We start from the raw sequence: 54,327 nt of genomic DNA on the forward strand, positions 1-54,327 counted from the left end.
GCAGCTCAATTGAGCTGCTTTTATTTTTTAGCCAAGTAACGGAAACCTACAAACGTAGACCTTTACTGTCGTTATCACAAAAACGAAGGTCTTCTTATCGAGACCGGTTCGCATGAGTCTAATAAAGTCTTAGTTCACATAGCCTTCATTAGCTTTCACTGTAAGTGGGTGATAGCCCGGTTTCGCTTCTTCAAATGCGCGTTTAGCAAACGCCTTGCCTTCAGGTGTTTTTGATAGCTCGCGATAAAGGGGCTTAACAAGCTTATTGCGCCCTATCGACACCAAGTAGCTATACAAACGATCATAGGCAGGCTGATAGTTATTCTCTACTGCGATCATCAACCAGCTATGAGCAATTTCGTTGTTTTTAGTCGAGGTGAGTGAAAACGCTGAATCTAGCTCAGCCAGCTGTGCGCTGCTTAGCGATTCGGGCATGTTGTTTAGAAAATATAGCCACTCGTGTACAGTCCACTGCGCGGTTTCAATATCCGCCGCTTTCACGTCGCCAGAAAGCCAAGCGCTTCGTGTGTCATCGATTTTAGTGAACGCATCAGATTCTGGCTGTGGCGCTCCCTCGGGAATGCCTGGTTCAAAAATCCACGTTTGGATGCGCTCCGCGTCTAGCTTATCTGGATACTGCTTTAACAAGGTATCATCTAAATAAGCAATAAACGTGTCGGTAGTAATGCTCTTAAAAGCAAAGTCTTTAAAGTACTGCATTAAGAAAGCATCAAAGTTTTCTCGACCAATCTTTTGTTCAATTTCACGTAAAAACAGTGCACCTTTTTCGTACGGAATATTTGAGAAAACATCATCTGGATTACGACCACGAAGGTCGATCGCCAGGATTTCATCATCCTCTTCTAGGGCTGCAACATCGTTCTCCAGGTCTTGATAACCTAGTACTGCTTCTTTTTTGAAACGATCATGACCGTAGATCATTTCCATAATTCGGTAGGTTAAATAGGTCGTAAAACCTTCGTTTAACCACAGATCGCGCCATGTAGCGTTTGTTACTGTGTTACCAGACCAGCTGTGTGCAAGTTCATGAGCAATCAGAGACACCAAGCTTTTATCACCGGCGATAACTGTAGGTGTAATAAACGACAAGCGAGGGTTTTCCATGCCGCCAAAAGGGAATGAGGGCGGTAGAATTAGCAGGTCGTAACGATCCCATTGGTAAGGTCCATAGGTTTCTTCCGTTACCTCTAACATTGCCTCGGTATCTTCGAATTCCTTCGCCGCACTTTCAAGTAGCGCAGGCTCAGCATACACACCAGTACGCTCACCCATAGCTTTAAACTCCAAATCACCTATGGCTAACGCAATAAGGTAAGAAGGAATAGGCTGCGGCATATTGAACTCATATTCGCCATCGCGCTCGGTGGTTGGGTCGTTAGACGCACTCATTACCGCTAATAACGATTCAGGTGTTTTTATGGTTGCGTCATAGGTTACGCGCACTTGTGGCGAGTCTTGAAGCGGAATAAAGCTTCGTGCGTGAACTGCTTGCGCCTGTGTAAACAGGAATGGGTGCTTCTTACCTGCCGTTTGCGCTGGCGTTAACCATTGTACGCCAGAGGCTTCGGGTGAAGTTGAATACGCTACCGTTACTGAGTTTGCCGCACTTGGTAGAGTAATCGTAAGAGGCGTGCCTAAATCAGGGTCAGTCTCTCCCATTTCAAAGGGAACACTTTCTCCCTCTACGCTAACACGCTCAATCTCTAACGCTCGCGTGTCCAATACTAGCGTATTGTTTTCAGGCTTCGTACGCTCAACATCGAGGGTCACTTCACCAACGAGCTGCTTCGACTCAAAGTTTGCGGTTAAATCTAAGCTTAGGTGCGTAACCCGAATTTCATTAGGGTTAGCAAATGAGTGGTAATCTACACCAGAAGCAATACCTGCATCGGTGTGCTTAGCCGCATCTGCACTAGACTCCGAAGTAGACGCAACGGCTTGCTCGTTTTCTGTATTTGGTGAACTTGAACTGGTGTTATCACTGCACGCGAGCAACACGGGCGCGCATACGAATGTAGCCAGTAATCCGTATTTTTTCATATAACTTCCTAAAGGATGATTGATACGATCTCAGTGTATCAATCTGTTATATGACTGGCGACTCTAATTCGAAGAGCTGCGTTGTAACTGCGCTATATTTCGAAAAGCAGTAAGGGTTGACGTGAATAAGTGCAGGATAGCTACGCCATCTGACGAAGGCGCAGCTATCCGACAAGGGCATTAACTATTTGCGTTAACCGCTGACTCGTTTGCCGTTTAATTAAGCAAGGCTAATATCTACTTCAATGTTACCGCGGGTCGCATTTGAGTATGGGCATACTTGATGCGCAGTTTCCACCAAGCCTTGCGCTTGTGCTTTGTCCATATCGCCCAAATCTACCGTCAGTTTTACTGCAATAGCAAAGCCTTGTTCAATAGGTCCAATTGCAACGTTGCCAGTTACACTAATGTCATCGGCCAGCTTAATTTTTTGCGATGCAGCCACATGCTTAAGTGCACCGATAAAGCACGCCGAATAGCCCGCTGCGAACATTTGTTCAGGGTTCGTGCCTTCTCCACCTGCACCGCCCAATTCTTTAGGTGTAGAGAGTTTAAGGTCTAGCTTACCATCACTTGATTTCGCTGTTCCTTCACGACCACCCGTTGCTGTTGCACTTCCGGTATAAACGACTTGTTGAAGTTTATGCATGTTACTCTCCTCATAGGTTTATTTAAACAACTACTTTGCATGCAAAATAAATTATCACCAAACCAACTTGCAGATCAAGTGTTTTGTATGCAAAATATTATTGTTAAGAAAAAGCCTTACCGATAAGGGTTAAGCATCATGTCAGAATTATTGAAGTTGGAAAATCAGCTTTGCCACCGTTTTTATACGCTGTCGAATGCATTCACTCGTGCTTACCGCCCCCTTCTTAAAGCGCTGGATATCACCTATCCTCAATATGTGACTTTAATGGCGCTATGGGAAAACGATGGCATTACTATTGCCGAGCTTCTGGAGAGAACGGCCATAGACGGTGGTGCTATGTCGCTGATTCTCAAAAAGCTACAAGACAAAGGCTTTTTAGTTGTCACTAAAGATAAAGCCGACAAACGCGTTAAGCGCGTTCAACTCACTGAAACGGGCAAGAAGAAGAAAGCCATAGCAGAAGACGTGCCTGTGCAAATGCTCTGCAAGCTTAATGGCATGACTGCAGATGAAAGCCGTACGTTAAAAGTCCTACTGGACAAATTAGGCGGCTGTTTTGAGAATGCAGATTTAAACTAGTCCGGATAGATAATCACCACTCAGCCCTACATTCCCAAGCATTGCTAGGAAACTTGCCAGCGCCTTGTGAGTAGGCAATTATCTATGCGTATTGGTATTTTAACCTCTTTTTGTAATCTGATTGTCATCAGATTTTTGACGTTTTCTGTTATTATTTTCGCATTGAGCGAACAAGTGTGCGCTATAATTGTCCTAATGGACGTAGTAGGGAAAATGCTGAGCTGCACGTTTCAATTGAAAGCGTTAGTCGCTGAAATGATCGCATGTCTTATCGAGAAAGTGCGACAAGAGGCTTTAAGGGCATTTACTACCCATTATTCTTAGAAAGAAAAAAAAACAGGAGCTGTGATGATCCAAGAACAGATTCAGACACAGGCTGTGCCGCAATCAAAAAGCATTCCTGCAAAAGCCTACTCTGTACTGGAAGAGTGGCTGAACAGTATTAGTCATGGGGTTGGCTTTATTGCTGCTATCGTGGGTTTAGTATTTATGTTGTATCGAGCGGAGGATACGCTCGCGTTAACCACTGCGGCTATTTACGGCTCTACCCTCATTTTAGTGTTCTTAAGTTCAACCCTTTATCACGCCATTTCTCATCAAAAGGCAAAGGGGTGGCTTAAGCTATTTGACCATAGCGCGATATATTTGTTGATAGCGGGTACTTACACACCTTTATTGCTGGTTTCAATTGGTGGCGTATTGGGTATCACAATGACGGCTATTGTTTGGAGCTTGGCAATAGGTGGCGTGGCGTTTAAGCTCGTCGCGCAGCATCGCTTTCCCAAGGTATCCGTGATGACTTACTTGCTTATGGGCTGGATTGCACTAGGTCTTATCTACCCTCTTTATGTTGCGCTTCCCGGTGCTGGCCTTTGGTTATTGGTAGCAGGCGGGCTGTGTTTCAGCGTAGGTGTGTGCTTTTACGTGGCAAAAAAGGTAAAGTACACCCATGCAATTTGGCACATGTTCGTGATTGGCGGATGTAGCTGCCACTACTTTTCAATTTATTATTTTGTCGTTTAACAAAAGGCCCAAATTAAGCTGCTATGCCAAAACCATGTAAAAACTTATGCTAACAAACAAGCAAGACGCCGAGAAAAAGGAAAACAGCACTACGTTGACACCAGGTATTGCGTGGTTTTCACTACACGCAGGACAAATATGCTTGGGTAAAAAGCCCGTTGAAAGTGACTTTGAACGCCTTAAGTCACTGGGTGTTACCCATATTGCAACGGTTCAGACCAGTGAAGAACATGCGCCAGTTATACGCGACAATTCTGTTGCAGCTGGGCTAGAGTGGCTATGGGTTCCCTTTGTACATCCATCGTCAGAATCGCCTACTGAGGATACGCATCTTCATCAATACCTTCATGAACTATCTCAAATGTTGACCGAAGGAGCGAAGATATATTTACACTGCGACGGTTCACAGCACCGCTGTAGTTTATTGTTTTACGCCCTTTGCCACTATTGCCGCGTTCCATCCAATAGTGCATATAACGCTCTGCATAGCTTTGGCGCTAGTGCGGCAAATAACCTTAAGAGATCTGAACTCACATGGGCAGCAGAATTAGGGCATATTGCACCTAAAATGTAGGCCAATAAAAAGCGCGCCTTCGTTATCAACGTTCATTAACGAAGGCGCGCGTGCTGTTTTAACAAAGCAAAGCGTTTATAAGTGCGCCGAGCTTATTTATTTAAAACTGATAAATATTAGCGTTGGTGAGAAGTTTATTCGCGTCTATTTTTTCTTGAACACAGCGCACTATATCAGCACGAGTAAATACATAAATTCGGTCTTTGCGCTCGCGGCTCTCGTCCATCTCAAAATCTTTCAGCACCATGCTGATATGTTCATTTTCCGGCAGACCGCGTAAGCCTGACCCAAATCTGCATAAGGTCTCGCTCATGCCCGACTCAAAACCGGCCAGAAACGTTTTGTAAGCTTGCTGCTGCTGCGCTTTACGCGCCTCCATTTGTTTAGTCTGCTCTTTTTCAATTGCTTTAAGCTCATCCTTCATGCTTTTTTCTTTCGCTTCTAATTGCTTAAGCTGCTCTCCAGACTGCTCTTTTTGCACGAGTAATTCTTTTTTTCGCGCCTCGTCAGCGTGACGCAATTCGAAGGTAATATCTCGCAGTTCACGCTCTACTTCTCTTGCTTCCCAGGCAAGTTCACGCTGCATGTTGCGCAAGTCGCGTAAGCGACTATTGTTGTCAGCAAACGCCTGAGAAAAACGATGGCTGGTTTCTTCTGCGTAAGCTTCCCACTCTCTGGCTGCTTCAAACACAATGTCATCAACATCACTAAACGAATTTGCAGACGGAACTGGTGGTGCAGGCGGTGCAGGTGGTACGGTGGCAACTAATCCTTCTACCAGCGTTTCTATCTCTCGTACCCAGTTACCGCTTTGGCCTCTTACTGAAAAAGTAAATACCGCCCCCTGCCCAGCAAGATAGCTGGTTTCAATTTGACTCACTCTCCAAGAATCAGTTGCGGCATTTTGTCGTAAGGACGTTTTGAGTACCCCAGACATTATTTCTAATTCATTCGATAGCGTGTCATATTTTTGCGCACTTTGTGCGTTCGCAAGACCACCAGCAGCAGAGCAAAGTAGTAAAGCAGTTAATAAACGTTTCATAATTTCACCTAATTACATTAATCATCTAGCGACGACTGTGGATTGTTTGTTTCATATGGCATGGTTAATGGCACTTCAGAACGGCTGTTAGATAAACTTACCGCGCTGTACCCTATTTCAATGTCATCAATTTCATCCTGGAGACGCGTAAATTGGCGTGCATAGAATCTTTGATCGTCAATACGCTGCTCGTTGATAAATTTAATAAGCTCGGCAAAGTCGTGTTTGCGTTCTTCTCTACTCGACGCTAACAAATACTTAGTAAGCTCTGCACTGCTTTGTTGCTGCTGTGTAGATAGCGCCTGAGCGTATTCTTTGAATAGTGTTTGGTTTGCTTGTTGATAGAAATCACGTTGCTCACCTAAAGCTTTAGCGACTTCTTGTGTCACGCGCTGCTCAACCATTTCATCCACTGTGTTGGCGCTTTTGTTTGAAAACGTAAGCGCTATACCGTTATCGCTATACGACAGCTTTGCGCCGGTGAGTACGGCTAACAGCGCACACGCCGACATGGCCATGGCACACGCTGGCAAGCTAAACCAAGACGACAGCGAACGTGGTTCATCTTTCTTAAAAAAGGTCTGTTCTTTGTCCCACTGGGGAAGTGCCGGAGCAACGAAGCTTGAGCTTGCGCTGTTCAAACGGGCGCTATTTTCTACCGCCTGCGCGAACTCAGCATCTGAATCACACAACGCGTTAAACTGCTTTTCTTGCTCGCTATCAAGCGAGTTGTCCAGATAAGCTGAGAATAAGGCTTCTTTGTCATATAAGGTCATTATTCCAACTCCAACTTCAACTTTGCTAAGGCTGCGTAAAGTCGCGACTTAGCGGTATTTACTGAGATATCCATTTGCTGTGCAATTTCTTCGAACGTGAAGTGGCCGAAGAACTTCAATTCCACCACCGCCTTTTGGCACAAAGGTAGGGTCTGCATAGCCTGCGTTAATGCTCTACTCTCTCTGTCGCTATAAAGCTGCATTTCAGGGCATGGCGCACCGCAAAGTGGCGCCTGTATATCGTCAATGTCAGAATGCGGCTTTCGCTTGCGATACAGTTCAACGCAGCGACAGTGGGCAATGCGATAGAGCCAACTTTTAAAACTGCCCTCACCTTTAAAACAAGCAAGACTGCGAAACACAGAGATAAAAATCTCCTGCATTAAATCTGCTGCATCATGGCTATTCCCTGTCATTCGAATACCGTATTGATACATAGCGGTTTCGTAGCGAGATATAAGCGTAAACCACGCTTTTTTATTACCCCTTAATGCCTGTTCCACGAGTTTTTCATCTCGTTTATTAAACACGCCGTTCCCCGTTTTTACGCTCTGTTTTTTTACTTAACCATTAAGTCGATAAGCTTTGCAAAAAAGTTTGTTTAATTGATAAATAAATTGTCATTTAGGGAATAACGCCAATGAAACTGTGCTTTAAGCGAAGGCTGAAGAACTTCTTTGGGGTTGGTGCACAAGACAATACTTGATGTCAGCAATAAAAAAGCGGCTGAACCTATAGGCTCAACCGCTTTAGCTAACTATGAAGGGAAGCGCGCTCAGCGCCAAGCTTATTTTAACGTGGGAATAGGCAGCAGTGGCGAGATAATTTCACCAATACGACGAAACAGCTGCATACGTGTAGTGCCTGAACGCCATACTAAGCCAATCTCACGAAACCCCTGCTCTTCAGCGGGGAAGCTCTTAAGACCCGTGTGCTCAAGAATAGACTGGTTTATCGCAAGTTCAGGTAAGAAGGTGTAGCCCATTTTGCTATTCGCTAATTGCACCAAGGTATATAAGCTGCTTGCCGCTACGCTGCTAATTTGGTCGCTGTGCTGAAGATTGCACGCACTTACCGCATGCCCGGTCATACAGTGCTCTTGCTGAAGTAAGAAAATACTCTTTTTCGGCAAGGTTGAAATGTCGACAGGATTAGGTAGTTGCTCAGCCATATCTTTGTGCGCTATAAGATGGAACGGGTCATGCCCTAAGACCATCTGTTTACACCCTGGTGTTTCCATTGGCAACGCTAGAATAAGTAAGTCTAATCTGCCGTCGGTCAATTGCTGTAGCAACTTCTCCGTCGTGTCTTCCTGCATTTCCAAGTTGATCTCGGGTAAAAATGCAGAAAACGCCCCCATCATGCCTTCAAAAAGAAACGGCGCAATGGTTGGAATAACACCTAATTTTAAGGTGCCTCGCTGCCAATTGCCTGCGTTTTGCGCATACTCAACCAGCTCTCCCGCTTCCTGAAGTAGCACTTTACTGCGTTCAACGATATCTAGTCCCAACGATGTAAACACAAAGGTTTTATGTTCACGCTCAAGAAGTTGGCTTCCGAAGTGCTCTTCAAGGTTCTGAATGGCCGTACTCAATGTTGACTGACTTACGTTACAGCGCTGTGCAGCACGGTGAAAATGTTGCTCTTGATGTAGCGTCACCAAATAGTGCAGGTGCTTAAGATTAGGCCATTTCATGGGCATCTCACAATTATTTAAAAAGGGATTAAAAAATATTGGATTAATCTAACATAAAGATTAAATAGCGCCTAGGGTTGATGCCCATGGTTAACGAGAGCGATCTTCTATTATTTGCAGCTGTACGTATACAACACCCTAAAAAAGAGGTAGATAATTCTGTTTATTGTGCAATCTATAAGAAGCTTTTGAGAATTTGACATTTCCCGCTGGAAAGCCCCCATAAGTAACGTTAGGATTAAATTAAAGCGTTATACGCAACATATTTTTACAGCGAAGTAAGACCCGCTCTTGTATCATTCAGTCAATAGAGCGATTAACTATTGAGGGCAGTATGAAAGGACATTATAAGAACATTTTATGTGTATTGAGCGACTCTCATCGTCAAGATGATACGGTAGCCCAAGCACTGCATATCGCCAAAGCGCATCAAGCCTCGCTTACCATTATGCTTTCGTTAGAATCTTTGCCGCCCAACGCCAGTATGGTCATGGAGTCTTTCTCTTATGTTGATTCTCAGCAAACCATGGAAACCCAAGCCCAGCATTGGTTAAAAGAACAAGCGGAAAGCTGGGGAAAACACTATCCTGTGTCTACTGCGGTAACGGTAGGTCAGCCGCTTATTGACGTTGTGCGTTATGTAAAAAAGAACAATATCGATCTAGTAATTAAACGGGCAGAAGAGAGCTTTCTAGATAAGCTATTCGGAAGCTTAGATATGCGTTTATTCCGCAAATGCCCTTGCCCGGTTTTGATCATTAACCACAAGCCTCGCAGTCAGTACAAAAACGTAGTTGCAGCACTGGATTTGAACTATCACTATCCACAGCATGAAGTGTCTATTAGGCGCGATCTTAATCGCGACATTTTGCGTCACGCAAGCCAAATAGCCTTGCTAGAATTTGCACAGCTGCACATTGTCCACGTTTTCGATGCGGTTCCTGAGAACATCGCAAGAGACGGGTTTATATCGGTTGATAACGACAGAATGGAAACCGATCTTGCAAAAATCCATGCCGAGCGTGAATCGGAACTAGACAAATTGCTTGAAGAACTAGGCAATGAATTGGATGACAATGTATTAGAGTATTTGAAACCTCAGAAGCACATTGTTCACGGTTACCCTCGAAGAGAAATTGCAGCCACTACCACATCCCTTGATACCGACATTATTGTTATGGGCACAGTGGCACGTTTAGGTGTGCCTGGCTACATCATGGGCGACACCGCAGAAGAAACTATCCATCAGCTTAAGTGTGCCGTTGTGGGTGTTAAACCCCGTGGCTTTGAAACGCCTATCTCTATTGATTAAAGAAAACATTCCACAAACAAAAAGGCCGTGCTTCACTTCAAGCACGGCCTTTTTTAATTCTTTTCGCTTAATACGAACGTTTGTAAGCGCTGTGTTTTACGCTACGCCAAACGACGCTTTAAGAATGTAGAAGAAAATAATCGAGAGGATTGCGCCTGCAGGCAACGTAACAATCCACGATACGACGATATTTCTCACAATGCCTAGGTTAAGCGCTGATACACCACGCGCCAGACCTACACCTAGTACCGCTCCTACAAGCGTTTGGGTAGTCGAAATAGGTAAACCCGTACCTGATGCGATAACTACCGTACACGCTGCAGCGAGTTCTGCTGCAAAACCGCGGCTTGGTGTTAAGTGTGTAATACCTTGACCAATGGTCTTGATAACGCGATGTCCAAATAGCGCAAGACCCGCAACAATACCTAAACCACCAAGAGGCAGGATCCAAGGTGCAAGTGTAGTGCTAGAGTTAATTTCGCCGCCACTACTTACTACGCTAACTACCGCAGCCAATGGTCCAATAGCGTTAGCTACATCATTTGAACCGTGGGCAAACGCCATACAACAGGCTGTTACTACCATTAGAAGTGCGAATACTTTCTCAACGTTAGCCGCCTGTAGGTCTGCATCTTCAGAACCGCTGAACTTCATACGGCCGATAAACCATTTACCCAAGAAGCCCAACGCTACGGCAATAGCAATCGCCAGCACATATCCGTTAACAGCGCTTAGCTCTAAACCAACGTGCTTAAGGCCTTTCTTGATAGTAACAAGCGACATCACAAAGCCCGCTAATGCCATATAGAACGGCACATAACGCTTAGCATTTGCAAACGGAGAGGCAGTTTGGAAGATGAGCTTGTGCGCGCTCATGAAAATAAGATAAGCAATGATGCCTGAAATAGCTGGGGTTACTACCCAACTACCAACAATACCACCCACTTTGTCCCATGCTACTGCGTCCATGCTGACGCCAGTGGCAGTAAAACCGATGATTGCACCGATAATTGAGTGAGTGGTAGATACAGGCCACCCCAACCATGACGCTACCGCAAGCCAGATTCCAGCTGCAAGTAGTGATGAGATCATGCCTAATACAAGGTATTCAGGTATGTCTATAAAATAGGTTGAGTCGATAATCCCTTTTCGAATGGTAGACGTTACTTCGCCACCTGCTAGGTAGGCGCCAGCAAACTCAAATATCATTGCAATGATAATGGCTTGTTTTATGGTTAAAGCTTTAGAACCTACTGACGTACCCATTGCGTTGGCAACGTCATTCGCTCCAATACCCCATGCCATGACGAAACCAACGCCGGCGGCAAGGATTATAAGAATTAGGCCATAACTTTCAAAAAATTCCACGGATAATCGCTCCCGATCTAAACGCGATTTAGGCTGGACGCTACTTGAGTAAGTAGCATGATCTCTTCACCACAAAGGCTAGAGAATGAAGTTAAAGACAAATTGTGTTTTATCATAAGGTTCGATTAAATTTTGCACGATCTGTTCTTGGCTGCGGCGCATGATAACGTAATCATGTTAGAAGCCATAGCGAAAATCACTGAAAAACGATAAAAGTATGCGGAATTATTTGAATGCGATGATAAATCCACCAAATATTTCAGTTTTATGACAAATAAATTTCGCATGTATCCATATTTGAATATCAATACGCAAAATCGTACTGACCATTTGGACAGGATTACGTCAAATCTTCCAATTTTTGTTGCATATTTTCCAACGGTGTATGCCTAACATCGGTACCCCGAGTAAGATAAACCACATACTCACACACATTCTTACATCTATCGCCAATACGCTCTAACGAGCGCATTGCCCACAAAACATCCAACCAATCCTGCATGTCATCGGTACTTTTCTGCATTTCGGAGGTGGTATACGACAGCAGACGCTTGTATTCACTATCAATGCGGTTGTCTTGGTCGTACACTTCTAATGCCGCAGCCTCATCCTGACGAGCAAAAGCGTCGAATGTGCCGCGCATCATGGCGGCCACGCGCTCGCCAATGAGTAACATGCTGCTCTTAATGGTATCTGAGCTCGGCAACTTATTGCGCGTTACTAGTTTGGCTATACGCTCGATTTCATCGCCCATTCGCTCTATATCGGTAATGGCTTTGGAAATGGTCATAATTAAACGTAGATCGCTGGCGGTAGGATGACGTTTTGCAATAATGCGCAAGCACTCTTCGTCAATTTGAATTTCCATGGAGTTAATTTTTAAGTCGTTCAACACCACTTTTTCAGCCAGAGCGGCATGATTGTGCTTTACCGCTTTTAACGTATCCACCAGCTGCTGTTCAACTTCGCCCCCCATGGTTAATACCGAGTTGCGCAAGTTTTCCAACTCGATATTAAATGTACCCGAAATATGCGTGTTTAAGGCTACCTGTCGCATGGTGTTTTCTCCTCGCGGCGTAAGCATAACGAATAACGACAATCAATCGTGCCGCTACCTGTGGCAGAACTATCGTGACAAACCGCTACATCTTGCCAAATTGAAGCCTTACGGCGCAAACCCATGTGAGAACACACACCTACTGCTACCTTATCCATATCGCCCCGTTATGTAGTCTTCGGTTTGCTTCTTCTCTGGCATAGTAAACAGCGTATCGCTGTCCGCATATTCTATCAGCCTGCCCTGATGGAAAAAGGCGGTGTAGTCGCTTACCCTAGCCGCTTGCTGCATGTTGTGCGTCACGATAATAATGGTGCATTGTTTCTTTAATGCATCCATCAGTTCTTCGATAAAAAGCGTGGTCAGAGGGTCAAGAGCTGAGGTTGGTTCATCAAGAAGTAGAATGTCGGGCTTCAACGCCAGTGCTCTAGCAATCACCAAACGCTGCTGCTGACCGCCAGATAAGACATGCGCGGATTCAAATAAACGATCTTTAACCTCGTCCCACAGCGCCGCCTGTTTCAGTGCGCTTTCCACCGCGTCGTCTAAGTGTCGACGAATTTTAACGCCTTGAAGCTTAAGCCCGTAGCACACGTTCTCATAAATGCTCATAGGAAAGGGGTTGGGTCGCTGAAAAACCATGCCCACGTTCGTTCTTAGGCGTGACACATTTACTTTGCGGCTATTGATGTTTTGCCCATCAATAATAATTTCACCATCGTATTTGCAACCGTCATACAAATCGTTAAGGCGATTGAAACAGCTAATGAGTGTAGATTTACCGCAACCACTTTGACCAATTAACGCTGTGATTTTGTTTTTTGGGATCCGCATGCTGATGTCATTTAACACATGCTTATTGCCAAACCACAGGTTGAGGTTTTTAACCTCTACCGCGGTTTGTTCTTCACCAATGTCGTTAACGTTCAGCGTATTGTGTTCAAACAACTTCAACATGTTACAAAACCTGTATTATCCTTTGAGATAGCGTTTGCGCAGGCGCGCTCTAAGTACAACTGCCAGAATATTTAATACAAACACCACCACGAGTAAAAGCAAGCAAGCGGCAAACATCATGCTTGCGCTCTTTCCATCAGTTTGGCTGTGAAACGCTCCGTCATAAATAAGCACGCCCAAATGCATAAACTGCCTATCAAGGTGGAGATAAGGAAACTCTCCATCTATGGGCAAGGTTGGCGCAAACTTGACCGCACCCACTAACATAAGTGGCGCTACTTCACCTGCCGCCCTCGCAATCGCCAGAATTACGCCAGTCATAATACCCGGAGACGCAATAGGCAATACGGTACGCACTATAGTCTCAATTTTGGTAGCCCCTAATGCGTAACTGCCCGCTTTCAATCCTTCCGGCACCCTGCGCAAACCTTCTTCAGTCGCCACAATCACTACAGGTAAGGTCAAAATTGCCATGGTTAAGGCAGCCCAGAAAACGCCAGGGCTTCCCATTGTGGGTGCTGGCAGTGTGTCACTAAACAATAGCTCATCAATACTGCCGCCCAAGGTATAAACAAAGAAACCAAGGCCGAATACGCCGTAAACAATAGAAGGTACACCTGCCATGTTGCTTACACTGACACGAATAATGGTGGTAAGCGCCGTGTTAGGTGCATATTCGCTCAAGTAAATAGCGGCTAATACACCAAAGGGCGTTACGATGATGGTCATTAAGAATACCATGAGTACAGTGCCAAACAACGCAGGGAAGACGCCACCTGAGGTATTCGCTTGTTTAGGGGAATCGGTGAGAAAAACACCGATTTCCGAAAACGCCACCTGCCACTTTTCCCATGTACTTAGACGACTGACAAAATCTACATCTTGAATACTAGATATGGGAATAACAAACGGCGTTTCGTCAGCAAAACTTACCAATAAGGTATATTCGGCTCGTGTTGCTTCTAACGCTTCCACACGCTTTTGGTATTCGTCAAACGATGCCACTAAACGCTCTCTTGCTGGCGCGTCGGCAACAACATTACGTTTATCAAATTGAGATAGCGCTTCGTGAATAGGTGCAAGGTGTTGCGTATTTAAATCTTCAATTTGAGCGCTTATTTGAGCCACTTCCTCTAGCACAATATCAATGTTACCAAGAGGTTGAGGCGGTTTAGATGGCACGACGATGTATTCAGGAATTGCCAACACACGCCTGCCGTCTAACAGTTTTATTTCTGCGCTTTGGTTTGCAAGTAGAGAAGTCTCTATTTCCTCTCGAGATAACTGGATTTGAAAGCCATAAGGATGCTGAGCATCTGAGAATTTAAGTGTCACATCCTCATTTGTTGATTCATCAAATAGGTTCGCAAGCACCGAAAACCTTGTGCCGTCTTGATGCGTACCGGTAACCGTATAGATGGGTTCTGGCCAAAAATATGCCGTACCTCGAAAACTAATAAGTATAAGAACGCTAACTAGCGCAATAAGCAGCAGGCTGGTGAAAAAAGCCGTTAAGCTAATGACTAACGATTGACGCTGTACCGCACTTAACCCAAACGTTGTTTGATTAACCATAGTACGCCCTACTTCTTATACGCTGTCGCAATAGCTCTGCCATGGTGTTTACCAAGAAGGTAAACAGAAACAAAATACACGCGGTGAAAAATAGAATTTGATAGTGCGCCGATGATACATCTGCTTCTGGAAGTTCGATTGCCAAGTTAGCAGTAAGTGCTCGCAAACCTTCTATCAAGCCCCAGCTGGAGATTGGCGTATTCCCCGTCACCATGAGGACTATCATGGTTTCACCAAACGCGCGGCCGAAACCTAGCATAATCGCGGCAACAATACCCGGTAGTGCAACGTGAAGAACAACATGAAGTAAGGTCTGTAGTCGTGTGGCGCCTAAAGCAAAAGAGGCGTGTTTTAAATCATTTGGAACGCCGTTTATGGCATCTTCAGCAAGGGAATAGATACTAGGTGATATGGCCACACCTAACGCTAACGCTACCACTATAGTCGTTTTCCCGATGGGACTATCGGACTCAGCCGCAAGCATTGTAAACCCGTCTACCCCCATTATCGAGAAAATAAGCGAAGGCGCATACTCCACGCTAATAAAACCTAAAAGGAACACTCCGCTTATAGCAAATAGTAGCTCTGCTCCGTGTCTTAGCTTCTTTGGTAAGTATTCTGCAACAGGGCGCTGTACCAGGGCAACGACAATAAGCACAAAAGGGATAACGATTAGGAAAAAGGCAAAGGAAAATAAAAACTGCTCAGCTTTTGGCGATAACCAAATGGCCGCGATGAAGCCGATGAGCACACTGGGAATCGCTTCTAGCAATTCGATAGCCGGCTTAATAACGTTGCGAAGGCGGCTTTTAGCAAAAAACGCGGTGTAAATTGCGGCACCGATAGCAACCGGAATAGCAATAAGCAGCGCTAAAAGAGAGGCTTTAATACTGCCTATTAATAGCGGTGTTAAGCTAAACTTTGCCTCTTGAAAATCAGAGGCACTGGTGGTTTGCCATACGGTTTCTTCCGTTTCATACCCTTCGTAGTGCTGCGGTTCAAACAGAGAGGCCCATGTAGTAACGCCGCTTAAGTGCCTGCCTTCCCATACTGATAAAGTGCTATCTGAATAGCCATAAAGTTTATTGCCGTACCAAATGATATTCTCAGCAGAACGCTCTATCTGTTGTGATGCCACTACATCGCCCGATACACGGTTTACCAACAACACTCTTGCTTTGTCGGTCAGCACTGCCACTAAGTTCATACTGGCATGTTCTGCCACATCCTTAACGTTCTCTCCTGGTAGCGCTACTTGGTAGGTTTGTTCAAAGGTAAGGCCTTTATCGCTTTTGCTCAGCACCCAGCGAGTAAGTGCCTGTGTATTGCTGTTCATTAGGAAAAAGGTGCGGTCTTTAGCAAGTGGGAATACAATCTTCTCATCTATTGACGCTGTGATGTTTCCTGCTATTGGCAGTAGTGACGCCCCTTCATCCGTGAGCCTATTTAGGAAAAGCGCATCATCCACTTGGAGTAACACGCTCTGACTGCCGGGTAACAGTACGAGTCTGTCTATATTATGAAACCGTTTATCCACCACCTGTGTAGGACGAAGCCGATTTACCCAACGGATAAACACTTTATTGTCTTGAACGATAGAAACCACTGCCCATTTTGAAGACAGTGCAATGCTCCAGTCACTGCGTCTCTCCCACTCATCTTTGGGAAGCGCGAACGTAATGCTGTTCGACAACGCCGCTTGCGGCGTACTTGTGGCAATATCCTCTGCGCTACCGTCGGTCATATTGAACGATCTAACCGGTAAAACTCTCACTTGGGCGTTGGGAGAAACGTCTACGATATAGTTCTCTCCCATCACACTGTGGGAAGACAGTCTATGCTCACAAGGACGGATATAATCGTGATTACTTACCAGAGCATCGCCTTTAAGCAACTTTAATCCCAATCGACAGTCAGACTTCCTAACCAGCATTGGCTGACTGTTAATGATGTCGCCTGCGCTGATAATTTTTTCATTATCTGACGTTTTCAAGCTCAACAGATGATTTAAGCTAGGGGTATATGCCAACGGCAGAGCTTGGCTGATTAGATGGGTAATAAGAATAACTAACGTCAACAAAACAAGGCCGCCGAAGCCGGTCACTACATAGCGTGACCACCTGTCGCTTCGCTGGCGTTTTTTGTTTGTGCTGTTGCTGTCGAAAGTCATGCGGCTGTTTAGTAATTCTTATTTTCGAAATTCTTCATTTTTAAGAAGAATAACCCTAAATTGCACTGGTGAGCAGTGTAAGTTTTGTTATGCTAATAGCAAGTGAAAGTTTAAAGCATTACCTTCGCGCAACCTACTCTGCGCCTATGGTATTACCCAACAGGAAGACGATCAAAGTTTTTCTCTACACGCCCAATAAGGAGCATCGTATGCAATCATTGGTTATAAGCATTATGGGTAAAGACAAGCCGGGTTTAGTAGACGCACTGGCTAAGTGTGTATACAAACATGAGGGCAACTGGCAAGGGTCGAGCTTTGCGCATATGGCGGGAATGTTCACCGGTTTTGTAGAAGTACATGTTGCCGATGAGAACAAACAGGGCTTAATCGATGCGCTAGACGCCATTAAAGATTTGTCGGTGCAATCTGTAGCGGTAGCGAGCAGTGAAAATAACAACACCACCAAATTGACGGTTGATGTAATGGGCAATGACAAAACCGGTATTGTCCAAGAGCTCACCTCTGTTTTAAACCAGTTCAATTTGAATATTCTCACCTTTGCTTCACACTGTGAAAGCGCGCCTAACTGGGGCAGCCTGATTTTCAAAGCAAAAGCAGAAATTGCGGTGCCAGAAGATTTTGACGACGGCGCACTGCAAGATTCACTGGAGTCGTTGGCTAACGATTTGGTGGTGGATATTACCGCGAAGCGATAAAAACAAGGGCGTATTTGTGGTGCCATACACTATCCGCGCATCACAATTACGAACTCATCATATTGAAAGTTAATGGAATAACCACAACGTAATGCGTGCGCACTTGCACCAGAATACGTGTTGTCACAGTAGTGTCACTGACTGATGGCAGTCTTTGACCATTTTTATGAACGTGAATTGAGACATTATGGATAACGACGTTTTATATTATCCCAAAGAATTAAGCTGGCTTGCGTTTAACGAACGCGTATTGCAAGAAGCCGCAGATAAAAACAATCCCGCCGTGGAGCGAATTCGTTTTCTTGGTATTTACTCAAATAACCTAGATGAGTTTTATCGCGTGCGCGCCGCTGACGTGAAACGACAAATTACCATTGCGCAAAATGACGGCAATGAAGAGGAAGCTGAACGCCAAACCGCTCTTATGGCGCTTATTCAGAAAAAGGTAGTCCAGCTTTCTGAAAAGTTCGACCAAATTCATAAGGATGTGGTTAAGTCCCTAGCTCGCTACAACATACATATTCTTCGAAAAGACGATTTAGACGATTATCAAAAGCAGTGGGTACGCAACTTCTTCGTTAACAAAGCACTGCGTCACATTGCACCTATTTTAATAGATAAGAAGACCGACCTACTTAGCCGTTTGAACGGTACGTCGGTGTATTTATATGTGGCGCTTAGAAGAAAGGACCGCAATCCTAAATTTGCGGTTATTCAGGTTCCTACCTCTGAAATGTCGCGCTTTATGCTGATCCCACCGCAAAAAAGCCGCAAGAAGAAGAGCATTATTATGCTCGATGACATGATTCAGCTGTGTATCGAAGACATTTTCCGCGGTTTCGTGAAGTTCGACGAAATTGAAGCATTCTCGTTTAAAATGACGCGTGATGCGGAATATTCTATCAACGAAGAAATTGACGAAAGCTTCGTTGAAAAGATGTCTGAAAGTATGAAGCAGCGCCTTATCGCTGAGCCTGTGCGTGTTATCTACGACACGAACATGCCAGAGGACATGAAATCTGACTTGCGCAAGCGACTTAAGATAACCAAGCTAGATACCATGCACGCTGCTGGGCACTATCGTAACTTTAAAGACTTTATTGGCTTCCCTAATGTGGGTCGAGAATATTTAGAGCATACGCCGCTGCCTGCTATCGACAGCAAGGCATTCTCTAAGTACAACACCGTTTTCGATGCCATTACTGCGCGAGACATACTACTGTACTACCCGTACCACCGCTTCCTACACTTCACCGAGTTTTTGCGTCAGGCGGCTTTCGACCCGAATGTTAAAACCATACGTATTAATATTTATCGTGTTGCCAGTAATTCACGCATTGTAAACTCGTTGATTGACGCAGTAGACAACGGCAAAAAAGTAACCGTTGTGGTAGAACTTCGCGCCCGTTTTGACGAAGAGGCAAATATCGAATGGTCTAAGCGCATGACTGATGCAGGTATACGCGTTGTACTTGGCGTGCCTACTCTTAAAATTCACTCTAAACTTTGTATTGTGACCCGTGAAGAACGGGGCAGTTTGGTGAACTATGCGCATTTCGGTACGGGTAACTTCAACGAGAAAACAGCAAAGATTTATACCGACTACAGCTTATTCACCCGTAATCAAGAACTCGCCGATGAAGGCGTGGCGGTATTCGATCTTATTCAATACCCTTACCGACGCTACAAGTTCCAGCATCTTCAAATATCGCCATTAAACGCCAGAACCAAAATTCAGTCGTTAATTCGTCAAGAAATTCAGCATTTGAACCAAGGTCAAAAGGCACAAATCACTTTCAAAATTAACAACCTTGTTGATAAAGAACTCATTGATGATTTGTACCGGGCTAGCCAGGCGGGGGTTAAGATCCGCGGTATAGTGCGCGGTATGTGCTCACTTAATCCAGGGATAAAAGGAATAAGCGAAAACATCGAAATTATTTCTATTGTTGATAGATTTCTCGAACACCCACGCGTGATGATTTTTGAAGGAGGCGGCGATAGAAAAGTGTATATCTCTTCTGCCGACTGGATGACCCGTAACATGGACAACCGCATTGAAGTAGGTTGTCCAGTGTATGATAAAGGTCTTCAGCAGCGCATTGTTGATATAATGGAGCTACAATTTAAAGATACCCTGAAGGCTCGAGTGATTGACAAGGATCAGAGCAACAAGTACGTTCGCAGGGGAAATCGTAAAAAACTTCGTTCTCAGATAGAAATTTATGACTATTTGAAGAAGCTAGAAGACACTTTGTAGGATAGAAAATTAGTACATGACCCAGCACGAATCAGTTTTTAATGACGTGGAAACCCGCGAAGTCAATAAAGTCGCAGCACTAGACATTGGCTCAAATAGTTTTCACTTAGTAGTAGCACGCATTGTTGCTGGGTCTGTGCAGATTCTGCATAGAGTTAAACAAAAAGTACGCTTGGCCGAAGGTCTCAACGACGACGATATCTTGTCTAATGAAGCGATGGAGCGTGGGCTTGCTATGCTAAAAGTAGTAGCAGAGAGCCTGAAAGGTTTTGAGCCCGACTCCGTGAGAATTGTCGCCACCCACACGTTGCGCAGGGCGCGTAACGCCCGCGATTTTATCAGCGCAGCAAAAGATATCCTTCCCTACCCTATCGAAGTCATTTCTGGTGTAGAAGAAGCGCGACTTATTTATTCAGGCGTTGCACATACTAACCACTCCGACGGCCAACAGCTGGTTATTGATATAGGCGGTGGCTCTACTGAGTTCGTTATTGGCGAAGGTTTTACGCCTTTACTTTGCCGCAGCCTTCAAATGGGCTGCGTAAGCTATACCAAACGGTTTTTCCCTGACGGTGAGCTAAAGCCAAAAGCCTTTGATCGCGCTATCACGGCTGCACAGCAAGAGCTTGAGTTAATAGACAATAAATATCGCAGACTGGGCTGGGTCCAGTGTATCGGTACGTCTGGTACCATTCGTTCGCTGTTTACACTTTGTCAGCAAGACAGACCCAATGGCCACGATATTCCGGTGACACTTAAAAGTTTGCGCAATTTAATGAAGCAATTCATAAGCGCAGGGCATATAGACAAATTAAGCTACCCAGATTTAAGTGAAGATCGTCGTGTGGTTATTGCTGGCGGCCTCGCTATTCTTATCGCCGTTTTCAAAGCGCTAGAGATTGAAGGCTTGGTGTACTCGCCTGCCGCTTTGCGTGAAGGCGTGCTTTATCAGATGGAAGATGAGCTTCATCACGCTGATATTCGCGGCAGAACCGCGAGTAGTTTGGCAACCCGCTATGATGTAGATACGTCCCAAGCCACTATGGTGCTTAATACAACCCTTTCACTTTTCAACGATGTTGAAAAAGCATGGAAACTTAAAGGGCGTGACTTTAAAAGCATGCTCGGCTGGGCAGCTTTACTTCACGAAGTCGGCATGCAAATTAACTCTCGAGGCATACAAAAACACAGCGCCTATATTCTTGGTAATGTGGACATGCCTGGGTTTACGCAGGAACAACAATTACTGCTTGCTACGCTCGTGCGATTCCATAGAAAGAAAATTCGAACCAATGAATTGCCCGCATTTAATCTTTTCGATGAGCAGTCGGTTAAGCATTTAATCGCGTTACTGCGTTTGGGTGTACTGCTTAATATTAAACGCCAAGAGGGTTTTGTACCTGACCTCGTTGTTAATGTAGAAAAGAACGAACTGACCATTACCTTCCCCGATGGCTGGTTAGATGAAAAACCTATTATCTCAGCTGACCTGCTACGAGAATGCCACTACTGGAAAGCGCTTGATTTAAAACTCACAGTTGTTCCTGATATCGAGCAATTACATCCCACTGTGGAATAGACAAACAGCGCCACTCACAATCGCGCTTTCGATCTTAAAAGCGAATGGAGAATATGCTCGAATACTAAAAAAATGGGGCCTTGAACCGATTGAGTCGGCGCATTAGCCCCACTTAGTCTCAGCACACTAATTATTGAGCTTCAACTTGCGTACTTTGTGACTGCACGCTGTCGTATTTTTTAAACCACGCCAAGATATTTTCAACTTTACCAATCATTCTAGATGGCTTAGAAGCAATCCCGTGCGGCGATCCAGGTACTTTTACCAGCACGCTATCAACCTTTTGAATCTTTAACGCTTGATAGAACTGCTCGGTCTCAGACATTGGCGTGCGTTTGTCCTCCACTCCCGTGATCAGCATAGTGGGTGTCGTTACATTGCCTACTAGCGATAGCGGTGAGCGCTTCCAGTAGTGCTCTACGTTATCCCAAGGCTTACCCGGAAATTGGAAAGGGATTTGATATAGACCTGAATCAGCAGTCAGCACTTTCGATAACCAGTTGATAACGGGTTTAGCGACTACGGCTGCTTTAAATCGGTTAGTAAGGCCAATGGCATAGGCTGATGCAATGCCGCCTGCTGAACCACCAGTAATAAACAGTCGTTCTGGGTCAGCGATACCTTTTTCAATAAGCGCATCAACACCCGACATATGGTCTGAGAAGTCATATTCCGAACTGTATTTCCCTTGAAGTAGCAATGCAAAGCGTTCTCCATAACCTGTACTACCTCTGTGATTATCATAAAACACCACGTAGCCCTCTGCAGCCATACGCTGCAGCTCGGCCGTGAAGACAGGGCCATAAGCGAGATTAGGTCCGCCGTGAATTTCTAAGATAAGCGGATATGTTTTCGAACTGTCATAGTTTGGCGGCAGAATGTACCACCCCTGGATTTCTTCGCCATCAATAGAAGACGGATAGACAATTTCTTTTACTTCGCCAAGTTGCTTATGACCTAGAACGTCTTCGTTTAGTGCAGTAAGCTGTCGCTCGTTTCGCGTAGTGACATATAAATCAGCGGGCCGATCGGTACGTCCTTTGGTATACGCCACTACATCATCAACAGCGTGATAAGTGCCAAACACATAAGGTCGTCCTAACGTAGTACCGCCCAGCCCCTTAGCTACGGCTTTTACGCTGCCCGATAGCGATACCACATCCACCTGCGCTAAACCGCGAACCGACTGCTGAAAATAAACGTGCTTATTATCTTTCCAGTGAAAGTTAGACACTGAATTATCAACGTCTTTTGTTAAGTTTTTGGCATCTGTACCGTCACTTTTCATCACGTACAAATAGCTATTTTTGTACATCACTTTTTCGTCATCGCGGCGTGCGTAAGCAATGTGCTTTCCGTCAGGCGATACGACAGGCGATGATTCAAGGCCTTTGTCGTTGGTAAGCTGTGCGATATTACCCATCATATCCACAGAAAAGATGTCCCCCTCAACAGGCTCATACTCCCAATTGTCACTGCGGTTGGCAGAGAAATAGATTTTGTCGCTATCAGGAGAGAAACTTAAGCGCCCATTGTGGTGATACTTCCCTGAAGTAAGCTGTCGTGCTGTGCCTCCGTCAGCAGGAACAATAAAAATATGGGTGTAAGCAGGTTCAAGAATGCCTCGGCCGTCGGCTTGATAGCGCGCTTTGGTAATATATTGAAAGCTAGGAGACCACTTTGCACCGTCAGGCTTTTTAGGCATTTTAATGTCTAGCGGCTTTTCCTTGGCATCAACGCTCATAGTGAAAGCAATGTGCTTACCATCTGGCGACCAAGTGATGTTACTTGGGTTTGAGGTGACATTTGTTACGAGTGCCGTTTGCCCTGTATCCATCCAGCGCACATACAATTGCGGTTTACCTTCTTCATTAGAAAGGTAAGCCAATCGGCTACCGTCTGGTGACCAGCGAATAGAATAGTAACTCTTTTTCGACGACAGTAAGGGGCGGTGTGACTTTCCATCAACCGACGCTAGCCAGACGTTCGCTCGACTGCTATCCGACATAATGTCGTTTGAACGGCGCACATACGCAACATATTTACCGTTTGGCGACACCTGAACTTCGCTCACGTATTCCAAATTAAAAATATCTTCCGATTTAAAATAGCGTTCAGAGTCGGTAGTAAGAGATTCTCTCTCATTGCTTGCAAGCGCTGTGGATGGCATAGCTAGCGTGCCTACGCTAAATAGTGCAGCCCATATAGCAAACCGTTTTTTGACTGACGGGTACCTGTGATTTCTCGTAAAAGACATATCTCACCTTAATCTATTTGTTCTTATCCGTTCTTTTTTATGGGGTGATCACGTTGTAGTGATGCATTTATCGTCTCCATATTACTGAATATATTCAGCCAATAAAGATTAAACGTTGAGCGACATCGCTAGGCGATTAAGCGCAGTACACAGGGGCGCTGGCTTTAGCCGAATGGTTAGTTGCGTGATAGCAGTAAAGTGCTAACTTCTATATAAGGCTTAAAGGTAATGCCCATGAATAATCCACACGGCGAGTTTGAATGTAGCGTAAGCGGTCAGTTGCTGCTCTTCTCAGCGCGCGGACCGTGGAATGACGAAACCATGAGAAATGGCGTAGTAAAGATGTCTTCTGACATTTCAAAATTCGAAAAGGGCACTAAATGGGCACAAGTAAGCTGTCTTTACGGTGAAAGCCTGATGCCCCCTTCCACCTTTGATATTTTTGTAAAACAAACTCGGGTAAGAAAAACCCGCGGCCTGTCGTTTCTTGCCGTGGTGATATTAGATACCGACATTATGCTGACAACTAAGCACCAGATTTCTCAGTGTTATGACGCTGCCGAGGTTCCTTATGGCTTTTACGAAACGGTAGAAGATGCTTTGGAAGCGATGACGAATAATGGCTATGATTTTGATAGTGACGAAGCTGAGCGCTTTTTTGCCCGCTTTAACTTTACGCGTTAACATTTAACACCGCATGCGTTCTGCTTTTGTCACACGTTGAGTCTGAAATTCACCGCCAGCTTTTGATAAAGGCGAAAAAAAGGAGAGCGAGCGCTCTCCTTTTTATTTTAAGACTGCCATCCGCCTCCGAGTGCCTGATACAAATCGACCAGTGCGGCCATTTGCTGCTGACGAGTTTCTATAAACTCGCTACGCGCTTCCAGTGCTTCTCGTTGCGCAAGCAGCACCTCTAAATACTCACCATGAGCTGACGAAAAAAGCCTATTGGCAATATCAATCGACTGTTCGAGTGAAGCAATTTGATGACGCCTTGCTTCAGCACTTTTCTCCAAATTATCGAGCTTCGACAAACTGTTTGTTACTTCAGCTACCGCAGTTAAAACGGTCAGTTCATATTCGTAAGCCGCTTCAATTTGTTCGGCGCTGGCATTTTGATAAACCGCCTCAATCGCCCTGCGGTTTATTAATGGCGCAAAAACATCACCAGATAAAGAATATGCCAATGACTCAGGCACATTAAACAAGTAACGACTATCAAACGCCGATAAACCTACCCCTGCTTTTAGCTCAAAAGAAGGATAGAAGTTAGCTTTAGCCACATCGATATTTAACTCTGCTGCTTGGAGCGTGAGTGCAGCTTGTTTTATATCAGGGCGATTGTCTAATAGCGCAGAGGGTACACCCACCTGCGGGCTTTTTAGCTCGGCGCTGAGCAACACGTTACTGTCCCTTTGAATGGGCTGTGGAGTGCGTCCTAATAACAGATTGAGCGTGTTCTCTTTCTCTAGGATTTCCTGCTCAATCAAGTAACGCTCGCTCTCGTTTTTCTTCACTTCCGCGTTAAAGCGCGCAACGGGTAGCGATGACGCCCGTCCGTATTCTTTCAACGCATTAATAGTGTGAATAACATTACGCTGTAGCGAAATGGTTGAGTCAAGATTCTCTAGCTTGTTGTCTAGCGCCAGCAGTTCATAGTAAGTACGCGCAACTTCAGATACTAACTGGGTAACGAAAAAGTTCTTACTTTCAACCGACGCCAAGTATTCGAGCGAGGCCACTTTAGACGCATCTCTCAGCTTATGCCAAACGTCAATTTCCCACGACGCATTAAGGCCTAGCTTTAAGTTTGCCAGCGGGTCGGGAAATTCTTTATCCTCCTTGATATTTAACCTTTCTTCTACTGCGCCTTCCCGGGTATATTCGCCTACCTTTTCGGTTTCAGCGGCTACCCCCGCAGAGAGTCGAGGCAAATATTCCCCTTCTCGTGCATACACTTCATTCGACGCCATATTAATGCGTTGAATTAATATAGACACCTCTTGGTTGTTCTTAACCGCCGTTTCCACCAGCGCAGAAAGCGTAGGGTCGTTAAACCACTCTCTCCATTGAATATTTGCTTGTGTACTCTCGTTAATCCCTTGACCAGCCTGAGTATCCACTTGCGAAACTTTCGCGTTAAACTGCTCTGGCAAATCTAGATTAGGGTTTCGCGTTTCAATGGTAGGGATGGCACATGCCTGTACTAACAACGCACTACTAAGCGCTAACCACAGCGGCTTATAAGTAAATCGCTTTTTATTTGTCATCGCTTAGCACCTCATCGTTATAGTGGTAAGTTTCAGTAAGAGGGACATGATCTTCGTTTTTGATTAATGACTTACCTTCTTCAAGTTTGGCGAACAAGTAGTAAAGCCCAGGAATAACCAGCACACCAAAAATTGTGCCGAACAAAGTACCGCCTAAGGCAGAAGCACCAATAGTTCTATTTCCCACTGCGCCTGCCCCCGTTGCAATAACAAGCGGAATTAGCCCTGCTACAAACGAGAACGACGTCATTAGGATTGGGCGGAAGCGCTGTTTGGCCGCTTCAACTGCCGCGTCGGCAATTGATAAGCCCTGCTGATTTTTTTGCACTGCGTATTCCACAATAAGCACGGCATTTTTGCCGAGTAACCCAACCAGCATAACTAATCCAAGCTGCGCATAAACGTCGTTGGCCAGCCCCATACCTTTGAGAAACAGGAATGAGCCGAGAATACCGGTAGGTAGTGAAAGAATGACCGCAAAAGGTAGAAGCAGACTTTCGTATTGTGATGCCAGCACGATATATACAAACAACAATACTACGGCAAAGATAACGATGGCTTCATTGCCTCGTTTAGCCTCGTCAAATGACAGGCCTTCCCAACCTATGTCATATCCTTTTGGCAGGGTTGCAGCCGCTACTTCCTCAACTGCTTTTATCGCTTGCGCCGAGGTATACCCTGCTGCAGGCTCTGCACGAATTGCTGCCGAGGTATAAAGGTTGTAGCGTGTAATTTCATTAGGGCCTTGGGTTTTAATCAGCTTCATAAAGGCCGAGTAAGGCACCATTTCACCCTCTTCGTTTTTCACGTAGTAATCCAATAGGTCACTGGGATAACGACGATATTCCGGTGCACTTTGTGTGTACACTTTGAAGAAGTTATTAAAGCGCGTGAAGCCTTGCTCATAAGTACTACCAATAAGAATATTCAAATTCTCCATGGCCGCGCCAATAGATACCCCTTTCTGCATTGCAGCTTGGTTATCTATCTCAATTTTGTATTGAGGATAATCGGCTGCGTAAAACGTGAATAAACCTTTTAGCTCATCACGTTTACCGAGTTCTTCCATGAAGGCTTTGTTGATTTGATCGAACTCTTGATAGTCGGTAGTGTTGGTTTTATCGAGTAAACGAAATGATAACCCCGACGACGCGCCATAACCCGGCACAACAGGCGGTTCGAAATACTCAATCACTGCACCTAAGTGGTGTGTCTTGGCTTCCAGTTCTTCAATGATGTCACGTACCGACTGTTCGCGATTAGCCCAATCTTCAAGGTTAATCAAGCAGGTGCCTGCATTTGAACCTCGACCTTCCGTAAGGATTTCATAGCCAGCAAGCGAGGACACCGAGGAGACGCCTTCAACATCCAGCGCCAAGCTTTGCAGCTCTCGCGCTACTGTATTCGTCGCTTCAAGGGTACTGCCTGGCGGTGTTTGAATAATGGCATAGATTTGCCCTTGGTCTTCACCGGGAATAAAGCCTGTAGGTAATGCCTGATTAACGCCAAAGGTACTTACCACAAAGCCCGCAAGCAGCACTACAGTAACACTCCGGCGTGTAACGATAGCTTTAATAATGCCTGTATAACGACCGGTTAACTTATTGAAATAATAGTTAAATCCATCAATAAACTTGCTTAATGGCGTTGCCTTTCTTGTGTGTGAATGTGGGTTTTTAAGCAACATCGCACACAGCACTGGCGTTAATGAAAGCGCAACAATACACGAGATGATAATTGACGATGACATGGTAATAGAGAACTGGCGATAGAAGACACCTACCGGGCCCGTCATAAAAATAAGGGGCACAAAAACCGCCGTCATCACAAGTGTAATTGCGATAATAGCTCCCCCCATTTCACCCAGTACTTGTTGGGTCGCCATATAAGGGGTTAGGCTGCTGCTCTCTTCCATTTTCGCGTGAACGGCCTCCACGATAACAATAGCGTTATCCACCACAATCCCTATAGCTAGTACCAATGCGAACAGAGTAATAAGATTTATGTTCACCCCTGTGGCCTGCATGCAGAAAAACGTCCCTACCAGTGAAACCGGCACAGCAAGAAGCGGGATCAATGTGGAGCGCCAGTCACCCAGAAAGATGAACACCACCAAGGAAACCAAAATAAAGGCTTCAAACAAGGTATGCAGCACTTGTTCAATAGAGGCATCTAGAAACTTGGAAACATCGTAGTTGATTTCGTACTTCATGCCTTCTGGAAACGTTTTTTCTAGTTCAGCCATAGTGGCTTTCACCTGAGAAATAACCTCGTTGGCACTGCTTCCGTAGTTCTGCTTAAGTACTATGGCAGCGGAAGGATATCCGTCTTTGTTCGAATAAATATCGAAAAATTCACTACTTAACTCAACATCGGCAATATCACCTAATTTGAGCAAGCGACCGTCGGAATCGGCGCGAATAATGATATTTTTATATTCTTCAGGCTCGTCGTAACGTCCTTCGTAAATAAGCACGTATTCTTTGGACTGAGCAGTAATGCCTGAGCTTCTGCCAAGTCGCCCAGGGCGCCCAATCAAGCTTTGCTCGTCTATCGATTCCATGATCTCATCTACAGAAACATTGTAAGCACGCATGCGATCAGGCTTTAACCAAATTCGCATGGCGTACTGGCGACTTCCCAATATTTTTGCACTGGCAATACCGTTTACCCGCTGTATCTCTGGGATAAGGTTGATATTGGAATAGTTGTACAGAAACTTTTCATCAGCCGTTTTGTCCGTGCTATAAACGTTTATGTACATCAACATGCTAGGCTGAACCCGCTCTAGTACCACCCCTTCTAACTGCACGAGCTGGGGCAGCCGGTTCATGATCTGGTCAAGCCGCGTTTTCACATTAATTAGAGCCTGATTCGGATCTACATCTAAATCGAAGATAACTTGAATGGTGGCTTCACCCGCGCTGGTCGCATCAGACACGATGTACTTCATGCCCGGCACACCGTTGATTGAACGCTCGATGGTAACCAGCGATGACTTCACCAATACATCAGCGCTCGAACCGGGATATGCCAGAGAAATAAGCACTCGCGGCGGAGCAATATCTGGAAACTGTGACGTGGGCAGGCTAAACACCGACAACACGCCCAAAAATATAATCATCAGCGATAGCATGATGGCCATCACTGGACGTTTAATAAAAACTCCAAACATAGCGCCCCCTTATTCTGCGTGCAGTGACAGTTCAGCTAATGTGTCGCTGGCTGAAATAAGTTCAGGCTCTATCTCATCGCCGTTCGAAACTCTTCGCAGTCCTTCAATCAAAATAGTGTCGTCCGGCGCTAGTCCGTCTGAAACCAGATAGATGTTAGGGAGTTCTGCAGCGATGTTAATGTGGCGGGTTGCTAACTTGTTCTCGCTATCCAGCACATACACAAAGCTTTGATCGAGAATTTCGAATGTGGCTTTCTGAGGAATAACTAAAGCATCCGGATAGGCAATATCCACCATGACATTACCGGTCTGCCCATGTCTTAGCAGTTGGTCTGGGTTAGGGAAAGACGCACGCATTTCAATAGTACCGGTATGATTATCAAAATCAGCTTCAATGGCATCTATCACGCCTTGATGCGCGTAAATACTGCCATCGGCAAGCTTTAATCGCACTGACGTTTGATCATTTGATGCGCTGTTCTGCGCGTACTTTAAATACTCTGATTCAGGCACATTGAAATACACCCACATTGTGCTGATATCAGACAATGTGGTGAGCAGTTCGCCCTCATCAAGCAAACTTCCCGTTCGAGCTTCCAGTCGGTCCATTTTGCCTGTGAACGGCGCTTTGATATCTGTGAATGCTAAGTGAGTCTTTGCCAGTTCAACTTCAGCCTGAGCTTTTTGAAGCTGTGCTTCTATTACGGCAAGTTCGTTAGGAGAAACAATGTTTTGTTCAACAAGCGACTTTGTATTTTTGTACTCCATCTCTACCGATTTAGCCTCGGCTTCAGCGCGGTGTAGTTCAGCTTCATATACGTTCGGCATTATTTTGAACATGGGCTGACCACGTTCTACCGTTTGTCCCTCATCAACAAAGGTCGATTGAAGATAGCCTTTTTCCATAGCTCTAACTTCAATATGTTGAATGGCACGTATCTGACTGACGTACTCTTTTACCAGCGTTGTGTCTTGTACGATAGGATGAGTAACGTTGAATTGAAGTTTTTCGTGATGCGCAGCATGTTCTTCATGTCCACAACCACCTAAAAGTGCGGAAACAATGCTTACTGCAAGAAGTGCTTTTTTGCTCATAATGTAAATTCGTAATAAAAAGGCTAATCGTGACATGCCTTATAAAAAGACAGCATGCCACTAGCGCGCTTTCAGCAAATAGGTTCACCGCTGATAATTAAGCACGCAAAAACATCCAGCAAAGCGCTGGCGCGTTGTTAGGAATATCGAATTAACGTGTTTTTTAGGTAGCCAATAACCGCTAAACCTAAAAAACTAAGCAATAGGCGGCGCTCGGGTTAACGGCGTTGCGTAGTTAAGGGATGTTTTGAAAAGCCCACGCGGACGTGGTTTTGCGGTATCCGTGAAGGAGTCCGTAATGTAATCCAGCACAACATTTTGTGGCGGGACGGGCTCTTCCGGCGCACTTTCCTCAGTATCAAATTCAAATGAATATTCTGAGATAGAAGCATCAAAATGATGCTTGAACGTGATCGGCTTGTAATCCTGTTTAAGTCCAGATAAGCAAGTAAACAACAACGCAATTAATGCGTATATGGTGTACTGCTTCATGTACTGATGATTATTCACCGATGATTATTCCAGAAATTCAATTATATAAGGAAAATAGCGGCGTTATGCTACACAGGCGATTACGCTTTTACAAGAAACATTCTTGCTAGTAAACGCAGGCAATAAGCGATTGCACGTTTTCAGAATCGACAAAAGCGGAATGGAATAAGAAGTGACAAAACCGCACAACGAAAAAGAGCGCCATTAGGCGCTCTTTACAATCAATTTAAAAGGAGAGAATTAAGCTTTAGACGCTTGGTAGATACCTTCAATTGCAGTATCAAGCGTTGCTTCAAACTCTTCTTGAGTTTGCTGTGCAGATACGCCTTCTGTCAGTGCGCGAGAGAAACTCGCGATCATACCTTGGTTTTCTGCCAGCTTCGCGTTTGCTTCCTCGCGGCTATAGCCACCAGATAGCGCCACTACTTTAAGTACACGAGGGTGATCAACAAGCTCTTTATAGAAGTTTGCCTCTGTCGGAAGCGTAAGCTTAAGCATGACTTCCTGACCTTCGTTTAGCAGATTAAGCTGGGTCAAAATCTCTAGCTTAAGTAATGCTTCTGCTTCCGCTTTTTGTGGACTGTGAATATCCACTTCTGGCTCAATGATTGGAACAAGGCCCGCGGCTAAAATTTGCTTACCCACTTCAAATTGCTGAGCAACAACGTCTTTAATACCTTGGTGATTCGCAAGCTTAACAACACTGCGCATTTTAGTGCCAAATACATCTTGCGCCACCGCTTTAGCTAGCAGTGCATCAAGACCTGGCATTGGCTTCATTACCTGCACGCCGTTGCTTTCTTCAGCTAATCCTTTATCTACCTTTAGGAACGGAATTACGCGCTTCTTCTGCCATAAGAAATGTGCAGAAGACATGCCTTCAATTTCTCTATCAAGGGTGTTTTCAAACAAGATTGCGCCAAGAACGCGCTCGCCGCTAAAAGGGGTGCTGGTGATAATGCGTGTACGCATTTCGTGAACAAGATTAAACATCTCTTCGTCTGAGCTATACTCTGACTCTTCGATGCCGTATAAGCGCAACGCTTTAGGGGTACTACCGCCGCTTTGATCTAACGCTGCAATAAAACCGGTTTGCGTCTTCAGTTTATCCAGCATTGCCTGCTGAGCTTGTGATGCCATTGCAACACTCCTTTTGTATATTACTGCCTTAATAGACAGGTGTAGGGTTTATTGTTATACCAATTCTATTAAAGATCTGTTTGTCTCAGACGCAGCATGCCAGCACCTTAAGTAAACACATCTGTAATAAAGTTGGTATTTATGCCTGCGTACTTCACTGTTTCGCAGGTGTAATCGTTTCCGATTAAAAGGTCACGCTCAAAAATGCTGTTACTGAGCGTGACACTTATGGGGTAACGTTTGTACTATGCCTTAGCTATCTAGAGCTTTAAAACGCTGCGTTTACATGCAGCGCCCAGGCTTATTTATTTTTTTCTTCTAGTACTGCTACCGCTGGTAGTGTTTTGCCTTCCAAGAATTCTAGGAACGCGCCACCACCTGTTGAAATATAAGAGACCTTATCGGCAATCCCGTATTTATCAACTGCTGCTAGTGTATCACCACCACCTGCGATTGAGAATGCGTCGCTTGCCGCAATCGCTTCAGACAGCGCTTTTGTTCCAGCACTGAACTGTTCAAATTCAAATACGCCTACAGGGCCATTCCATACAATGGTTCCCGCGTTCTTGATAATGTCCTCTAACGCCTTTGAAGAGTCTGGACCAATATCAAAAATCATATCGTCGTCGGCAACGTCACTGACTACTTTTAGCGTCGCTTCGGTATTCTCATCAAACGCTTTGCCCACGACAACATCTGTAGGTACTGGAATATTACCGCCATTCGCCTGCGCTTCATTCATAAGCTGCGTGGCTTGCTCGGTAAGGTCCATCTCTACTAGTGACTTACCCACATTATGGCCTTGAGCCGCGATAAACGTATTAGCGATACCACCGCCAACAATCAGCTGATCAACTTTTTCAGCCAATGTTTTTAACACGGTCAACTTGGTAGATACTTTAGAGCCACCCACAATAGCAACCATTGGACGCTTAGGGTTGTCTAGCGCTTTGCCAAGTGCGTCTAATTCTGCAGCAAGTAATGGGCCAGCACAGGCTTTTGGTGCAAATTTAGCAACGCCATGAGTAGACGCTTGTGCGCGGTGAGCAGTACCGAATGCATCCATAACAAAGATATCGCAAAGTGCTGCGTACTGTTTTGCTAACGTTTCGTCGTCCTTCTTTTCGCCGTTATTAAAACGTACGTTTTCAAGGATAACTAATTCGCCGTCTGCAAGCTCCACGCCATCTAGGTAATCTTTTACAAGCTTAACCGGTACGTCTAGGGCGTCATTAAGATAATCAACAACAGGTTGAAGAGAGAATTCGTCTGCAGGCTCGCCTTCAGTAGGACGACCAAGGTGAGACATCACCATAACTGCCGCACCTGCGTCTAGGGCTGCTTTAATCGTAGGGATTGATGCTTTGATACGCGCATCAGAAGTTACTTTGCCGTCTTTTACCGGCACGTTTAAATCTTGTCTAATTAATACGCGCTGACCTTTTAGGGCCATATCGCTCATGCTTGGAATTGCCATCGTCTTTCCTATGTTAATTTAAATTCAGTAGAGCGTGTTTTGAAGGTATGACACGCTCAAATTAACTGTGAAAGCTGCGCGGGCTGGTGCTACCAACCCTTGGCAGCATCAATGCTTTATTTTGCGTCGAACATCACTTTTGCGGTATCGAGCATACGGTTTGCAAAACCCCATTCGTTGTCACACCACACCAGTGTTTTAACCAGTTGTTTGTGACTGACTCTTGTTTGTGTGCCATCTACAATACACGAGTGAGGGTCGTGATTGAAATCTACCGACACCAAAGGCTCTTCGGTGTAGTCCAAAATGCCCTGTAAACGCCCCGCTTTTGCATTGCGAAGGGCTTGGTTCACTTGCTCAATCGTTACCTTAGATTGAAGCGTTACACTTAAATCCATGGCAGTAACATTGATAGTTGGCACTCGAACCGCAATGGCTTCAAATTTTCCCGCAAACTTAGGCAGAATGCGCTCTATACCGGCAGCAAGTCGGGTATCAACGGGAATAATCGACTGACTTGCAGCACGGGTTCTGCGCAAATCTTCGTGATAGGCGTCGATAACTTGCTGGTCATGCATAGACGCGTGAATGGTTGTGATCGTACCACTTTCAACACCGAACGCAGCGTCTAGCGCTTGGATAACAGGAACAATGCAGTTTGTGGTGCAAGAGCCGTTGGAGACTAATTTTTGTTCACTGGTCAACGTGTCTTCATTGGTTCCGAAAATGACCGTATTGTCTAAATCTGGTGACCCGGGTGACGAGAAAAGCACTTTGCCAGCGCCGGCATCTAAATGTGCTTGCCCCGATGCTCTGTCATCAAACTTGCCCGTACACTCAAGCACAATATCAACGCCCAAGTCTTTCCACGGCAGGTCTTTAATATCGCTTATCGCGAGCAGTGTAATATCGTCGCCTGCGACATTTAGCGTGTTATTTTCTAAGGCCACATCAAAACGGAACCGCCCGTGGGCGGTATCGTATTTAAGTAAATGTGCTATGCCTTCGGGTTTAGCAATGTCGTTAATGGCCACCACGTTAAATTCGTTGTTGCGCCCACTTTCATACAGCGCGCGCAACACGTTACGACCAATACGACCAAACCCATTTATGGCAATATTTACCATAGGCTTATCTATTACCTCTTACAGAGACAGTGCAGCCTCTACTACAGCGTCAGTGGTAATGTTGAAGTGCTTAAACAGGTCGCCAGCAGGTGCAGATTCACCAAAGGTGTCCATTCCCACGATAGCGCCATTAAAGCCAACGTACTTGTACCAGCTATCTTTAGACAGCGCTTCAACCGCTACGCGTTTAACAACGCTAGAAGGCAGTACGCTTTCACGGTAATCAGCAGACTGACGGTCGAATACGTCAGTTGATGGCATAGACACTACACGAACGGCTTTGCCTTGCTCGGTTAGTTTCGCTGCGGCTTCAACGGCTAGCTGAACCTCAGAACCAGTACCGATAAGAATAAGCTCTGGCGTACCTTCACAGTCTTTAAGTACGTAACCGCCTTTGGCAATGTTAGCCACTTGGTCAGCCGTACGCTCTTGCTGCGCTAAGCCTTGACGCGTGAAAATCAGCGTTGTTGGGCCGTCAGTGCGCTCAATAGCAGACTTCCACGACACAGCAGACTCAACCTGATCACAAGGGCGCCAGTTATCAAGGTTAGGCGTTGCACGTAGCGCAACCACCTGCTCCACCGGCTGGTGTGTTGGGCCGTCTTCACCTAGACCAATTGAATCGTGGGTGTAAACGAAAATTGCAGGCTGCTTCATTAGTGCGGCCATACGTACCGCATTACGTGCATATTCCATAAACATTAGGAAGGTTGCACCGTATGCCTTGAAGCCACCGTGAAGGGCAATACCGTTCATCATGGCCGACATACCAAATTCACGTACACCGTAATAAATGTAGTTACCTGATGCATCGTTTGCTTCAACGCCTTTGCTGCCTTCCCAAATAGTGAGGTTAGAACCAGCAAGATCAGCAGAGCCGCCTAATAGCTCAGGAAGTAGCGGACCAAACGCATTCAGTGCATTTTGTGACGCTTTACGTGACGCGATATTTTGTGGGTTAGCTTGAAGTTCAGCGATGATAGCGTCTGCTTTTTCGCTGAAATCTGCTGGCAACTCGCCATTTACACGGCGTTTGAATTCTGCTGCAAGCTCTGGGTAGGCGGCTTCGTATGCAGCGAAAGCGTCATTCCACGCGCTTTCCGCGTTTGAACCTTTCTCTTTAGCATCCCAACCAGCGTAAATATCGTCTGGAATTTCGAACGCGCCATGGCTCCAGCCAAGCTTCTCGCGAGTAGCGACAATTTCGTCCTCACCTAGTGGTGCACCGTGACAAGACTCGGTACCTTCTTTATTAGGTGAACCGAAACCAATGGTGGTTTTACAACAAATAAGCGTAGGTTGCGCAGTATTCGCCTGTGCCTTTTCAATAGCGGCTTTTACTTGCTCTGCATCGTGCCCGTCAACGCCATCGATCACTTCCCAACCATAGCTCTTGAAGCGTGCTGGTGTATCGTCGGTGAACCAACCTTCCACTTCGCCATCAATTGAAATGCCGTTGTCATCCCAAAACGCGATAAGCTTACCAAGGCCTAGTGTACCGGCTAGTGAACAGGTCTCGTGTGAGATACCTTCCATCAAGCAGCCGTCACCTAGGAATGCGTAGGTGTGGTGGTCAACAATAGTGTGACCATCTTTGTTAAATTGTGCCGCTAGTACTTTTTCGGCAAGCGCCATGCCCACAGCATTACTGATACCTTGGCCTAGTGGGCCAGTGGTCGTTTCAACACCTGGCGCATAACCGTACTCTGGGTGACCTGGCGTTTTTGAATGCAATTGGCGGAAGTTCTTTAACTCTTCAATTGGCAGTTCGTAGCCTGATAGGTGAAGAAGAGAGTACAACAGCATCGAGCCGTGACCATTTGAAAGCACAAAGCGATCGCGGTTAGCCCAAGATGGGTTTGCAGGGTTGTGTGATAAGAAATCACCCCATAGTACCTGTGCGATATCAGCCATCCCCATTGGGGCACCTGGGTGACCAGATTTAGCTTGTTGAACGGCATCCATGCTTAATGCACGGATTGCATTGGCGAGTTCACGACGAGAGGGCATGTTGTCTCCTGATTTATTTTGTATCTTTTGTTTCGTATCTTAGCGGGCTAGGCAAGCTAGACGAGCGTAGAGGTAAGGCGTTCGCTCTACTTCTTTATACGAATGAATGTGGCGTTATTCTTACCTATGCCACCTTACAGTTCAATGGGTTTTGATTGCCAATAGTGAAAGTCATAGTAAAAAATGGTCTATACCCTGACCATCACGTATTCCCATTACAGCAAAAACAGTTATATCTGACGCCTAGTTTCACAAATACATCATTAACTTAAACAATTACGACCTGAATAACCCTACAAGTGATCGGGTTGTGTCAACTATTCGTAACGAAGAGACTTTTAGACGTCTAGAAGTAAAGACTGGTATTTATAACTTGTTTTAGTACAATATACGACTATTTTGATAATTTAACGCTTACGGAGCATTTATGGCCACGCATTTATTCACATCCGAGTCAGTGTCTGAAGGACATCCGGACAAAATTGCTGATCAGATCTCAGATGCGGTTCTTGACGCTATTTTAGAACAAGATCCTCGCGCTCGGGTGGCCTGCGAAACGTATGTAAAAACCGGTATGGTTTTAGTGGGTGGTGAAGTAACTACCTCTGCATGGGTAGATATTGAAGAGCTTACCCGAAAAACAGTTAAAGAAATTGGCTACACGCACTCAGATATGGGCTTCGACGCTGATTCATGTGCGGTATTAAATGCTATTGGCAAACAGTCACCTGACATCAATCAAGGTGTTGATCGCGCAAGCCTTGAAGAACAAGGTGCTGGTGACCAAGGTCTAATGTTTGGCTACGCTAGCGACGAAACTGACGTACTAATGCCTGCGCCAATCACGTACTCTCACCGCCTTGTTCAAAAACAAGCTGAAGTGCGTAAATCTGGTAAGCTAGACTGGTTACGCCCAGATGCTAAAAGCCAAATTACTTTCAAATATGAAAACGACAAGCCTGTTGGCATCGACGCAGTTGTGCTTTCAACCCAGCACTGTGATTCAGTGAGCACTGAAACAGTTCGCGAAGCGGTAATGGAAGAAATTATTAAGCCAGTGCTGCCTAGTGAATGGATTGATGGAAATACACGCTTTCACATTAACCCAACGGGACGATTCGTTATCGGTGGTCCAATGGGCGACTGTGGCTTAACTGGTCGTAAAATCATTGTTGATACTTACGGTGGTATGGCCCGTCACGGTGGTGGCGCGTTCTCTGGTAAAGATCCATCAAAAGTAGACCGCAGTGCAGCATACGCGGGTCGTTACGTTGCTAAGAACATTGTTGCAGCAGGACTTGCTAAGCGCTGTGAAATCCAAGTGTCTTATGCAATCGGTGTGGCAGAGCCAACGTCTATCAGCATCGATACCTTCGGTACAGGTGTGGTAGATGAGAAAACGTTAGTAGCACTGGTCCGTGAACATTTCGACCTACGCCCTTATGGACTTATTCAAATGCTAGACCTCGAGCGCCCTATTTATCGCCCAACGGCTGCGTACGGTCACTTTGGTCGTGACGAATTCCCTTGGGAAGCAACAGATAAAGCAGAAGCGTTAAAAGCATCGATTTAATTCGATAACCAAATAACGCTTTTAAATGCGCCGCTCAGTTTATATAACGCTTTGCAAAAAAGTGTTTGTATAAACTAGCGGCGTTTTTTATTTGGATAGCAAAATCAACGAAACAAATAAAAAACAGCAAAGAATATTTTCATCATTTATTTTTTGCAGCTATGCTTAAATAACGAACACACTATCGCTTGTAGTTTCTGGTTGTTTACAAGCCATGATAACAACTTGGGCTCTTCCATGAATGTGGTTACTGGTATTCTTCTGGCACTTACTTTGGCTGCGTCTATGGCGGCTTCCCCCGTGCTCGCGGAAATGAATGCTCCCCACTACAGCCCTATCCAATTCAAAAGCAAAAAAATAGCCCGGTGGCAGCTAAATAGTATGTACCGCATTCAATCTACAACCGAAACTTATCTATACGACAACAGTTATACCTACCCAGCGGGGTCACAAGGTATGTTTAGCGCCAGCAGGCGGTTTAACACTTGGGTTCCGCAAAAGGTCTATGCAACGTACAAAACCAACAATACCGCCTTTCAGCATTACGCAGAGTGGCTTTATTTACCACATGATGTAGGTACTTTTACTCGGTTGGGCTGGCTGCTTGGCAAAAGCGAGGGATTAAACATGGCGGTAGAACTTGAACATAGGCAAGTTGGGGAAGAAGAGAATATGGCTCTCTCATTGGGCGTCAATTACTTGTTTTAAGTCATCCTTGTTTTAGGTCACCGCTACATTGCACTCACAGTGCGCTTTTAGTATTACACCCCATCATAAAGACGAAACGTAGTTGCCGTTATGCCAATGATAAGGTTTTTGCGTAAGTCTGTTGAATTACCATCGCGTCGGAACTCGCTCTATGACGCTTAACATCAAGTTGGCTCGCAAGGCGGCTTTTCACCTCATGCCATTGATTCATTTGCGCTTCAGACAAAATATATTCCAATGCTCTACACGTAAAAGACATTTCTACCTGCGCTGCGGCGTAGAGCTTAATTAGCCACGGGTTATCAACGACCCAACCGTCACTGTAAACAACCGTATTGCCAAGGAAATTATTTAACTCAACACAGACTTTTCGAGGCTCTTCTCCTCGAGTTTGCAGCATCTGCTGCGTTATGCCGTGCAGTGACTCCGCTTTTCGATCCCAGTGAACCCACGAGTCAAAGGGCCGAAGTAGCTTACACCACTTTGCACCATCATAGCGCACGATACCTATTTCAATAGGGTAACTCGCTGCGCCAAATCCACTTGCTTCAATGTCTATTATTGTTGGCAGGGTATTCTTTCGCACTCACGCTCCAAACCGCTGTTTATCCTTGCTTGCAACATCCGCAAACCATTTTTATCAGGCGGTTTTACTGCTACCTCGTCACCAGAGGAACAACTAAACAACGTCGAACACTGTTTAGCAAATGTACAACCACTCTTCTCGAAATATAAGCTAATAGTAGAATCGTGCCAAAATTAATGCGCACTCGTTTAGTACACCACCCCGTCGCCAGCGCTCAAAAATCTCGTAAAAGCTCTCAAAAAAGCATCAAACTTATACTAAAGGATAAGACGTTTACGCTAAAAGACTGAGCACATTGCTATACACTTTTAAGGTTAACATTTAGGTAGCCTATTCATGCGTGCACTTTCTATCTTTCTCTCGCTGGCTTGCGTCTTTTCAATTTTTACTGCAAGTAAAGCATTAAGTTCAACGGAGCCTCTGGTAATTGGTATTGATGCCGATCTTTCAGCGGTAGCTGTTGAAGGTGGCATCGCTATTACAAGAGGGGTCGAGCTTGCCGTCGACGAAATAAATGCCGCTGGAGGGATTCTAGGTCGTCAAATAAAAGTTATTGCGAAAGACCATCGAGGCAACCCAGCTCGGGGTGTATATAACATTGAGCAATTTTCCCAAACTCCCAATTTACTTGCGGTAGTAGGCGGCGTTCATACACCTGTAGTTCTCGCTGAAATCGACCCAATACACGAAAAAAACATTTTGATGTTGGTTCCTTGGGCAGCGGGGACGCCTATTATCGACAACGGGCACTCACCGAATAACATATTTCGCGTGTCGGTACGCGACGCTGAAGCAGCGTCAGTCCTAATTAATCACGTCAAATATATGGGGCTTTCAAATATCGCGTTGGTATTGGAAAGAACAGGATGGGGACGCTCAAACCTTGAATCATTAACACAAGCTGCAAGTAATAATGATATTGATATAACAGCAACCCATTGGATAAATTGGCAGCAGAAAGACTTTTCTGAGGATATCGCGGCAATAAAAAGCGCGAAAGTGGAAGCGATTATTCTTATCACTAACGTTCCTGAAGGTGTTGTGGTACTCGATGAGATGGCAAAACAAGGCATCGCCTCTCTCCCTGTTGTGTCGCATTGGGGAGTCGCGTCGGGTCAGTTCGCCTCTTTACTTGCAAAGCCCATCGCTAACTACAATGTGTCAGTACTTCAAACCTTCCACTTCAACCACCAGAAAAATACCAAAGCAAAAAGCTTGTTAGAAGCCTATTATAGTAAGTATGGCTTGGTGGATGCGACTGCGATAGGTGGTGTGACAGGTTTGGCTCATGCTTATGATTTAACTCATTTAATCGCGGCAGCTGCTGCGAAAGCTGGTAGTATAGAAGTAGACGCATTACGCGGTGCGCTAGAGTCTCTTCAAAATGTCCAAGGTGCAGTGAAGCACTACACAGCTCCATTTTCAGAGGACAGACACGATGCACTCTGGGCAAAGGATTATTTTATGACTACGTTTAACGAAAAAGGTCACTTGGTAACAACGGGCGTGCAATGATGCAGCAGCCCCCGAGGTTACGCTCTCTTCTGCTTTCAAGCATGCTTCCGCGACTGGTTTTACTCGTCGCGGTTTTGTCTATCATTCTGTTTGCTCTCTCTTTTCACTTCATTGTTAAACAAACCGACCAGCTTCAACAACAATCTGTTGATGGTTTAGAACAAGATATCAATTACATTGTTAGCGACACCACTAGACAGCTAGCAGACTTGGCAGCTAACGATATCATCATCAATTCTTTGGTTGATTTCGAGCAAAGGGATAATTACCTTCCCATGTTTTTCCGCTCGTTAAATTTAACTCAGGCGAAAAGTGTCGAGTTTGCACTATTTGATTTTGCCGGGAACCGGGTGATTGATAAAAACTGGAATGCTGTTATCCCCGAGTCGCTCAGTAGTGCATGGCGCCAGCAAACCCTTGGTTCATCGAATGCATACTCCTCGGTATCAAAGTACGGCGTATTAATAAGCGTTCCAGTGTTACTTAGAGGCGTAGCGGAAGGCGCACTTGTCATGTATGTGGATAGCTTGCAGTCTTTGCTCGCGCCCTATCCCAGACTGACTAACCAGCTTGTTACCGACTCTAGTGGGCATGTCCTGTTTAGCAGTGAGCCATCACTCATTGCTCCCAACTCAAGCTTTTCCGATTTTGATGACAGCGGCTACGCTATAAAAAAGGCTGACTGGCAAAATCTAACCTTATACAGCGTAAAACCCACCATCACCGCATACAGAGAAGCCGCATGGACTGGGATTGTATTGCTGGCAATGATTGTAGGCTTCGTATTTATCATTTTGCATATGGTGAGTATGACGGGAACGCTTGCCGAGCGAACACTTTCGACTTTGTACAATGACATTAAGAATCGACTAAACAGTGATGATAAGACCTCACTACGCCTTGATAGTGACGTTGAGGCCCAAGAACTTGCGGATATTCGCGAAGCGTTTGACAAACTGATTTGGGATCTAACAGAGGTTTCACTGTCTAACGAACAGTTTTCCAACGTGTTGGAGTCAATGGGCGATATGCTTGTTGTGGTTGATCAAGACAAGCAAATCTTACTTTCTAATAAGCGCTTCGACGACTTTTGTCATGACCAGTACGGTGAAAAGAACGGTATTTTGAAGTTCATTATGCAAAAGCTCGCTTCTTCACAGAGCAATGAACTTACACACTTTTCGGTATCAACCGGCCAAGAGCGGTTTGTTCATTGGACTAAAACATCACTGGCCGATGCTAATGGTAATATTCGTGGTGATATCTATGTTGGTAGCGACGAAACCGAACAACGCTCTCTTGAAAGTCACGTTAAAGTGCTCACTCACGCTATGGATGAGGCAACCGTGTCGATCATCATTTCGGACATTAAGCGCGTCGGCCAACCAATAATATACGTAAACAGTGCCTTTGAAGAGCTTACAGGCTACAGTCGTGAAGAAATAATCGGTCATAACTGCAGGTCGATGCAGGGCGATGAAACCAGCAAGCAGACAGTTGACCAAATCCGCAAGGCTATTGCAGTGCGCGAGCCTATTGAAACAACGCTGCTCAACTATAAAAAAGACGGCAGCGCCTTTTACAACCGTTTGAATTTAACGCCGGTAAAAATAAATGGTGAAGTCACTCACTATATCGGGTTTCAACAGGACGTTACTCAACAACGACAAACCGAACAGTATCTTCAGGATGCGCGAGAAAAAGCGGAAGAGTCTGCCCGTCTTAAATCGAGTTTCCTCGCTAGTATGAGCCATGAAATACGCACGCCAATACACGGTATTTCTGGTGTTTTGCAGTTAATGGCTAGCTCTGAACTCACTGAGGAGCAAAAGCACTACCTGTCTCTTGCTAAGTTTAGTATCCAGGGCCTTTTACATATCGTAAATGATATTTTGGACTTCTCTAAAATAGAGGCAGGCCAACTGCAAATTGAAGAAAACCCATTCGACATTTTAGAGTCGCTTGAAAACCTTCAAAGTCAGTACGCGATTATGTGCCAAGAAAAAGGGTTAGCGCTACATTTTCACTTTGATTTACAAGGCTTTCACGTTGTACAAGGCGATGATGTACGCTTTAGACAAATACTCTCGAACTTGTTAGGTAATGCCGTGAAGTTCACCGACAGTGGATGCATTGAAGTCACCACCAGCATTCAGCAAAACGCAGATAACAGCCTTAAGCTTTTATGTAGCGTAAAAGACACCGGCATTGGTATCGCACAAGATAAGCAAAGTACAATCTTTGATGTCTTTACCCAAGAAGACCTTTCTACAACTCGCAAATTCGGCGGAACAGGCCTTGGCCTTTCTATTAGCAAACAATTATGCGAACTCATGGGCGGCGATATAAAACTCGAGAGCGTTAAAGGTCACGGAAGCACGTTCTCTTTCACTATTATGCTTGAACAAGCCGACGAAGCCCTGCTTAAGCCAGTTCACCACTCCTCAGGAGTGAAACGGGAAAAAGGGAAAAAACGCAAAGTATTAATTGTCGAAGACAACGACATTAATCAGGTTATTGTTAAACAGCACCTAAATAACCACACTACATTGAGTGCCAAATCAGGCCTAGAGGCACTTGAAGCGTTGAACAAAATGAAAGTGACCTTTGATGTTGTCTTGATGGACTGTCAAATGCCAGAAATGGACGGCTTTGAAGCAACTAAACGCATAAGAAATGGTGAGGCCGGAGAACGCTATTTAAACGTGCCGATCATCGCACTAACCGCCAATGCCATGAAAGGTGACAAAGAGCGCTGCGTTAACGCCGGAATGGACGATTATCTAAGTAAACCTTTTGATGCTATTGACCTCATCGACAAAGTTGAGCATTGGGCAAGCATTGAAAGAAATAGTGAAGAAAGCGCCGTTCATTAATCTATTGAAGTGGAACATCTTGAGTGAACGCCTTAGCGAGACTAGCCCAACACATCAAAAAAGTTGTTTCGTTTATCTTATTGATTAACGTTTCGCTTTTTGGCGGTGGCGCGACTGCAGATGAAGTACTGCGATATAATCTTGGAACGTCAGGCAGCTCTATCCCGTACGAAAATGCTGTCGACGAAGATAGGGCCGGTATTCTAGTTGAAATCCTTCCCCTTATTATGAATAGAGCAGGTATTAAGACAGAAAAAGTCATGCTCTCTACCAAACGTGCCATGCTTGCATTTAAAACAGGCGCTCTTGATTTCGACTTTTTCAGTCCAAGCTGGCTGTCTAAAGATGAGCCCGCGGGCGACTTCACTTTCTCAGATCCCATTATAGACATCACAGAATACTTTATTACTCTGCCTGAAAACCATAGCCGATACCAAACCGTCGCCTCTATCTACGGTGAAACCGTAGGGATGATCTCCGGCTATGTGTATTTTGATTCTGATAAGTTCGTCAGAATGGACTTTCAAGCCGAGAGTAACCTTATCTTAGCCCTTGGCATGAAACGGATAGATGTCATCATAATGGAGGAAGCAGCGGCGCGTTACTGGTCTTCAATGCACAACGTAAAAATAGCGCTGGGCCCCATCCATACGGCAGGCCAAATGGCGTTGCGTGTTCACAATCGACATAAAGATAAGCTCCCCGCCATTAACCGCGCCATTGCTGAATTAAAACAAACGGGTCAAATTGATAGAATACTTAACAAGTATTCTGACTTTTCATTATAAGCCACACGCGGTTTCAACATTACGCCGTTGCTTTTTTGCCATAGCGCTTTAAAGCAAATGGAAATTTTATCGATTGGATTAAAAGGCAAAGACACACCAGCGTCATGCCAACCCATCCCACCGGCTTGAATACTTCACCAATCAGAAAAATAGCGAAAAGTGTCGCAACCAGTGGCTCAATTAACGTAATAAGCGTAGCTTTACTCGCTTCGGTGGTGCGAAGACCATAGCCAAATAGCAAATAACCAAGAAACATTGGCACCACAGCCATATAGAGTGAAACGCTAATGTGGATAGTGTTAGTAAACAAGTTTTGACCGGTAAACCAGAGGGAAGGCAACAGAGCAACGGCAGCGCAACCGAAAAGTCCGGCCATGGCAGATTTTGAATTTGCGCCAGCGTCAATGTGTTGCTTCGCAGCCCATGAGTACCCAGCGTAAGTTAAACCTGCAATTAAACCCAATAGAACGCCGAACACCTGATCATCTTTAGATGCTGACAACGCCATTGCGTCGTGTGCCTTACCCATGGCTAACATGCCAATCCCAAACGCACCAAACACAAAACTAATAAACCATTTTAAAGACACGGGCTTTTTACTTAAAAAGTACTCTAAAAGCGCAGCGAATAGTGGTGCACTGGCGATAGAAACCACGGTGCCTATGGCAACGCCTGACAAACGCATTGAGCTGTAAAAGGCCAGCGGATAAATTGCAACACATGCACTGCCAAACAGAAAGGTCAGTGGTATAGAAAAAAGAATAGGTGCATCCTTTACCAGTGATTTTCGGGCACTAACACAAAGCAATACACCACCTATACCCATTGCAAAGGCACCGATTGCCAGAGGACTGATTTCTGGAGCGAACTGAGCGGCAGTGCCTGTTGTCCCCCACAGAAAGCTTGCGATAACAATTGCTAATATCCCTTTTACTACATCGCTTGTATTCACTGCTTTCTCCACTCTATTACTCACCTTTTTAGCTTTAACTGTTGAACAATGCTTTCATGTTGTACTTTCTAATTAACCCATCAGCTTTTATTGTGACGCTGATATAAACCGCTTGCTGCCGCTTGCTTTTATCGCCCAGTCATTTTTGCTCTTAGGGTCAACACCTCTCTCATAAAGATGATACTTAGATTATTGCTTTTGTAATTAGCCAGATAGACGCTTCTTTTGACCTTTTAGACGCACATTCCCCACACATTTACAATTAACACTAAATTAACAAGAAAAACGTACCGCATTAGATACAACAAAAAATGAAATATTTGTTTCGCAAGTTATGGAAATAACCCAACTTTTTTGCCACATTACGCCCTTACCTGATAACAAAATAGAAACAACCAACCTGGATGGACTTATGTTTAAAATAGAAAAATCGTCGTTTAGACGAAGCACACTTAGCGTTGCGGTTATGGGGCTGCTTAGCTCCGGTGCAATGGCGCAGGACACACAACAAAAGGATGACGATGACTTTGAGCAGATCATAGTAACTGCAACAAAGCGTGCAGAATCCATTGAAGACATTCCTTTTTCAATCAACGCACAAACGCAGCGAGACTTTGAACGCAGCGGTGCAGGAAACTTAGAAGACGTCGCAAGAAACGTGGCGAGCGTATCAATTCAGAACTTAGGACCAGGCCAAAGCCAAGTATCTATGCGTGGCGTTTCAGCGGGTCAAATTGTACGAGACCAACCAGGCGTTAAGGAGCAGGTCGGCGTATACCTCGATGAAAGCGTGATCTCGCTGTCTTTATTTACTCCAGATCTCGACCTTTTCGACCTTAACCGCATTGAAACCCTGCGCGGTCCGCAAGGTACGCTTTTTGGATCTGGCTCTATCGGCGGAACCCTTCGCTACATCACCAATCAGCCCGAGTTAGATACCTTTGAAGGTAAGTTTGAAGCTAATCTTAATAGTGTGACAGACGGTGGCGTGGGCGGTCACGTTAAGGGCATGGTAAATGTACCTATTTCCGACACCATTGCCATGCGCGCGGTGGTATACCGCACTGATTACGCAGGCTTTATAGATGCGTTAGGTGAAAACGGCGCGTTTAGCGAAGACGTTAACGACGGCGATAGAACTGGCGGACGCGTAGCTTTCATTATCGCACCCAACGATAAGCTCACGATTACACCACGACTTATCTTCCAAGAATTGGAAATGAACGGGTTTAACAGACAGGAAGTGTATAATGTGTTTGCTAACCCTTACACAACGACCCGCCCAGCTATTCAATTGGGTGAACGAGAACAGTACCTGCTGCTTGAAGAAGGCTTCTCTGACGATACCTTGATTGCTGACGTAACTGCTGAATATCAAGCCGACGTTGCTGATTTTACCTTTGTTTATAGCTATACCGACCGCGATATTCTTGTAAGTCGTGATGCCAGCGCGCTTTCGGGCTCAGTAAGTATCGACTTAGGTTTTCCTGATGAAGCCGTACTATTACCGTCGAACTTATTAGACAGAACGGAAGTAGAGCAAGATACCTTTGAGCTTCGCGCCGCATCCAATGGCGATGGCGCGCTAGACTGGCTAGTTGGCGCTTTCTACTCTTCTACAGAGCGTGTTTACGACCAATCACTCCCTACCCCTGGGTACGACGCATTTACCGACGCCACCTTAGGTGAAGGCACGTCAGCAGCGGTTGCCAATGGTTTTGAAGCTGATTCTCCCTACAACGCCTATTTACCATACGACTTGAAGCAGCTTGCTGTGTTTGGTGAAGTGAACTATCAAGTGAACGATGACTTTAAAATGACCGTGGGCTCTCGTTTTTACGATTATGAAGAAGAGCGTCAGTTTATCTCTGGGGGCTTATTTGCCAACGGCGACAACCAGACCGATTCTACAGAATCAGATGGCTTTACTTCTCGCGTTATCGGCCAGTATAGCGTAAACGAAAACGTGAACTTAAATGCTCAGGTGTCTCAAGGATTTAGACTTGGCGGTGTAAATGACCCGCTAAATAGAAGCCTGTGTACCGACCAAGATGAAGCAATCTTTGGTTCGTTCCAAGACTATGACGATGAAAAGCTCACCAACTATGAGATCGGTATGAAATCATCAGGTCGTGGATGGTCAGCTAACATCTCGGCTTTCTATAACGATATTGAAGATCTTCAGGTTACATTGGATGCTGGTTCTTGCTCGTCACGTGTATCATTTAACGTGCCGGACGCCCACACCCAAGGTATTGAATTTGAGCTTACGCGTCAGTTTACTGACCAGCTCTTTTTCTCATTAACGGGTAGTATCATTGAAGCCGAGTTCGATTCAACCGTTGTTGATGGTGATGGTGCGGTACTAGGTGGCGTAGAAGACGGTAACCGCCTAGCTTCAGTACCTGAAGAGAGCTTTGCCATCGCATTTACCTACGATTTAGCGCAGCCTTTATTCTCTTCAAACAGCACCTATTTCCAAGGCTCTTACCAGTACGTGGGAGACCGTATAACCCAGCCTAGTGACCAAGTTGCAGGCGCAGGTATATTCACTTCAGGCCTTGCCTTTGGCGGTGCCACTGGCGCAGAAACAACGGAATTAGACTTGTTGTTAGACGACTACGGCACGCTTAATATGAGCTTCGGTCTTACCTACGATGACTATGAAATATTACTGTATGCAAACAACCTGTTCGACGAAAACGCCCAGCTATCCTTTGATAGAGAACGTGGTGGACGAGCTCGACTTGGATTTACGGTAAACCAGCCACGCACCATTGGTGCGACGTTCCGCTATTTCTTTCAGTAAAGAGTGATAAATGTCTCTGCCTGAGGAAATATCCCTTCAGGTAGAGGCTTCACTTTCTTTTAGGAAAAGAGTGGAGTTGGCCGTAAGCCGGGTTCTGTCGTGGGCAACCATTCCTCTAGATCAGCAATCGCTCACTGATTCAAGCAACCTACCCGATCCCCATGCGGGCCACACGTTGAGGGATCCTATTTGGTCTTGCTCCGGGTGGAGTTTACCTTGCCACACTCTGTTACCAGAGGTGCGGTGCGCTCTTACCGCACCCTTTCACCCTTACCGGCATGTAAACATGCTTAGGCGGTCTTCTCTCTGCTGCACTTGTCGTCGGCTCACGCCGCCCAGACGTTATCTGGCACCCTGCCCTTTGGAGCCCGGACTTTCCTCCCCTTTCTTACGAAAGCGGCGATTGCCTGGCCAACTCCGCGGCGCATTCTACATGAAGTACCCTACAATAGCACCCTATTCCTGCTCGCTGTAAAAGCAGTGCTCAACGGCACTTTTATCGAGCAGTTTGGTGATAATGAAAATTTGATCGCCCATTTCTATTTTGGTACTTCCTTTAGGTATAAGGGTTTCTTCACCACGGGCAATCATCGCCACTACCGTATTATCGGGAAGAGCTAATTCGCTAATGGTTTTATGTAGTGCTGGCGATAACTTCGAAACCTCTATTTCTATAAGCTCGCGCTTGCTCTTAGCGACTTTTACAATCTCCAGCGTGCTCGATTCCTTTACTTCATCGTCCAACACTAAGCCTAACTTACGCGCCGCATAAGGTAAGGTGGAACCTTGCAACAAGGCAGAAATAAGCACGATAAAGAACACCACATTAAAAATGAGCTCGGCGTATGGCATGCCGAATATTAGCGGAAATATAGCGAGTATAATTGGCACCGAACCGCGTAAACCCACCCATGATATAAGCAGCGATGCGTTGAACGAGAATTTTGAAAGCAATAAAATAGGCATAACCACCAGCGGACGTGCAATAAAAATAAGCACAAACGCAATTAAAAGGCCTTCTTTCCAATTAACAAACAGCTCGGTGGGCGTTACCAACAAACCTAAGATAACGAACATAGCAATTTGCCCAAGCCAGGCCAGCCCATCCAGAAACACAAACGTATTACGCTGATAAGCAAAGCGGCTGTTACCCACGATAACACCCGTAATAAAGGTAGCGAGAAAGCCGCTGCCATTTAAGTTCGCAGCAAGGCCAAAAGACAATACACCAAACAACATCACAAATACCGGGTACAAACCGATGGCCATTAAGGTGACGCGTCTGAAAAGCCATACTGCAATACCGCCGATGGCAAGGCCCACTATCGCTCCCACTCCCATTTGACTGGCAAACAGCGAAAGTAAGTCAACTGGCTTAGTGGTGCTGTCTTGAATAAGCGTAATAAGGCCGATTGTGAGGAATATGGCCATTGGATCATTCGACGCACTTTCCAGCTCTAGTGTGGATTTTATTTTTGAAGGAATGCGTATACCAGCGTTGCGCAGAACAGAAAATACTGCTGCGGCGTCTGTCGACCCTACAATAGCACCAAGCAATAAGCCCTTATAAAGCGGTAAATCGAGAATAACCATAGCGGCGATACCGGTGACCACTGCCGTACCAATTACGCCAAAAGTGGCGAGCAACGCGGCGGGTTTCCACGCCTGCGCTATGGACTTTTTTGACGTTTGTAGACCGCCATCAAATAGGATGAGAATAAGCGCAAATGTACCAATGGCATGCGCAGCATCAGCATTATCGAAGAAGATTCGGCCGATACCATCTTCTCCAGCCAACATACCTACACCAAGGAATAAAACTAAAACAGGTACGCCAAAGCGCGGGGACAATTTACTGGCCAGTACGCCCAAAATGGCAAGCACTGCACTGAGTAAAATAATGTGATCAACTGCAAACATTATACGTTCCTTATTGCCCTTGATGCTCTCACGCAAATTATTCGGGTATGCGTGAGAGCATCAAGGGTTCCTGTTAATACTGCTACCTTACCGCGTTTTTGCACCAATGTATTGAGGTACAAGAGCCCGCTGAGGTATTGGGGTTAAGGAACTTGTGCCGCCTAAGGGATGTGCGACAACGAAGCCTTAATCTCTTCTGCAGTAGGCTTTAACTGCGCTTTACCTTGTTTCTCTCTTCTGCTGCCCAACAAATACAGCAGCGTAGAGGTGATAAACAAGGTCGATGACGTGCCAATCACGACAGCAAAAACCATAGGGACTGCAAAACTTTCTACGGCATCACCGCCAAAAATAGCCATTGGTAACAACGCCAACAGCGTGGTAACGGAAGTGAACACCGTGCGGCTTAGCGTGCTGTTCACGGCCTCATTAATAGTATCTGCCAATGGCTTGTTTGGGTCTAAACGCAATAATTCACGGATGCGATCAAGCACCACCACCTTATCGTTTATAGAGTAACCAATGAGCGCCAACAGTGCTGCGACAGCCGTTAAGTTAAATTCGATGCCTGTAAGCGCGAAAAAGCCTATGGTTTTGGTTAAATCGAGTATCACGGTTAGCAGCGCTGCGCTCGCAAAATGCGCTTCAAAGCGTGCCCACAGATACAACAACATGCCGCCACCTGCGATAAGCAATGCTAGAATGGATAGCTCGGCAAAGCCTCCGCTGACCTTGGGTCCAACCATATCAATTTTATCAAAACTTACCTCACTGTCGGCTTGCGAAATCGCACGCTTTAGTGCGTCAGTCTGCTTTGCGTTGCTATTTTCAAGCTCGCCACTGCTATCTAGAACAGGTGCTCGCAATAAATAGTGATGTTCACTGCCATATTCTTGAATTGCTATCTGATCAAAGCCATTGCTTTCAATCACATTCCTTAGCTCATCGGTAGTAAGGGTTGGTGCGGTCAACTCAATCATTGTGCCACCGGTAAAGTCGACACCATAATGTAAGCCAGGCTTAGCAAACAAGCCGATTGAAAGCACTGTTAGCACTACCGAAACAGCGAGTGCAATTTTACGCTTTGCCAGAAAATTAATACCGCTAAGCTTATCGCTTAACCGCAAAAGCGGTGATGAAAAGCGCAAAGGAACGCGCTGCTGCGCGCGATCTTGCGTATTCTTTTGCTTCGACTTAACCACTCTTAGCATTAACATTTTAGTTAGGGCTACAGCAGTAAATACCGAAGACACCAGACCAAGGGCAATTGTAATTGCAAACCCTTTAATAGGGCCGCTTCCAAACATAAACAACAAACTTACCGCTATTAGTGTGGTGAAGTTTGAATCCACAATAGTCGCGAACGCTTTATCAAAACCCACCTCTATTGCACTGGCTGCCGGACGACCTTTTTTACTTTCTTCACGAATACGTTCATTAATCAAAATGTTCGCGTCCACCGCCATGCCCATGGTTAGGATCAAACCTGCAATGCCCGGTAACGTCAGTGTTGCGCCAAACAGGGTTAATGCGCCAAACACCAACGCCATATTGATACAAAGAGCAAAACTTGCGATAGCGCCCCACCTGCCGTAAATCGCTACCATAAATGCCAATACCAGTAACGCGCCTGCCACGCCGCTTTCCACTCCGGTTTGAATTGCATCGCTGCCTAAATCTGGCCCCACCGTGCGTTCTTCTATAATGGTAAGTGGCACAGGTAACGCACCAGTGCGAAGCATTAATGCGGTGTTGCCCGCCTCGGGCAATGTAAAGTTACCGGTTATTTCGCCACGACCACCTGGGATCACGCTATTAATAACGGGGGCTGTAACCACTTTGTCGTCAAGGACGATAGCAAGCACACGGCCGATGTTGTCACGTGTCATAGTGGCAAACTGCTTGGCACCTGCACTGTCTAATCGGAACGTCACTACTGGCTGGCCATTTTCACTACTTAAGACACCTGCCGCATCAGTAATATGCTCACCTTCTAGCGCCACTTTTTGCTCTAAGCGATAGGTATTACCCGCCGCATCTTGCTTATTCATAACCTGCTCAGACTGGCTATTCGCGGCCCAGTGAAAAGTCATTTGTGCGGTAGTGCCCAATAATTTTTTAACTTGAGTGGGCTCAGACATACCCGGCATCTGAACTAAAATGGCGTCTTTACCTTGTAGCGTAACGCTAGGCTCAGTAAGCCCCGTTTCGTTCAAACGCTTTCGAACTACTTCAACACTTCGGCTTAACGTGTCTTTAACCAGTTGTTCGGTATATAGCTCGTTAAGCGTAAGGGTAACGGTGCTTTGCTTTATCTCTACATCAAGTGCACTTGAACCATTTGGCTGAGCGGAAATTTGATATGCGGTGTCTTTTACCTTTCTCGCATCATCTGCACTACGCAATGTAAAGACGATACTTCCAGAACGACTATCTTTATGAGTGAGTGAATGAGACGTCTTTGTATAGCGCACGTTTTGACTGCGCAATTCGCTAAGTAAGTCACTCGAAAAGCTATTGAGTTGCTTTTCAAACAAGGCGTTGGTGTCTGCGGCTAATAGCAGATGCGAACCACCTTGCAAATCTAAGCCTAAAGATAGTGTGGAAGTGGTGTACCACGTAGGTAACTGCTGTTTAATTGATTGTGGCAATATGTTGGGCGCAGCGCTCAGTAAACCGAGCATAACGATGAGCACATACACAAAGCCACGAAATGAAAATCGTGCCATTTTAGAATCCTGAATAATAATGTTTTTAAGGTCGCCAAATTTAAGAACACAACAGGTGTGCCCCCACGTTGACGCATATGAGTTGTTAAATCAGGATAGAGGGTGGTGCGCGAGGGCTTGGTTTAACCCACTTTTGTGACTGAAAAGGAACGTCTGCTGAACGTGTATTGACAGCAAAAAGGCCGGTATAAACCGAGTGCAACGAAGCAGGTATTAACCCTAAGAGATCGGCATCGGTAGGCTGCTCACTGTTGTTGTCCGTCAGCTTGCTGGCGTTAAATCGCAGAGAGTAGCTTTGCGAGTTATGAACAAACTTAGCAAGTGGTGACTGTGATGTTACCTCGGCATTACTCGCTACATCAGGTGGCTGAAACCCGGTACTAACAACCAGATACGACAATACCCACGCCATGAGGAAAGGCGCAAATGTAGAGGGGTAAAAGCGTTTAAAGGTTGTATTCACCAGAGTTCCATTCGCAGTAAGAAGCAGTGATTGTTGTCTGTAAGCAAAGTACAGTGGGGGCTAAAAAAGCAAATTCAATTGCTGTAGTAAAAAGAGCCCATGCTAAGGGCTCTTTTTACATCTCGTATTTACGAGTGACGTGCGTTTGTTTGAACGTCACATTTCTACAAGTTAAACGATTGTAATAACGTCTTCTTTCGCTAGGCGTGCTTTTGGAAGGCCGTGATTCCAATCATTCTCAGTATCAGGGTACCCCATGGCAAGTGCAACTTCGCAAACGTGACCATCCAGCTCATCTTTGAACAACTCACCAAGTAATTCAGGATCAACACCCTCCATAGGTGTAGAAGCGATCCCCAGGCGAGCCAAAGTATGTAGTACGTTACCGAGAGCTAGATAAACTTGAGCTTTGGTCCACGCCGCGTTATTGCCATTGTCATCGGTGTTCGCTTCCGCAAATGCGTAAGCGCCCATGAAGTTTTCACGCATATCTTCGGGCAAATGACCAGACGCTACTTCTGCATCGACACGCTTTACAAATTTCTCTTTCGTAAATTTAGGATCATAGGCAAACAGAATGGTATGCGATGCTTCTTTAGCGTGATGCTGATTGAACTGATGCTTATTGGCAAAGCTATCGTGTAAACGCTGCTTGGCTTCATCACTTTCAACAACCACAAATTTCCATGGCTGAGAGTTGATTGAAGACGCAGATAGTCTCAACGCCTCAAGAATTGTCGCCAGATCATCAGCTGAAATGCGTTTACTCGCATCGTACTGTTTAACCGTGTAACGCTTATTTAAATCTTCAATAATTGGATGAGACACAATTAACTCCTCAATACGTCTGCTATTTGTTGTTCACGCATGAATGACGTGGTCAACCAAAATCACACAACCCAGTTAAGCCGCTTTTTGTAAGTTAGCCATGTCAGCCTCATATTGATTTGGACTCTTGTAATCCAGAT

Annotated in this window: 40 protein-coding genes and 1 other RNA gene; 14 read left to right on the forward strand and 27 right to left on the reverse strand. The window is 45.4% G+C overall.

Annotation, left to right across the window (positions count from 1 at the left end):
* Positions 1-129: 129 nt before the first annotated feature.
* Positions 130-2,061, reverse strand: a complete 1,932-nt coding sequence (locus BIZ39_RS09945; protein WP_187446889.1) for a M1 family metallopeptidase — start codon at positions 2,059-2,061, stop codon at positions 130-132.
* 220 nt (positions 2,062-2,281) lie between these two features.
* Entirely contained in the window at positions 2,282-2,710 is a 429-nt protein-coding gene (locus tag BIZ39_RS09950) for an organic hydroperoxide resistance protein (RefSeq protein ID WP_014948414.1), read from the reverse strand.
* Between the two features lie 138 nt (positions 2,711-2,848).
* Between BIZ39_RS09950 and BIZ39_RS09955 the strand changes: the two genes are divergently transcribed.
* The 3 genes from BIZ39_RS09955 (at position 2,849) to BIZ39_RS09965 (ending at position 4,889) form a co-directional block, all read left to right on the forward strand.
* Positions 2,849-3,292, forward strand: a complete 444-nt coding sequence (locus BIZ39_RS09955; RefSeq protein WP_131135990.1) for a MarR family winged helix-turn-helix transcriptional regulator — start codon at positions 2,849-2,851, stop codon at positions 3,290-3,292.
* 348 nt (positions 3,293-3,640) lie between these two features.
* A complete protein-coding gene (gene trhA / locus BIZ39_RS09960; protein ID WP_187446890.1) occupies positions 3,641-4,315 on the forward strand; it encodes a PAQR family membrane homeostasis protein TrhA in 675 nt (224 codons plus the stop codon).
* A gap of 46 nt (positions 4,316-4,361) precedes the next feature.
* Entirely contained in the window at positions 4,362-4,889 is a 528-nt protein-coding gene (locus tag BIZ39_RS09965; protein WP_039224611.1) for a hypothetical protein, read from the forward strand.
* A gap of 100 nt (positions 4,890-4,989) precedes the next feature.
* Here the strand turns inward: BIZ39_RS09965 and BIZ39_RS09970 are convergent, their stop codons facing one another.
* From BIZ39_RS09970 to BIZ39_RS09985, 4 genes are all read right to left on the reverse strand, one after another.
* Positions 4,990-5,931: a hypothetical protein gene (locus BIZ39_RS09970; RefSeq protein ID WP_014975764.1), complete on the reverse strand. Its 942-nt coding sequence runs from the start codon at positions 5,929-5,931 to the stop codon at positions 4,990-4,992.
* 17 nt (positions 5,932-5,948) lie between these two features.
* Complete coding sequence (locus tag BIZ39_RS09975) at positions 5,949-6,707, reverse strand: hypothetical protein (RefSeq protein ID WP_168462779.1); 759 nt, start codon at positions 6,705-6,707, stop codon at positions 5,949-5,951.
* The gene (locus BIZ39_RS09980; RefSeq protein WP_049586206.1) at positions 6,707-7,237 is read right to left on the reverse strand and encodes an RNA polymerase sigma factor; all 531 of its coding nucleotides are present in this window, start codon (positions 7,235-7,237) and stop codon (positions 6,707-6,709) included. The genes BIZ39_RS09975 and BIZ39_RS09980 overlap by 1 nt, the downstream gene beginning before the upstream one ends.
* Positions 7,238-7,494: 257 nt before the next feature.
* The gene (locus BIZ39_RS09985; protein WP_014948406.1) at positions 7,495-8,403 is read right to left on the reverse strand and encodes a hydrogen peroxide-inducible genes activator; all 909 of its coding nucleotides are present in this window, start codon (positions 8,401-8,403) and stop codon (positions 7,495-7,497) included.
* Between the two features lie 334 nt (positions 8,404-8,737).
* Between BIZ39_RS09985 and BIZ39_RS09990 the strand changes: the two genes are divergently transcribed.
* The gene (locus BIZ39_RS09990) at positions 8,738-9,715 is read left to right on the forward strand and encodes a universal stress protein (protein ID WP_187446891.1); all 978 of its coding nucleotides are present in this window, start codon (positions 8,738-8,740) and stop codon (positions 9,713-9,715) included.
* 96 nt (positions 9,716-9,811) lie between these two features.
* Here the strand turns inward: BIZ39_RS09990 and BIZ39_RS09995 are convergent, their stop codons facing one another.
* The 5 genes from BIZ39_RS09995 to BIZ39_RS10015 form a co-directional block, all read right to left on the reverse strand.
* Entirely contained in the window at positions 9,812-11,083 is a 1,272-nt protein-coding gene (locus BIZ39_RS09995) for an inorganic phosphate transporter (RefSeq protein WP_039224609.1), read from the reverse strand.
* Between the two features lie 340 nt (positions 11,084-11,423).
* A complete protein-coding gene (gene phoU / locus BIZ39_RS10000; RefSeq protein WP_014948403.1) occupies positions 11,424-12,140 on the reverse strand; it encodes a phosphate signaling complex protein PhoU in 717 nt (238 codons plus the stop codon).
* Between the two features lie 150 nt (positions 12,141-12,290).
* Positions 12,291-13,097, reverse strand: coding sequence for a phosphate ABC transporter ATP-binding protein PstB (gene pstB / locus BIZ39_RS10005; RefSeq protein WP_014948402.1), 807 nt, complete (start codon positions 13,095-13,097; stop codon positions 12,291-12,293).
* Positions 13,098-13,112: 15 nt separating this feature from the next.
* Complete coding sequence (gene pstA, locus BIZ39_RS10010; RefSeq protein ID WP_187446892.1) at positions 13,113-14,672, reverse strand: phosphate ABC transporter permease PstA; 1,560 nt, start codon at positions 14,670-14,672, stop codon at positions 13,113-13,115.
* Positions 14,665-16,842 carry an ABC transporter permease subunit gene (locus tag BIZ39_RS10015; protein WP_187446893.1) on the reverse strand — a complete coding sequence of 726 codons (2,178 nt, stop codon included), beginning with the start codon at positions 16,840-16,842 and terminating at the stop codon, positions 14,665-14,667. Before BIZ39_RS10015 ends, pstA begins: the two co-directional genes overlap by 8 nt.
* Before the next feature lie 209 nt (positions 16,843-17,051).
* Between BIZ39_RS10015 and BIZ39_RS10020 the strand changes: the two genes are divergently transcribed.
* The 3 genes from BIZ39_RS10020 (at position 17,052) to ppx (ending at position 21,397) form a co-directional block, all read left to right on the forward strand.
* Entirely contained in the window at positions 17,052-17,558 is a 507-nt protein-coding gene (locus BIZ39_RS10020) for a glycine cleavage system protein R (RefSeq protein ID WP_014975755.1), read from the forward strand.
* 187 nt (positions 17,559-17,745) lie between these two features.
* Positions 17,746-19,818, forward strand: a complete 2,073-nt coding sequence (gene ppk1 / locus BIZ39_RS10025; RefSeq protein WP_014948398.1) for a polyphosphate kinase 1 — start codon at positions 17,746-17,748, stop codon at positions 19,816-19,818.
* A 16-nt stretch (positions 19,819-19,834) separates the two neighbouring features.
* On the forward strand, positions 19,835-21,397 hold the full coding sequence (ppx, locus tag BIZ39_RS10030) for an exopolyphosphatase (protein ID WP_187446894.1): 1,563 nt from the start codon (positions 19,835-19,837) through the stop codon (positions 21,395-21,397).
* Positions 21,398-21,527: 130 nt separating this feature from the next.
* Here the strand turns inward: ppx and BIZ39_RS10035 are convergent, their stop codons facing one another.
* Entirely contained in the window at positions 21,528-23,654 is a 2,127-nt protein-coding gene (locus BIZ39_RS10035) for an alpha/beta hydrolase family protein (RefSeq protein WP_187446895.1), read from the reverse strand.
* Between the two features lie 234 nt (positions 23,655-23,888).
* Here BIZ39_RS10035 and BIZ39_RS10040 point away from each other — a divergent pair, with 234 nt between their 5' ends.
* The gene (locus BIZ39_RS10040) at positions 23,889-24,338 is read left to right on the forward strand and encodes a hypothetical protein (RefSeq protein ID WP_039230797.1); all 450 of its coding nucleotides are present in this window, start codon (positions 23,889-23,891) and stop codon (positions 24,336-24,338) included.
* Positions 24,339-24,445: 107 nt separating this feature from the next.
* On the opposite strand, the gene BIZ39_RS10045 is transcribed toward BIZ39_RS10040, so the two are convergent.
* The 8 genes from BIZ39_RS10045 to tkt form a co-directional block, all read right to left on the reverse strand.
* Positions 24,446-25,924: a TolC family protein gene (locus BIZ39_RS10045; protein ID WP_061094318.1), complete on the reverse strand. Its 1,479-nt coding sequence runs from the start codon at positions 25,922-25,924 to the stop codon at positions 24,446-24,448.
* Positions 25,914-29,099 carry an efflux RND transporter permease subunit gene (locus tag BIZ39_RS10050; protein WP_187446896.1) on the reverse strand — a complete coding sequence of 1,062 codons (3,186 nt, stop codon included), beginning with the start codon at positions 29,097-29,099 and terminating at the stop codon, positions 25,914-25,916. The genes BIZ39_RS10045 and BIZ39_RS10050 overlap by 11 nt, the downstream gene beginning before the upstream one ends.
* 9 nt (positions 29,100-29,108) lie before the next feature.
* Positions 29,109-30,194, reverse strand: a complete 1,086-nt coding sequence (locus BIZ39_RS10055; protein WP_039224934.1) for an efflux RND transporter periplasmic adaptor subunit — start codon at positions 30,192-30,194, stop codon at positions 29,109-29,111.
* A 195-nt stretch (positions 30,195-30,389) separates the two neighbouring features.
* On the reverse strand, positions 30,390-30,704 hold the full coding sequence (locus BIZ39_RS10060) for a hypothetical protein (protein ID WP_230633693.1): 315 nt from the start codon (positions 30,702-30,704) through the stop codon (positions 30,390-30,392).
* A gap of 222 nt (positions 30,705-30,926) precedes the next feature.
* Positions 30,927-31,826, reverse strand: a complete 900-nt coding sequence (locus BIZ39_RS10065; RefSeq protein WP_014978432.1) for a fructose bisphosphate aldolase — start codon at positions 31,824-31,826, stop codon at positions 30,927-30,929.
* Positions 31,827-32,127: 301 nt separating this feature from the next.
* Complete coding sequence (locus tag BIZ39_RS10070) at positions 32,128-33,303, reverse strand: phosphoglycerate kinase (RefSeq protein ID WP_014975742.1); 1,176 nt, start codon at positions 33,301-33,303, stop codon at positions 32,128-32,130.
* A 116-nt stretch (positions 33,304-33,419) separates the two neighbouring features.
* Complete coding sequence (epd, locus tag BIZ39_RS10075) at positions 33,420-34,430, reverse strand: erythrose-4-phosphate dehydrogenase (protein ID WP_014948384.1); 1,011 nt, start codon at positions 34,428-34,430, stop codon at positions 33,420-33,422.
* A gap of 18 nt (positions 34,431-34,448) precedes the next feature.
* Entirely contained in the window at positions 34,449-36,440 is a 1,992-nt protein-coding gene (tkt, locus tag BIZ39_RS10080; protein ID WP_187446897.1) for a transketolase, read from the reverse strand.
* Positions 36,441-36,867: 427 nt separating this feature from the next.
* Here tkt and metK point away from each other — a divergent pair, with 427 nt between their 5' ends.
* Both metK and BIZ39_RS10090 read left to right on the forward strand, forming a co-directional pair.
* Positions 36,868-38,013 (forward strand): methionine adenosyltransferase, encoded by a 1,146-nt coding sequence (gene metK, locus BIZ39_RS10085; protein ID WP_014948382.1) that lies wholly within the window; start codon positions 36,868-36,870, stop codon positions 38,011-38,013.
* Between the two features lie 237 nt (positions 38,014-38,250).
* Positions 38,251-38,721 carry a hypothetical protein gene (locus BIZ39_RS10090; RefSeq protein WP_014975740.1) on the forward strand — a complete coding sequence of 157 codons (471 nt, stop codon included), beginning with the start codon at positions 38,251-38,253 and terminating at the stop codon, positions 38,719-38,721.
* An 88-nt stretch (positions 38,722-38,809) separates the two neighbouring features.
* Here the strand turns inward: BIZ39_RS10090 and BIZ39_RS10095 are convergent, their stop codons facing one another.
* Complete coding sequence (locus BIZ39_RS10095) at positions 38,810-39,307, reverse strand: exonuclease domain-containing protein (RefSeq protein WP_014948380.1); 498 nt, start codon at positions 39,305-39,307, stop codon at positions 38,810-38,812.
* A gap of 336 nt (positions 39,308-39,643) precedes the next feature.
* Between BIZ39_RS10095 and BIZ39_RS10100 the strand changes: the two genes are divergently transcribed.
* The 3 genes from BIZ39_RS10100 to BIZ39_RS10110 are packed head-to-tail and all read left to right on the forward strand — an operon-like array spanning position 39,644 to position 44,486.
* Positions 39,644-40,822, forward strand: coding sequence for an ABC transporter substrate-binding protein (locus BIZ39_RS10100; RefSeq protein WP_061094306.1), 1,179 nt, complete (start codon positions 39,644-39,646; stop codon positions 40,820-40,822).
* Positions 40,819-43,698 (forward strand): ATP-binding protein, encoded by a 2,880-nt coding sequence (locus tag BIZ39_RS10105; protein ID WP_187446898.1) that lies wholly within the window; start codon positions 40,819-40,821, stop codon positions 43,696-43,698. The genes BIZ39_RS10100 and BIZ39_RS10105 overlap by 4 nt, the downstream gene beginning before the upstream one ends.
* A 23-nt stretch (positions 43,699-43,721) precedes the next feature.
* Positions 43,722-44,486, forward strand: a complete 765-nt coding sequence (locus BIZ39_RS10110) for a substrate-binding periplasmic protein (protein ID WP_187446899.1) — start codon at positions 43,722-43,724, stop codon at positions 44,484-44,486.
* 19 nt (positions 44,487-44,505) lie between these two features.
* Here the strand turns inward: BIZ39_RS10110 and BIZ39_RS10115 are convergent, their stop codons facing one another.
* Positions 44,506-45,450 (reverse strand): DMT family transporter, encoded by a 945-nt coding sequence (locus BIZ39_RS10115; protein ID WP_187446900.1) that lies wholly within the window; start codon positions 45,448-45,450, stop codon positions 44,506-44,508.
* A gap of 400 nt (positions 45,451-45,850) precedes the next feature.
* Here BIZ39_RS10115 and BIZ39_RS10120 point away from each other — a divergent pair, with 400 nt between their 5' ends.
* The gene (locus BIZ39_RS10120; protein WP_170826494.1) at positions 45,851-48,247 is read left to right on the forward strand and encodes a TonB-dependent receptor; all 2,397 of its coding nucleotides are present in this window, start codon (positions 45,851-45,853) and stop codon (positions 48,245-48,247) included.
* A 68-nt stretch (positions 48,248-48,315) separates the two neighbouring features.
* Here BIZ39_RS10120 and rnpB read toward each other — a convergent pair.
* The 5 genes from rnpB to BIZ39_RS10145 form a co-directional block, all read right to left on the reverse strand.
* Positions 48,316-48,666, reverse strand: an RNA gene (gene rnpB, locus BIZ39_RS10125) — RNase P RNA component class A.
* A gap of 37 nt (positions 48,667-48,703) precedes the next feature.
* Positions 48,704-50,167: a potassium/proton antiporter gene (locus BIZ39_RS10130; protein WP_187446901.1), complete on the reverse strand. Its 1,464-nt coding sequence runs from the start codon at positions 50,165-50,167 to the stop codon at positions 48,704-48,706.
* A 161-nt stretch (positions 50,168-50,328) separates the two neighbouring features.
* Complete coding sequence (gene secD / locus BIZ39_RS10135) at positions 50,329-52,896, reverse strand: protein translocase subunit SecD (RefSeq protein ID WP_187446902.1); 2,568 nt, start codon at positions 52,894-52,896, stop codon at positions 50,329-50,331.
* An 85-nt stretch (positions 52,897-52,981) separates the two neighbouring features.
* Complete coding sequence (locus BIZ39_RS10140; RefSeq protein WP_239239508.1) at positions 52,982-53,359, reverse strand: hypothetical protein; 378 nt, start codon at positions 53,357-53,359, stop codon at positions 52,982-52,984.
* Positions 53,360-53,530: 171 nt separating this feature from the next.
* Entirely contained in the window at positions 53,531-54,187 is a 657-nt protein-coding gene (locus BIZ39_RS10145) for an NAD(P)H-dependent oxidoreductase (RefSeq protein ID WP_187446903.1), read from the reverse strand.
* Positions 54,188-54,327 lie beyond the last annotated feature (140 nt).

The organism is Alteromonas sp. BZK5 (assembly GCF_014349115.1).
Classification (GTDB): Bacteria; Pseudomonadota; Gammaproteobacteria; order Enterobacterales; family Alteromonadaceae; genus Alteromonas; species Alteromonas macleodii.

What these genes read in the sequence shown, in the direction of transcription:
- BIZ39_RS09945 (WP_187446889.1), bottom strand. Translation starts at nt 2,061, where the DNA reads ATGAAAAAATACGGATTACTGGCTACATTCGTATGCGCGCCCGTGTTG.
- BIZ39_RS09950 (WP_014948414.1), bottom strand. Translation starts at nt 2,710, where the DNA reads ATGCATAAACTTCAACAAGTCGTTTATACCGGAAGTGCAACAGCAACG.
- BIZ39_RS09955 (WP_131135990.1), top strand. Translation starts at nt 2,849, where the DNA reads ATGTCAGAATTATTGAAGTTGGAAAATCAGCTTTGCCACCGTTTTTAT.
- trhA (WP_187446890.1), top strand. Translation starts at nt 3,641, where the DNA reads ATGATCCAAGAACAGATTCAGACACAGGCTGTGCCGCAATCAAAAAGC.
- BIZ39_RS09965 (WP_039224611.1), top strand. Translation starts at nt 4,362, where the DNA reads ATGCTAACAAACAAGCAAGACGCCGAGAAAAAGGAAAACAGCACTACG.
- BIZ39_RS09970 (WP_014975764.1), bottom strand. Translation starts at nt 5,931, where the DNA reads ATGAAACGTTTATTAACTGCTTTACTACTTTGCTCTGCTGCTGGTGGT.
- BIZ39_RS09975 (WP_168462779.1), bottom strand. Translation starts at nt 6,707, where the DNA reads ATGACCTTATATGACAAAGAAGCCTTATTCTCAGCTTATCTGGACAAC.
- BIZ39_RS09985 (WP_014948406.1), bottom strand. Translation starts at nt 8,403, where the DNA reads ATGAAATGGCCTAATCTTAAGCACCTGCACTATTTGGTGACGCTACAT.
- BIZ39_RS09990 (WP_187446891.1), top strand. Translation starts at nt 8,738, where the DNA reads ATGAAAGGACATTATAAGAACATTTTATGTGTATTGAGCGACTCTCAT.
- phoU (WP_014948403.1), bottom strand. Translation starts at nt 12,140, where the DNA reads ATGCGACAGGTAGCCTTAAACACGCATATTTCGGGTACATTTAATATC.
- pstB (WP_014948402.1), bottom strand. Translation starts at nt 13,097, where the DNA reads ATGTTGAAGTTGTTTGAACACAATACGCTGAACGTTAACGACATTGGT.
- pstA (WP_187446892.1), bottom strand. Translation starts at nt 14,672, where the DNA reads ATGGTTAATCAAACAACGTTTGGGTTAAGTGCGGTACAGCGTCAATCG.
- BIZ39_RS10015 (WP_187446893.1), bottom strand. Translation starts at nt 16,842, where the DNA reads ATGACTTTCGACAGCAACAGCACAAACAAAAAACGCCAGCGAAGCGAC.
- BIZ39_RS10020 (WP_014975755.1), top strand. Translation starts at nt 17,052, where the DNA reads ATGCAATCATTGGTTATAAGCATTATGGGTAAAGACAAGCCGGGTTTA.
- ppk1 (WP_014948398.1), top strand. Translation starts at nt 17,746, where the DNA reads ATGGATAACGACGTTTTATATTATCCCAAAGAATTAAGCTGGCTTGCG.
- ppx (WP_187446894.1), top strand. Translation starts at nt 19,835, where the DNA reads ATGACCCAGCACGAATCAGTTTTTAATGACGTGGAAACCCGCGAAGTC.
- BIZ39_RS10035 (WP_187446895.1), bottom strand. Translation starts at nt 23,654, where the DNA reads ATGTCTTTTACGAGAAATCACAGGTACCCGTCAGTCAAAAAACGGTTT.
- BIZ39_RS10040 (WP_039230797.1), top strand. Translation starts at nt 23,889, where the DNA reads ATGAATAATCCACACGGCGAGTTTGAATGTAGCGTAAGCGGTCAGTTG.
- BIZ39_RS10045 (WP_061094318.1), bottom strand. Translation starts at nt 25,924, where the DNA reads ATGACAAATAAAAAGCGATTTACTTATAAGCCGCTGTGGTTAGCGCTT.
- BIZ39_RS10050 (WP_187446896.1), bottom strand. Translation starts at nt 29,099, where the DNA reads ATGTTTGGAGTTTTTATTAAACGTCCAGTGATGGCCATCATGCTATCG.
- BIZ39_RS10055 (WP_039224934.1), bottom strand. Translation starts at nt 30,194, where the DNA reads ATGAGCAAAAAAGCACTTCTTGCAGTAAGCATTGTTTCCGCACTTTTA.
- BIZ39_RS10065 (WP_014978432.1), bottom strand. Translation starts at nt 31,826, where the DNA reads ATGGCATCACAAGCTCAGCAGGCAATGCTGGATAAACTGAAGACGCAA.
- BIZ39_RS10070 (WP_014975742.1), bottom strand. Translation starts at nt 33,303, where the DNA reads ATGGCAATTCCAAGCATGAGCGATATGGCCCTAAAAGGTCAGCGCGTA.
- epd (WP_014948384.1), bottom strand. Translation starts at nt 34,430, where the DNA reads ATGGTAAATATTGCCATAAATGGGTTTGGTCGTATTGGTCGTAACGTG.
- tkt (WP_187446897.1), bottom strand. Translation starts at nt 36,440, where the DNA reads ATGCCCTCTCGTCGTGAACTCGCCAATGCAATCCGTGCATTAAGCATG.
- metK (WP_014948382.1), top strand. Translation starts at nt 36,868, where the DNA reads ATGGCCACGCATTTATTCACATCCGAGTCAGTGTCTGAAGGACATCCG.
- BIZ39_RS10090 (WP_014975740.1), top strand. Translation starts at nt 38,251, where the DNA reads ATGAATGTGGTTACTGGTATTCTTCTGGCACTTACTTTGGCTGCGTCT.
- BIZ39_RS10100 (WP_061094306.1), top strand. Translation starts at nt 39,644, where the DNA reads ATGCGTGCACTTTCTATCTTTCTCTCGCTGGCTTGCGTCTTTTCAATT.
- BIZ39_RS10105 (WP_187446898.1), top strand. Translation starts at nt 40,819, where the DNA reads ATGATGCAGCAGCCCCCGAGGTTACGCTCTCTTCTGCTTTCAAGCATG.
- BIZ39_RS10120 (WP_170826494.1), top strand. Translation starts at nt 45,851, where the DNA reads ATGTTTAAAATAGAAAAATCGTCGTTTAGACGAAGCACACTTAGCGTT.
- BIZ39_RS10130 (WP_187446901.1), bottom strand. Translation starts at nt 50,167, where the DNA reads ATGTTTGCAGTTGATCACATTATTTTACTCAGTGCAGTGCTTGCCATT.
- secD (WP_187446902.1), bottom strand. Translation starts at nt 52,896, where the DNA reads ATGGCACGATTTTCATTTCGTGGCTTTGTGTATGTGCTCATCGTTATG.